48 protein-coding genes and 2 pseudogenes (2 of these 50 cut by a window edge) are annotated in these 57,671 nt (G+C 59.0%); 33 read left to right on the forward strand and 17 right to left on the reverse strand.

The features are described 5' to 3' along the window. On the reverse strand, positions 1-780 hold the 5' portion of the coding sequence (gene lysA / locus ACYVIA_RS11660; RefSeq protein WP_460840921.1) for a diaminopimelate decarboxylase. 504 nt of this gene lie to the left of the window's left edge; 780 of the gene's 1,284 nt are visible here — the first part of the coding sequence; the start codon lies at positions 778-780; the stop codon falls past the left edge of the window. Positions 781-793: 13 nt separating this feature from the next. Next, complete coding sequence (gene lptM, locus ACYVIA_RS11665; protein WP_460840923.1) at positions 794-991, reverse strand: LPS translocon maturation chaperone LptM; 198 nt, start codon at positions 989-991, stop codon at positions 794-796. 28 nt (positions 992-1,019) lie between these two features. Between lptM and cyaY the strand changes: the two genes are divergently transcribed. Next, on the forward strand, positions 1,020-1,358 hold the full coding sequence (gene cyaY / locus ACYVIA_RS11670; protein ID WP_460840925.1) for an iron donor protein CyaY: 339 nt from the start codon (positions 1,020-1,022) through the stop codon (positions 1,356-1,358). A 54-nt stretch (positions 1,359-1,412) separates the two neighbouring features. Here cyaY and ACYVIA_RS11675 read toward each other — a convergent pair whose 3' ends face one another. Beyond that, the gene (locus ACYVIA_RS11675) at positions 1,413-3,761 is read right to left on the reverse strand and encodes a penicillin-binding protein 1A (RefSeq protein WP_460840927.1); all 2,349 of its coding nucleotides are present in this window, start codon (positions 3,759-3,761) and stop codon (positions 1,413-1,415) included. A 308-nt stretch (positions 3,762-4,069) separates the two neighbouring features. Between ACYVIA_RS11675 and ACYVIA_RS11680 the strand changes: the two genes are divergently transcribed. The 7 genes and pseudogenes from ACYVIA_RS11680 to ACYVIA_RS11710 all read left to right on the forward strand — a co-directional run bounded on the left by ACYVIA_RS11680 (position 4,070) and on the right by ACYVIA_RS11710 (position 11,995). Then, the gene (locus ACYVIA_RS11680) at positions 4,070-5,152 is read left to right on the forward strand and encodes a pilus assembly protein PilM (RefSeq protein WP_460840929.1); all 1,083 of its coding nucleotides are present in this window, start codon (positions 4,070-4,072) and stop codon (positions 5,150-5,152) included. Continuing rightward, positions 5,149-5,760, forward strand: a complete 612-nt coding sequence (locus tag ACYVIA_RS11685; RefSeq protein ID WP_460840931.1) for a PilN domain-containing protein — start codon at positions 5,149-5,151, stop codon at positions 5,758-5,760. The genes ACYVIA_RS11680 and ACYVIA_RS11685 overlap by 4 nt, the downstream gene beginning before the upstream one ends. Positions 5,761-5,775: 15 nt before the next feature. Next, entirely contained in the window at positions 5,776-6,438 is a 663-nt protein-coding gene (locus ACYVIA_RS11690; RefSeq protein ID WP_460840933.1) for a type IV pilus inner membrane component PilO, read from the forward strand. Next, positions 6,435-6,977 (forward strand): pilus assembly protein PilP, encoded by a 543-nt coding sequence (locus ACYVIA_RS11695; RefSeq protein WP_460840934.1) that lies wholly within the window; start codon positions 6,435-6,437, stop codon positions 6,975-6,977. The genes ACYVIA_RS11690 and ACYVIA_RS11695 overlap by 4 nt, the downstream gene beginning before the upstream one ends. Then, positions 6,977-9,127 (forward strand): type IV pilus secretin PilQ, encoded by a 2,151-nt coding sequence (pilQ, locus tag ACYVIA_RS11700; RefSeq protein WP_460841085.1) that lies wholly within the window; start codon positions 6,977-6,979, stop codon positions 9,125-9,127. Before ACYVIA_RS11695 ends, pilQ begins: the two co-directional genes overlap by 1 nt. Before the next feature lie 53 nt (positions 9,128-9,180). Next, a pseudogene (aroKB, locus tag ACYVIA_RS11705) lies at positions 9,181-10,847 on the forward strand (bifunctional shikimate kinase/3-dehydroquinate synthase AroKB). Next, complete coding sequence (locus tag ACYVIA_RS11710) at positions 10,844-11,995, forward strand: deoxyguanosinetriphosphate triphosphohydrolase (RefSeq protein ID WP_460840936.1); 1,152 nt, start codon at positions 10,844-10,846, stop codon at positions 11,993-11,995. Before aroKB ends, ACYVIA_RS11710 begins: the two are co-directional and overlap by 4 nt. Positions 11,996-12,061: 66 nt before the next feature. On the opposite strand, the gene ACYVIA_RS11715 is transcribed toward ACYVIA_RS11710, so the two are convergent. The 8 genes from ACYVIA_RS11715 to ACYVIA_RS11750 all read right to left on the reverse strand — a co-directional run bounded on the left by ACYVIA_RS11715 (position 12,062) and on the right by ACYVIA_RS11750 (position 19,175). Continuing rightward, a complete protein-coding gene (locus ACYVIA_RS11715) occupies positions 12,062-13,153 on the reverse strand; it encodes an enoyl-CoA hydratase/isomerase family protein (protein ID WP_460840937.1) in 1,092 nt (363 codons plus the stop codon). Between the two features lie 590 nt (positions 13,154-13,743). Beyond that, on the reverse strand, positions 13,744-14,091 hold the full coding sequence (gene hpf, locus ACYVIA_RS11720) for a ribosome hibernation-promoting factor, HPF/YfiA family (protein ID WP_460840939.1): 348 nt from the start codon (positions 14,089-14,091) through the stop codon (positions 13,744-13,746). A gap of 111 nt (positions 14,092-14,202) precedes the next feature. Next, positions 14,203-15,684 carry an RNA polymerase factor sigma-54 gene (locus ACYVIA_RS11725; RefSeq protein ID WP_460840940.1) on the reverse strand — a complete coding sequence of 494 codons (1,482 nt, stop codon included), beginning with the start codon at positions 15,682-15,684 and terminating at the stop codon, positions 14,203-14,205. Positions 15,685-15,701: 17 nt separating this feature from the next. Next, positions 15,702-16,442, reverse strand: a complete 741-nt coding sequence (gene lptB / locus ACYVIA_RS11730) for an LPS export ABC transporter ATP-binding protein (RefSeq protein ID WP_460840942.1) — start codon at positions 16,440-16,442, stop codon at positions 15,702-15,704. A gap of 1 nt (position 16,443) precedes the next feature. Then, a complete protein-coding gene (gene lptA / locus ACYVIA_RS11735) occupies positions 16,444-16,992 on the reverse strand; it encodes a lipopolysaccharide transport periplasmic protein LptA (protein WP_460840943.1) in 549 nt (182 codons plus the stop codon). Between the two features lie 37 nt (positions 16,993-17,029). Beyond that, positions 17,030-17,623 carry an LPS export ABC transporter periplasmic protein LptC gene (lptC, locus tag ACYVIA_RS11740; protein ID WP_460840945.1) on the reverse strand — a complete coding sequence of 198 codons (594 nt, stop codon included), beginning with the start codon at positions 17,621-17,623 and terminating at the stop codon, positions 17,030-17,032. Next, a complete protein-coding gene (locus tag ACYVIA_RS11745) occupies positions 17,620-18,147 on the reverse strand; it encodes a KdsC family phosphatase (RefSeq protein WP_460840947.1) in 528 nt (175 codons plus the stop codon). Before ACYVIA_RS11745 ends, lptC begins: the two co-directional genes overlap by 4 nt. Then, positions 18,147-19,175 (reverse strand): KpsF/GutQ family sugar-phosphate isomerase, encoded by a 1,029-nt coding sequence (locus ACYVIA_RS11750; protein ID WP_460840948.1) that lies wholly within the window; start codon positions 19,173-19,175, stop codon positions 18,147-18,149. Before ACYVIA_RS11750 ends, ACYVIA_RS11745 begins: the two co-directional genes overlap by 1 nt. 263 nt (positions 19,176-19,438) lie before the next feature. On the opposite strand from ACYVIA_RS11750, the gene ACYVIA_RS11755 reads away from it, so the two are divergent. Then, positions 19,439-21,418 carry a cation:proton antiporter domain-containing protein gene (locus tag ACYVIA_RS11755; RefSeq protein ID WP_460840950.1) on the forward strand — a complete coding sequence of 660 codons (1,980 nt, stop codon included), beginning with the start codon at positions 19,439-19,441 and terminating at the stop codon, positions 21,416-21,418. Positions 21,419-21,497: 79 nt separating this feature from the next. Then, positions 21,498-22,406: an AEC family transporter gene (locus tag ACYVIA_RS11760; protein ID WP_460840952.1), complete on the forward strand. Its 909-nt coding sequence runs from the start codon at positions 21,498-21,500 to the stop codon at positions 22,404-22,406. Between the two features lie 34 nt (positions 22,407-22,440). Here the strand turns inward: ACYVIA_RS11760 and ACYVIA_RS11765 are convergent, their stop codons facing one another. Beyond that, a complete protein-coding gene (locus ACYVIA_RS11765; protein ID WP_460840954.1) occupies positions 22,441-22,719 on the reverse strand; it encodes an acylphosphatase in 279 nt (92 codons plus the stop codon). A gap of 23 nt (positions 22,720-22,742) precedes the next feature. Next, the gene (uvrA, locus tag ACYVIA_RS11770) at positions 22,743-25,595 is read right to left on the reverse strand and encodes an excinuclease ABC subunit UvrA (protein ID WP_460840956.1); all 2,853 of its coding nucleotides are present in this window, start codon (positions 25,593-25,595) and stop codon (positions 22,743-22,745) included. Between the two features lie 152 nt (positions 25,596-25,747). Here uvrA and ACYVIA_RS11775 point away from each other — a divergent pair, with 152 nt between their 5' ends. The 16 genes and pseudogenes from ACYVIA_RS11775 (at position 25,748) to ACYVIA_RS11850 (ending at position 41,127) form a co-directional block, all read left to right on the forward strand. Further along, on the forward strand, positions 25,748-26,947 hold the full coding sequence (locus ACYVIA_RS11775; protein ID WP_460841087.1) for an MFS transporter: 1,200 nt from the start codon (positions 25,748-25,750) through the stop codon (positions 26,945-26,947). Positions 26,948-27,023: 76 nt separating this feature from the next. Further along, positions 27,024-27,518, forward strand: coding sequence for a single-stranded DNA-binding protein (gene ssb, locus ACYVIA_RS11780; RefSeq protein ID WP_460840958.1), 495 nt, complete (start codon positions 27,024-27,026; stop codon positions 27,516-27,518). 223 nt (positions 27,519-27,741) lie between these two features. Further along, positions 27,742-28,026 (forward strand): phosphopantetheine-binding protein, encoded by a 285-nt coding sequence (locus tag ACYVIA_RS11785; protein WP_460840960.1) that lies wholly within the window; start codon positions 27,742-27,744, stop codon positions 28,024-28,026. Continuing rightward, complete coding sequence (locus tag ACYVIA_RS11790) at positions 28,026-28,661, forward strand: COG4648 family protein (protein ID WP_460840962.1); 636 nt, start codon at positions 28,026-28,028, stop codon at positions 28,659-28,661. The genes ACYVIA_RS11785 and ACYVIA_RS11790 overlap by 1 nt, the downstream gene beginning before the upstream one ends. 28 nt (positions 28,662-28,689) lie before the next feature. After that, positions 28,690-30,350 (forward strand): annotated as a pseudogene (locus ACYVIA_RS11795) (AMP-binding protein). Positions 30,351-30,356: 6 nt separating this feature from the next. Continuing rightward, the gene (locus tag ACYVIA_RS11800) at positions 30,357-31,307 is read left to right on the forward strand and encodes an LpxL/LpxP family acyltransferase (protein WP_460840964.1); all 951 of its coding nucleotides are present in this window, start codon (positions 30,357-30,359) and stop codon (positions 31,305-31,307) included. After that, positions 31,304-31,903, forward strand: a complete 600-nt coding sequence (locus ACYVIA_RS11805; RefSeq protein WP_460840965.1) for a LolA-related protein — start codon at positions 31,304-31,306, stop codon at positions 31,901-31,903. The genes ACYVIA_RS11800 and ACYVIA_RS11805 overlap by 4 nt, the downstream gene beginning before the upstream one ends. Beyond that, the gene (locus ACYVIA_RS11810; protein ID WP_460840967.1) at positions 31,900-34,302 is read left to right on the forward strand and encodes an MMPL family transporter; all 2,403 of its coding nucleotides are present in this window, start codon (positions 31,900-31,902) and stop codon (positions 34,300-34,302) included. The genes ACYVIA_RS11805 and ACYVIA_RS11810 overlap by 4 nt, the downstream gene beginning before the upstream one ends. Before the next feature lie 3 nt (positions 34,303-34,305). Continuing rightward, on the forward strand, positions 34,306-35,013 hold the full coding sequence (locus tag ACYVIA_RS11815; RefSeq protein ID WP_460840968.1) for an alpha/beta fold hydrolase: 708 nt from the start codon (positions 34,306-34,308) through the stop codon (positions 35,011-35,013). After that, a complete protein-coding gene (locus ACYVIA_RS11820) occupies positions 35,010-35,831 on the forward strand; it encodes a polysaccharide deacetylase family protein (RefSeq protein WP_460840970.1) in 822 nt (273 codons plus the stop codon). The genes ACYVIA_RS11815 and ACYVIA_RS11820 overlap by 4 nt, the downstream gene beginning before the upstream one ends. Beyond that, positions 35,828-36,547, forward strand: a complete 720-nt coding sequence (locus ACYVIA_RS11825) for a class I SAM-dependent methyltransferase (protein ID WP_460840971.1) — start codon at positions 35,828-35,830, stop codon at positions 36,545-36,547. The genes ACYVIA_RS11820 and ACYVIA_RS11825 overlap by 4 nt, the downstream gene beginning before the upstream one ends. A gap of 51 nt (positions 36,548-36,598) precedes the next feature. Next, positions 36,599-37,792, forward strand: coding sequence for a beta-ketoacyl-[acyl-carrier-protein] synthase family protein (locus ACYVIA_RS11830; RefSeq protein ID WP_460840973.1), 1,194 nt, complete (start codon positions 36,599-36,601; stop codon positions 37,790-37,792). Positions 37,793-37,802: 10 nt separating this feature from the next. Beyond that, positions 37,803-38,603: a beta-ketoacyl synthase chain length factor gene (locus ACYVIA_RS11835; RefSeq protein WP_460840975.1), complete on the forward strand. Its 801-nt coding sequence runs from the start codon at positions 37,803-37,805 to the stop codon at positions 38,601-38,603. Next, positions 38,594-39,058 carry a 3-hydroxylacyl-ACP dehydratase gene (locus tag ACYVIA_RS11840; RefSeq protein ID WP_460840977.1) on the forward strand — a complete coding sequence of 155 codons (465 nt, stop codon included), beginning with the start codon at positions 38,594-38,596 and terminating at the stop codon, positions 39,056-39,058. The genes ACYVIA_RS11835 and ACYVIA_RS11840 overlap by 10 nt, the downstream gene beginning before the upstream one ends. Further along, positions 39,055-39,783, forward strand: a complete 729-nt coding sequence (gene fabG, locus ACYVIA_RS11845) for a 3-oxoacyl-ACP reductase FabG (protein ID WP_460840979.1) — start codon at positions 39,055-39,057, stop codon at positions 39,781-39,783. The genes ACYVIA_RS11840 and fabG overlap by 4 nt, the downstream gene beginning before the upstream one ends. A 45-nt stretch (positions 39,784-39,828) precedes the next feature. Beyond that, entirely contained in the window at positions 39,829-41,127 is a 1,299-nt protein-coding gene (locus ACYVIA_RS11850; protein WP_460840981.1) for a cation:proton antiporter, read from the forward strand. A gap of 1 nt (position 41,128) precedes the next feature. Here ACYVIA_RS11850 and ACYVIA_RS11855 read toward each other — a convergent pair whose 3' ends face one another. The 4 genes from ACYVIA_RS11855 to ACYVIA_RS11870 form a co-directional block, all read right to left on the reverse strand. Further along, positions 41,129-41,887: a glycosyltransferase family 2 protein gene (locus tag ACYVIA_RS11855; protein WP_460840983.1), complete on the reverse strand. Its 759-nt coding sequence runs from the start codon at positions 41,885-41,887 to the stop codon at positions 41,129-41,131. A 41-nt stretch (positions 41,888-41,928) separates the two neighbouring features. Beyond that, entirely contained in the window at positions 41,929-42,765 is an 837-nt protein-coding gene (locus ACYVIA_RS11860) for a lysophospholipid acyltransferase family protein (protein ID WP_460840984.1), read from the reverse strand. A gap of 165 nt (positions 42,766-42,930) precedes the next feature. Continuing rightward, positions 42,931-44,010 (reverse strand): chorismate transformation enzyme, FkbO/Hyg5 family, encoded by a 1,080-nt coding sequence (locus ACYVIA_RS11865; protein ID WP_460840986.1) that lies wholly within the window; start codon positions 44,008-44,010, stop codon positions 42,931-42,933. Further along, positions 44,007-45,356: an NAD(P)/FAD-dependent oxidoreductase gene (locus ACYVIA_RS11870; RefSeq protein ID WP_460840988.1), complete on the reverse strand. Its 1,350-nt coding sequence runs from the start codon at positions 45,354-45,356 to the stop codon at positions 44,007-44,009. Before ACYVIA_RS11870 ends, ACYVIA_RS11865 begins: the two co-directional genes overlap by 4 nt. Positions 45,357-45,738: 382 nt before the next feature. Here ACYVIA_RS11870 and ACYVIA_RS11875 point away from each other — a divergent pair, with 382 nt between their 5' ends. The 7 genes from ACYVIA_RS11875 to ACYVIA_RS11905 form a co-directional block, all read left to right on the forward strand. Next, positions 45,739-47,457: a putative bifunctional diguanylate cyclase/phosphodiesterase gene (locus ACYVIA_RS11875; RefSeq protein WP_460840990.1), complete on the forward strand. Its 1,719-nt coding sequence runs from the start codon at positions 45,739-45,741 to the stop codon at positions 47,455-47,457. Continuing rightward, the gene (locus tag ACYVIA_RS11880; RefSeq protein WP_460840992.1) at positions 47,454-48,959 is read left to right on the forward strand and encodes an HDOD domain-containing protein; all 1,506 of its coding nucleotides are present in this window, start codon (positions 47,454-47,456) and stop codon (positions 48,957-48,959) included. Before ACYVIA_RS11875 ends, ACYVIA_RS11880 begins: the two co-directional genes overlap by 4 nt. A gap of 410 nt (positions 48,960-49,369) precedes the next feature. Next, complete coding sequence (locus tag ACYVIA_RS11885; protein WP_460840995.1) at positions 49,370-49,927, forward strand: DUF2726 domain-containing protein; 558 nt, start codon at positions 49,370-49,372, stop codon at positions 49,925-49,927. Between the two features lie 90 nt (positions 49,928-50,017). After that, on the forward strand, positions 50,018-50,737 hold the full coding sequence (locus ACYVIA_RS11890) for an REP-associated tyrosine transposase (protein ID WP_460840996.1): 720 nt from the start codon (positions 50,018-50,020) through the stop codon (positions 50,735-50,737). A gap of 191 nt (positions 50,738-50,928) precedes the next feature. Next, on the forward strand, positions 50,929-55,608 hold the full coding sequence (locus tag ACYVIA_RS11895; protein WP_460840998.1) for a glutamate synthase-related protein: 4,680 nt from the start codon (positions 50,929-50,931) through the stop codon (positions 55,606-55,608). Positions 55,609-55,675: 67 nt separating this feature from the next. Then, the gene (locus tag ACYVIA_RS11900; RefSeq protein ID WP_460840999.1) at positions 55,676-57,139 is read left to right on the forward strand and encodes a glutamate synthase subunit beta; all 1,464 of its coding nucleotides are present in this window, start codon (positions 55,676-55,678) and stop codon (positions 57,137-57,139) included. A gap of 145 nt (positions 57,140-57,284) precedes the next feature. Further along, on the forward strand, positions 57,285-57,671 hold the beginning of the coding sequence (locus ACYVIA_RS11905; RefSeq protein WP_460841001.1) for an ABC transporter ATP-binding protein. It continues 417 nt past the right edge of the window; the window shows 387 of its 804 coding nt (coding positions 1-387); it begins with the start codon at positions 57,285-57,287; its stop codon lies off the right edge, out of view.

Here is a 57,671-nt window from a genome sequence, read left to right on the forward strand (position 1 = left end):
ATAGTCGCCGACGGCAACTGGCTTGTCGCCGTTATAGGAAATCCCGATGCCGCCGCCGATATCGAGGTGATGCATGTGAATGCCTTCCTGCGCCAGGCGGTCGACCAGTTCGGTAAGGCGGTCAAGCGCTTCCAGCAGCGGTGCATCGTCCAGAAGTTGCGAGCCGATATGGCAATCGATGCCGACCACGCGGATATGCGGCAACGTCGCAGCCATACGGTAGGCGTCCAAGGCCTCCTCATATGCGATACCGAACTTGTTTTCCTTCAGTCCCGTGGAAATATACGGGTGGGTCTTTGCATCGACATTGGGATTCACACGCAGCGAAATCGGCGCGGGTTTTCCCATCTCGCCCGCAACCTGGTTCAGGCGTACCAGTTCTGCCGTTGATTCCACGTTGAAGCAAAGGATGTCGTGTTTCAGTGCGAGGCGCATTTCCTCCTGCGTCTTGCCGACGCCCGAGAAGATCACCTTGCTCGGGTCGCCGCCTGCGGCCAGCACACGCAGCAATTCACCGCCGGACACGATATCGAAGCCGGAACCCATTCGGCTGAGCAGGTTCAGTACGGCCAGGTTGGAGTTCGACTTCACCGAGTAGCACACCAGCGCCCCGCTCGCATCACGGCGGTTTTCCTTGCAGGCGTTTGCATAGGATGAGTAGTTCTCCACGAGTGCTGCCTTGGAGTACACGTAGGTCGGACTGCCAAACTCTTTGGCGATATCGTTAAGGGGAACGCTTTCGGCGTGCAGGACGCCGTTTTGATAGGAAAAGTGGGACATGGGGGACAGCAGGTTATTTGGAAGCAGGATTCTGGCTATCGGTTTGTGCCGGGGCGGTCGGAGGTGCCGCCTGGGGTGCGGGTGTCGCTGCCGGAACCGGCTTTGCCGGCAGGTACAGCGGACCTTTTTGTCCGCATCCTGCCAGTGCAGCAAGGATTAGCATTGCGCCAATGCGCGATGGGTGCAAAACGGACTTCACGATTAGAATCACGGGTTAAAGAAACTCAACGGAGTGTAGCATGACTGAATCGGAATTCCTGGACCTGGCAGAAGAGACGATGGACGCCATCGAGGCGGCGCTGGAGCACGCAACGGATGCCGGCGAGATTGACGTGGAGTGCAGCCGCAGCGGCAATGTGCTGGATGTCGAGTTTGTCGAGAATGGTTCGAAAATCATTGTCAACAGCCAGGCGCCGATGAAGGAAATCTGGGTGGCGGCCAGATCCGGCGGCTTTCATTACCGATATGCGGAGGGGCAATGGGTGAATACTCGGGACAATTCAGAGTTGTTCTCCTCCTTGTCGAAAATGGTGAGCGATCAAGGCAGTGCAGTTGTAACACTGAGTCCGATGAAGTAAAAGAAACGGGGCCTGCACAAGCCGGCCCCGTTGTCGATTTAAGCGCCGATCAGATCAGAACAGTTCGTTCTTCACTTCATCCTTCGCCATTTCCTCTTCAGTCAAGGGCTGGTCCACCAGGCCTAGGCTGCGTACACCGGTCCCCGGCGGGTTTTCCGCGTAAAAATAGTCTGCTCCGACCTGGATAACGCCTTCCGGTGCAGAACGTTCCACAATCGGGACATCCTTGAGTGCCTTCTGCATGTAACCGATCCAGATGGGAAGGGCTAGTCCGCCACCGGTTTCCTTATTGCCCAGATTTTTCGGCTGGTCGAAACCCATCCAGGCAACACCAACGATCTTTGGATGGTACCCGGCAAACCAGGCGTCGAAGGAGTCATTCGTGGTCCCGGTCTTGCCAGCGATGTCGGGGCGCTGCAAGGAGAGCGCCTTGGTCGCGGTGCCGAACTTGACGACATCCTGCATCATGCTGTCCATCAGGAAGGCATTGCGCTCGTCGATGACGCGGTTGGCATCATCGCCAGCGCGGTCCGGGTTGGCCTGCGATAGTACTCGACCTTCCGCATCCGTGACTTTCGAAATGATGTACGGGCTTACTTTATAGCCGCCATTCGCAAAGACCGCATACGCTCCGGCCAGCTGCAGCGGGGTCACTGCACCGGCACCCAAGGCAAGGGTGAGGTAAGGCGGGTTTTTGTCCGCCTCGAATCCGAACCGTGTCGCGTATTCCTGTCCGTAGCGTGCGCCGATCTTGTTGAGGATGCGAATCGAGACCATGTTCTTGGACTTCGTCAGGCCTTTGCGCATCGACATCGGACCATCGTACTTGCCGTCGTAGTTCTTCGGCTCCCATGCCTGCCCGCCAGTCTGGCCGGCATCAAAGCTGATCGGGCTGTCGGCGATCATGGTTGCCGGTGACAGGCCTTTCTCCAGCGATGCCGAATAAATGAAGGGCTTGAACGAGGATCCTGGTTGACGCCATGCTTGCGTGACATGGTTGAACTTGTTGCGATTGAAATCGAAGCCGCCCACCAATGCGCGAATCGCTCCATCTTCTGTATTGGCTGCAATGAATGCCGACTCGACTTCCGGCATCTGGGTGATGATCCAGGCTCGGTTCTCTTGGGTCACGCGGATGATGGCACCGCGCTTGACGCGCCGGTTCGGCGGCGCCTTGGCACTCAGCAGAGGCGCAGCGAAGGTCAGCCCCGGTCCGGCGATGGTGATCTCCTCGCCCGATGCGAGAATGGCTCTGACGTTCTTAGGCGAAGCTTCAAGCACGACTGCAGCAACGATATCATCGCTGTCCGGATGTTCGGCGAGCTCGACTTCGATCGCATTGTCCGCTTCCTCTTTCGATTCCGGAATCTCCATGTAGCCTTCCGGCCCGCGGTAGCCATGACGCTTCTCGTAATCCATCACGCCTTTGCGCAGTGCGAGATAAGCCGCATCCTGGTCGGCCTTGGTAATCGTCGTATAAACATTCAAGCCGCGGGTATAGGCTTCTTCCTTGAATTGTTCATAGACAAGCTGTCGCGTCATCTCGGCTACATACTCCGCATGCACACCGAACTCGCTGGTGCCGGTCTTGATCTTGAGCGTCTGTTCCCTTGCCTTCTCATATTCATCGGCACTGATGTACCCGAGATGGAACATTCGCTGCAGGATGTATTGCTGCCGTGCCCGTGCGCGCTTCGGATTGGCGACCGGGTTGTACGCTGACGGAGCTTTCGGCAGGCCCGCGAGCATGGCGGCTTCAGCAATCGTCAGCTCAGACAGCTTCTTGCCGAAGTAGATCTGTGCGGCCGACGAGAATCCATAGGCGCGCTGTCCCAGATAGATCTGGTTCATGTACACCTCGAGAATCTGGTCTTTCGACAGGTTCTGTTCGATTTTCCAGGCCAGCAGGATTTCGTAGATTTTCCGCTTGAACGTTTGTTCGCTCGAGAGGAAGAAGTTGCGGGCGACTTGTTGCGTGATTGTGGATGCGCCCTGCTTGGAACTGTTGGTCAGGTTGTGCAGTGCTGCACGCGCAATGCCGACGTAGTCAACACCACTATGGGCATAAAAGCGGTCGTCCTCAATCGCGAGCACCGCTTTCTTCATGATGTCTGGGACTTCGTTGATGCGCACCAGATTGCGTCGCTCTTCGCCGAATTCCCCAATCAGCACGTTATCTGCGGAGAAAATCCGCAACGGAATCTTGGGCCGGTAATCGGTTAGCGAATCGAGGGCAGGCAGGTTCGGGTAAGCCATCACCAGTGCGAAGGCGACGATCAACACAACAGTGACTGCGAGGCCGGCGGCGATACCGAAAAGGCCGAGTGCCAAGCGCAGGGGCAGAGGAAACCGACGCTTTGGGGCTTTCTTGGAAGCGCCACCTGCGGATTTTTGACGGGTCATTCAGGGCTACGGATGAAGATGGAGGAACGTGGGGATTATAACGGGGTGCAACGCCTTTTCAGATTGCAAAAAACCCAATTGTTCTTAGTCGACAACGTGGACTTTTGGCAACGCAGTTACAAATTACTCGTCGGAAATTGCTTTACACCCGTCGAAGCTTATTGCTAGGATTTAATGTAACGTTGGATATATATCACCTAAATACAGGTTTTTAAACGGATTTTTTGAGCATTTGGCTATTCGCTCATTCGACATCCAAATAAGTGGTGCGTTCACGCAATAAACCACATTTTCGGGGAGAGCAACCCTTGGCCTTTGATTTTGGATCGTTACTCGGCAAGAAGAGTCCACCGTTGATCGGCCTGGATATCAGTACCTCGGGCGTTAAACTCGTCGAATTGTCTGAATCAGGTAAGAACGAATTTCGGTTGGAACGCTTCGCAAGCGAGCCCTTGCCGCGCGGCGCCGTCGTCGACGGCAACATCGAGAATATCGAGCAAGTTTCCGAAGCCGTACGCCGCGTCTGGAAAAAGAGCGGAACGCGCGCCAAGCACGCAGCAATAGCGATGCCGCCTGCGGCGGTCATCACGAAAAAAATCGTGCTGCCTGCTGGCTTGTCGGAAGGCGAGCTTGAAGTTCAGGTTGAAAGCGAAGCGAATCAGTACATTCCTTTCGCGCTGGACGAGGTGAGTTTGGACTTTGATGTCATTGGCCCGGCGCCGAATGCGCCGGAAGATGTCGAGGTCCTCATTGCGGCGACACGGAAGGAGAAGGTCGAAGACCGGGTCGCAGTGGTAGAGGCGGCTGGCTTGAAACCGATGGTGATGGATATTGAGTCCTACGCCGCCCGTGCTGCAATTGACCGCATTACTGCTCAGCTGCCGAAGGGCGGACAGGGGCAGATTGTCGCGTTACTTCAGATCGGCGCGCAGGTCACCCATGTATCGATGCTGCTCGACGGGCAGGCGATCTATGAACGCGAGCAGCCCTTCGGTGGAAATCAGCTGACGCAGGATATCGTTCGAACCTACGGTCTGCCGTTTGAAGAGGCCGAGGTAAAGAAAATAGCGGGCGATCTCCCGGATGGCTATGACCGTGAGCTGTTGGAGCCCTTTTTGGAGAACGTCGCCTTGGAGGTGACTCGGGCTATTCAGTTCTTCTTTACTTCTACGCCGTACACGAGGATCGACCAGATTTTCCTTGCGGGCGGTTGCGCCAACCTTCCTGGCATTGTGGAGCTGGTCGCAGATCGCACCAAGGTCTCCACTTCAGTGGTAAGTCCATTCAAGGGTATGCAAGTTGCGCCTAACGTGCGCGAGAAACAGCTGCGAGCCGAAGCCCCTTCTTATTTGGTCGCATGTGGATTAGCGATGCGGAGGTTTGACGAATGATCCGGATTAACCTCCTTCCTCATCGTGAGGAGAAACGCAAACAACGCAAGGCTGCGTTCGTGCGATTGCTTGTGCTCTGCGCACTTGCAGGCGGTGCGGTCGTACTTGCGGGAAGTGGTTTCCTGGCCGCGCAGATCGCGAACCAGACGCAACGCAATGAGTTCATCAAGGCTGAGAATGCCAAGCTCGATGCGCAAATCAAGGAGATCGCGACATTGAAGCAGGAAATCGAAGCGCTCAAGGCACGGCAGCAGGCGGTCGAAGATTTGCAGAGTGATCGTAACCAACCTGTCTATTTGATGGATGAACTGGTAAAGCAGGTTCCGGAGGGCGTCTATCTCCGCTCGTTCAAACAGGACGGTCAGCGCGTTGCACTGAACGGGTATGCGCAGTCAAACGAGCGTGTATCGGAACTGCTTCGCAACTTTGGCAATAACTCGCCGTGGCTGGAACGTCCGGATCTGGTTGAGATTCGGTCGTCCACTGCCGGGCAAGGCAAGGATGCGAAAAAAGTATTCGAGTTCACAGTCAACGTCGGGATCAAGCGTCCGCGCGACAAGGAGCAGGCAGCTCAAGTTGCGCAAGGTGCAGCACCGAAGCGCCCCTGAAACGAAAGACGCACTATGGCAGATCTGAAGAAAATTGGAGAGTCCGTTTCCGCTCAGTTTCGCGGTCTGAACGGACGGGACCCCGGGCAATGGCCGGTAATTCCGCGGATGTTGTGCGGGCTCGGTACTTTGGCGGGTGTAGTCGTGCTGGGTTGGTTCCTTTATTTGAGTGGCCAAAAGGAGGAGCTTGAAGCCGGCGAACAGGAAGAGGTTCAGCTAAGGGAAGCCTATCAGAGCAAGATCCGGCAGGCTATTAATCTCGAAGGCCTTCGCAAGCAAAAAGAACAGGTCGGAGAGTATGTGTCTACCTTGGAAAAGCAATTGCCGAGCAAGGCTGAAATGGATGCATTGCTGTCCGATATCAACCAAGCCGGCCTAGGCCGAGGGTTGCAGTTCGAGCTGTTCAAGCCAGGGCAAGTCGTTGTGAAAGATTACTATGCCGAGCTGCCAATTACCATCAAGGTGACCGGCAATTACCATGATGTGGGAGCATTTACCAGCGACATCGCTAATCTGCCGCGTATCGTCACGTTGAATAACTTGAGTCTCAAGAGCGGTAAAGACAATATTCTCACTCTCGATGCAACTGCGAAAACGTTCCGGTATCTCGATAGCGAGGAAGTTGCCGCACAACGTAAGGCTGCGACGCAACGCAAGGCAAAGGGGGCGAAAAAATGACGATCTTTCGTATGAAGGCTCTTGCCCCAGCCATTGTTCTTCTCACATCCTTGTCTGGATGCGGGGATGGCGAGGAGCAAGAGGTTCGGCAGTGGATGGAGGATGTGCGTCGTCAAACACCGGTAAGCGTGCAGAAAGTCGCCGAGCCAAAAACATTTACTCCCTTTGTGTATGAGCACAAGGAAGACGTCGATCCTTTTAGCCCAGTCAAACTTGCTGTCGCATTGGCAAAGCTGGACACAAAGTCTGACAGTGCTTTGAAGCCGGACCTCGACCGGCGCAAGGAGCCACTGGAAGAGTTCCCTCTTGACGCACTCAAGATGGTAGGAACCTTGCAAAAAACCGGCTTGAGCTATGCACTTCTGCAGGTGGACAAATCAGTGTTTCAGGTAAAGGTCGGAAATTACATTGGGCAGAACTTCGGGATGGTTACGAAGATCTCCGACACCGAAGTGGAGTTAAGGGAAATCGTTCGCGATGCGGCCGGCGACTGGGTCGAGCGTAAAGCCAAGTTAGAGTTGCAGGAGAGTGCAAAATGATGGGCGTCACAAAAAACAATTCACAAGTGAGCGCAATCGCGCGCAAGTTCTGGCAGCAATGTGTCGTCGCAAGCGTTGCATTAGCCTGCAGTTTGGCTCAGGCGCAAGAGAATGCGATCGACTCAGTCAACGCGAATCAGCAGGGATCAAACGTCATCGTCAAGGTGACGTTGAAAAACCCCGTGAAGAAACCACCGATCGGTTTTTCCATCACGAGCCCGGCGCGTATTGCACTCGACTTTGCGGCGACCGCTAATGCTACCGGCAAGACGACGCAGGATATCAACCTGGGAGACGTCCGTAGCGTCAATCTGGTCCAGGCGGGTGAGCGCTCGCGCTTGGTGTTCAACCTGCTTCGCCCCCTGAACTATGCGACCACTGTTGAAGGCAATACTGTGATCGTCACCATAGACGGCTCAGGTGGTGTGGCTACAGCAGTAAATGCGGCTGGCGTTCCGGTTGCCGACCAGGCTCCGTTAGCTGGGAAGCCTCAGCTACGCGATATTGATTTCCGTCGTGGCGCAAACGGTGAAGGACGAATCGTTGTCGACCTGCCGAGTAATCAGATCGCCGTAGATGTCCGTCAGCAAGGGCAGGCAATCATGGTGGACTTCTTGAAAGCTGGTTTGCCGGAAGTACTTCGCCGCCGCCTTGATGTGACTGATTTCGGAACGCCGGTGCAAATGATCACGACGTCGTCTCAAGGCGAAAATGTGCGTATGCGCATCGAGGCGAACGGGTTGTGGGAGCACAGTGCATACCAGAGCGACACGCAGCTTGTCGTTGAAGTAAAACCGATCAAGGAAGATCCGAACAAGCTGGTGCAAGGTACACAGGGCTACCGCGGAGAACGCCTTTCCCTGAACTTCCAGAACGTCGAGGTGCGTGCCGTTCTTCAGGTTATTGCTGATTTCACCGGGCTGAACATCATCACAAGCGATACTGTCAGCGGCAACCTGACGCTTCGTCTGAAGGATGTGCCTTGGGACCAGGCGCTTGACATCGTGATGCAGGCGAAAGGCCTCGACATGCGGAAGAACGGTTCGGTGCTCTGGATTGCTCCAAAGGATGAACTCCTGACGAAGGAGAAGCTGGAACTGGAGCAGAAGGCGCAGATCGCGGAGCTTGAGCCGTTGCGAACCGAAACATTCCAGCTGAATTACCAGAAGGCGGAGGCATTCAAGCAGATTTTCGGCATCGAAGGTGGCGGCAGCGGACGCAGCATCCTGTCCAAGCGGGGCAGTGCAGTGGTTGATCCCAGAACCAACCAGATATTCATAACGGATATCCAGTCGAAACTTGACGAGGTACGTAAGCTGGTTCAAAAGACCGATATCGCAAGCCGTCAGGTGCTTATCGAGGCACGAATTGTCGAGGCAAATGATACGTTTAGCCGAAATCTGGGAGCGAAACTGGCTTTTGGCTTGCAGACAACGCCAAATGGAAGAATCTTTGAGGCGAGCGGTCAGCAAACCGGCACAGTAAGCGCAGCAGGTGGATCATCAAGTAATGCGCCTGGCCTTAATTCTCCGGCATTGGCAACAGTAAATGGCAACCCAGTAAATCTCCCTGCAAATGGTATTGGCGGCTACAACCCTGGGTCTCTTGCACTAACACTCTTTAATGCGGCTGCAACGCGATTCATCGGCTTGGAACTCTCAGCTCTGGAAGCGGACGGGAAAGGAAAGATTATCTCCAGCCCTCGTGTCGTTACTGCGGATCAGTTGAAAGCTCTTATTGAGCAAGGAACGGAATTGCCGTATCAGCAGGCAACCAGCAGTGGCGCGACGAGTGTTGCCTTCCGGAAGGCAAACCTGAAGCTCGAAGTGACTCCGCAAATTACGCCGGATGGCAACGTGATTCTTGATGTTGACGTGAACAAAGATAGCGTTGGCCGCGAAACGCTTTCCGGTTTTGCAATCGACACTAAACATGTGAAAACCCAGGTATTGATCGACAACGGCGGCACAGTGGTGATTGGCGGTATCTTCCAGCAAACTGAGCGCGATGCAGTCACCAAGGTACCGCTTTTTGGCGATATCCCGGTTCTGGGGCACCTCTTCAAAACGACAGGCGTCACGAATGAGAAGACCGAACTGCTCATTTTCCTGACTCCGAAGATCGTGGACGAGAAGCTTTCCGTTCGTTAAACTAGCTCGCTCAGTGAGCAGGATGTCAAGAATCGAGAAAGAGCTTCTAAAGCGTGCAGGGAAATATTTTTCTAATCGGCCTGATGGGCGCCGGCAAGACCACCGTCGGTCGGGCCTTAGCCAGAAAGCTGAACAAGCGATTTATCGATTCTGACCACGAGATCGAGGCGCGTACAGGCGTCTCGATCCCACTTATCTTCGAGATTGAAGGCGAGGCCAGCTTCCGCCAACGTGAATCGGAAGTGATTCGCGATCTGACTTCACAGTCGGACATCGTACTGGCTACGGGTGGGGGAGCAATCCTCAAGCCCGAGAATCGTGAGTACCTGAAAACCCGCGGCACCGTGATTTACCTGCGTGCCAGCATCAATAGCATCCTCCAGCGCACCAGCCACGACAAGAACCGGCCCTTGCTCCAGACTGCCGATCCCCGCCAGCGGCTTGAACAGTTGTCACGCGAACGCGAGCCTTATTACCTTGAGCTTGCCGACTTCGTCATCGAAACAGGACGACCTAACGTACAATCGCTGGTACAGACGATTGTTACGCAGCTGGAACGCCGGCCAAAGGCAATCGCGGACGACGATAAGCCAAACCCAACTTCGTAAAAAGACACATGACAAAGCAGCTAACCGCCCCGATCACATTGAAAGTCGACCTCGGGGACCGAAGCTATCCGATTACGATCGGCGAATGTCTCCTGGATGATCCGAGTCTCGTCAGCCGGCAAATAACTGGTCGGCGGGTCGCAATCGTTACCAACACCACTGTTGCCCCCCTCTACTTGGAAAGGCTGAGCAAGGCGCTTGTCGCAGCGGGCAAGCAGGTGACAAGTGTCGTCCTGCCGGATGGAGAGGAGGAAAAGAACTGGGGCAGCCTGATGCAGGTGTTCGACGTGCTCCTCTCTGAGAAATGCGACCGCAAGACGACCTTGGTTGCCTTGGGCGGAGGCGTCATCGGCGACTTGACCGGTTTTGGTGCTGCAACCTATATGCGCGGCGTGCCATTTGTGCAGGTGCCTACCACATTGCTGGCCCAGGTCGATTCGTCCGTGGGCGGCAAGACGGGAATCAACCACCCACTCGGGAAGAACATGATCGGCGCGTTTTACCAGCCGCAAGCGGTGATTGCTGATACGACCACCCTGAACACCTTGTCCGATCGAGAATTGTCCGCTGGCTTGGCCGAGGTGATCAAGCACGGTGCCATTATTGATGCGCACTTCTTCGATTGGATCGAGACCAACATTGCGAAGCTACTGGACCGAGAAACTACGGCAATCGCACATGCAATCCAGCGTTCATGCGAAATCAAGGCTGACGTCGTTCGGCAGGACGAGCGCGAGGGCGGGTTGCGTGCAATCCTCAATTTCGGTCACACCTTTGGCCATGCGATTGAGGCCGGTTTGGGATATGGCGAATGGCTGCATGGAGAAGCAGTCGGTTGCGGGATGGTCATGGCGGCAGACTTGTCGGAGCGACTTGGGTTTATTGACGAGGCAACGAGGAGCCGGGTAACCGAGCTCGTGCGGGCGGCCGGACTTCCGGTGGTCGCTCCTGACCTGGGTGTTGACCGCTGGCTGGAGTTGATGCAGGTCGACAAGAAGAATGAGGGCGGACAGATCAAGTTCATTCTTCTCAAACCGCTCGGAACTGCGGTGATCATGCCTGCACCGCAAGATGCACTACTCGCCACACTGAAGGCCTGCGTCGCGAAATGAACTTCGAAGCCCACCTCGCACCATATGCCGCCAGTTCTGCGGCATCGCGAGGGCGGCGCTTTCCTGAGGCGGCCCCTGCATCACGTACCGAGTTCCAGCGTGACCGGGACCGGATCATCCACTCGACCGCATTTCGCCGGCTCGAATACAAGACCCAGGTTTTCCTCAACCACGAGGGCGACCTCTTCCGGACTCGCCTGACCCACAGTATCGAAGTCGCACAGATCGCACGTTCCATCGCGCGTAACCTGCGCCTGAACGAAGACCTGGTTGAAGCGATCTCCCTTGCCCACGATCTCGGACACACACCGTTCGGACATGCTGGCCAGGAGGCGCTGAACGGGTGCATGAAGAATTATGGCGGCTTCGAACACAATCTTCAGAGCTTGCGAGTCGTAGACGAACTTGAGGAGCACTACGGTGCGTTTAACGGACTGAACCTCATGTTCGAAACACGCGAAGGCGTCCTCAAGCATTGTTCTGCGGCGAATGCAACCAGGCTGGGCGACATCGGTCAGCGTTTTATCGACAATAAGCAACCCACGCTGGAGGCGCAACTCACGAATCTGGCCGATGAGATCGCCTATAACAACCATGACATCGATGATGGTCTTCGGTCTGGGCTCCTTACAACTACCCAGTTGGGCGAAGTCGATTTCTGGGCGCGTCATCGTAGCGAGGTCGAGTCTGTCTACCCGGGAATCAACGGTCGGCGTGCTGTACATGAAACGATTCGTCGCATGATCAACGCATTGATTGTCGATCTCATCCAGACCTCACAAGCACGCATCCAGGAAGTTCAGCTAAAGCACGTCGACGATGTGCGCAATGCGCCACCGCTCATCGCTTTCTCGGACGAGATGCGCAAGGAAGCCGTGCTGCTCCAGCGATTCTTGCGCCAGAACCTTTATCAGCACTACCAGGTAAATCGCATGACGAGCAAGGCACGGCGGATCGTCAGGGAGCTGTTCGATGCCTTCATGCAGGAGCCGAGCTTGCTGCCGCTCGATTATCAGGTACACGCAAGCGACGGTGGCCCCGAACGCGAGCGCACCCAATCCCGGAAAGTCGCCGACTATATTGCCGGCATGACGGATCGGTATGCAATGCGCGAGCATCGCCGCTTGTTCATGATCGGCGAGATCTAATCAATCTTCTTGCCGAACCAAAGGTATGCCAGGCATCACGACTGCTGCCCAGCGTGCACTCTGTTTTTATTCGAGGTGACGCAACGGGTGCGCGTGAGCCGGCCAGGCGGGAGCGAAGAATTGGCTGACCATCTCTGGCGTGACATCGTTCAACGACTGCGGATTCCACTTCGGGGCATTGTCCTTGTCGATCACCACCGCACGAATACCTTCCAGAACCTCGCCGTGCTCGAAGCTACGCCGGACCATCGTGCGCTCCAGGCGCAGGCAATCGGCGACGCTCATGCTGGCACCAAGACGCAACTGCGCCAGGGTTACGCACATCATCAACGGCGATCGCTTGTTCATCACAGATAACGTCTTTTGCGCGAACTGGCTCGCATCTCCAGCCAGCGACGCGCAGATCGCACGAACATCATCATGGGCGAAATGCCTGTCGATTGCGTCGCGTTCGGTAGCCAGCATGCTCCTGGCCGGATCGGCCTGCGACCGGAACGGTTCTGCAAACGCCTGCACGGCCTGGCGAATGTCGCCTGCGGTGTGGGTTACCAACAGTTCCAGCAGTGCGGGCAGTTTCTCCACGGGTACGAACACATCCGCCAGGCCGGCGTAAAGCGCATCCGCTGCACTGATCGTTTCGCCCGTTACGCCAAGATATGCGCCAATCTGGCCGGGTGCCCGGGAAAGGAAATAACCCCCGCCGACATCAGGGAACAACCCGATGTTTACTTCGGGCATGGCCATCTTGGTACGTTCCGTCACGACGCGCATGCGATTGCCTGTCCCGGCTTGTGCCACGCCCATTCCGCCGCCCATCACGATGCCATCCATGAAGGCGATATAGGGCTTAGGATAATAGTGGATCAGGTGGTTGAGCGCATATTCCTCGGTGAAAAAGTCCTCGAGAAGTGCGCTGCGGCCTTTCGGTGTGCTCGATCCGGCTTCGTAGAAGAATCGGATATCGCCGCCGGCGCAGAATGCCCTTTCGCTGGTGCTGTTGATCACAACCGCGTGAATGGTCTCGTCGGCACGCCAGGCGAGCAAGGCTTTCGTCATCGACCGGATCATGTCGAGTGAAAGCGAATTCAGAGCCTTGGGGCGGTCCAGGGTAATAAAGCCTGTTTTGTTCTTGACGGAGAGTTGGACGAGGTCAGTCATGTCGGAGCATTTTCATCAATGAAGGTCGGGCTATTTTATCGAGAATGGAAAAGGCAAGCAGTCGCTGCACTGACATTTTGCATTTGGTGCTTGTGCGCTTGTCGTCAGGCTCGCGACAACAAAAAGAAAAAGGGGCATCGAATCAAGCCTCTCGCTTAACCTGTTGAAAGCGGTTGATTGACCGGGCAAATAGCCCCGTAAGTTCAACGACTTACGGGGCTTTCTGTTTGTCGAACTCAATCACGCCAGAGGATGCTGAACCTAGCCCGGCTCCAATGGTGCTCAAAAGGGTCGACGCTGAACTCACAGCAGGCGCACGGCGTCTGTTGCGGATAAAGTTCAGCGAGCCCCGCTGATTTCCAAGGCACAGATTATCGTTTTGGCCGGTCGGAAGGTTCCTGCAGTTCGCTTATACCCCTGCATTCGCCGCAGCACCTTGGCGACCCCGACCAATGAAAAAAGGCCGCATCCTTGCGAATGCGGCCCTTCAATCAGCCTTTGGCTATCCCAAAACCTTCAACAGGTTAAGCGAGGGGCTTGGCATCGAATGCCCCTTTGCTTATCCGCCGATTGCCACTCGCGCGACTTGCTCAGGTCGCCGCAGGTTGCTCTACCATGCGCTTGATGCCTTCGTGCTGATGATCCTGGACCTTGGTCTTGTACTTGAGAACCTGGCGGTCCAGCTTGTCGACCAGCAGATCGATCGCAGCATAGAGGTCTTCGGCAAAGCTCTCCACATGAATCACATTTCCTCTCAAACGCAGGTTGACCTCGGCACGCTGTCGTTTCTCCTTCTCTGACGGTTTTTCAACACCCAAGATGACTGCAACATCAATGACATGATCGAAATGACGTCTGATTCGCTCCAGCTTCGTATTCACATACTCGCGAATAGAAGGGGTCAGTTCGAGATGATGTCCACTGATTATCAGATTCATACAGCGCTCCTATGGATAGTGTCGCTGGCGGTTCGCAACGTGCCCGATTGCATCTCCGCGTAGCAGGCTACGCCGGAACACAGCAACAAAGACAACACTACAACACGATAATTACAGGGATTTTCGCAGGTTGACTGGAGGGATCTTGAGAGCTTCGCGGTACTTCGCCACCGTGCGCCGCGCGACGACCATGCCTTGTTCTCCCAACATGTCTGCGATTTTGCTGTCAGAGAATGGATTCTTTGGGTCTTCTGCTCCTATCAATTGTTTGATCAGTGCGCGAATCGCGGTTGATGAAGCTTCTCCCCCCGCTTCGGTCGCCACATGGCTGCCGAAAAAGTACTTCAACTCGAACATGCCGTGAGGGGTGAGCATGTATTTCTGAGTTGTCACGCGAGAAATAGTGCTCTCGTGTAAGCCCAGTGTATCAGCAATTTCACGCAAGACAAGAGGGCGCATCGCCACTGCGCCATGCGAGAAAAAGTTGCGCTGTCGATCCACAATCGCCTGGGCCACACGCAGGATCGTGTCGAAACGCTGGCGCATGTTTTTGATGAGCCATTTCGCTTCTTGAAGCTGCGAAGTAAGCGATCCCTCACCTTTGTTTTGCTTCAGGATATTCGCGTACAAGGCATTCACACGCAGCCGGGGCATGACGTCATGGTTGAGCATCACCTGCCAACCGTTCTTCGTGCGCTTGACGATCACATCGGGAACGACATAGTCCGACGTGTCGGATGCGAACAAGGCACCTGGATGTGGATTGCACTGCTTGATCACATGCTGTGCCTCGCGCAGGTCTTCCTCATCGCAGTCGAGAACTTTCTTCAGCTTGTTGAAATCGCGCTGGGCAAACAAGGCAAGATGGTTCTCGACGATGTCCAGCGCGCGGCGCCGCGTCACCAGTGGCACCTTGGGGAAGCGCCTAATTTGGATTGCCAAGCATTCGGAGGCATTGCGCGCGCCCACACCAGCAGGCTCGAAGCTCTGCAACAATTTCAGTGCGACCGACAACTCCTCCGGCTCGACCTCCAGCTCTTCCGGCAAGCGTGCATGGATTTCTTCCAGCGACTCTTCGAGATAGCCATTGTCATTCAACGCATCTATGATCAGTTCCACCAACCCACGGTCACGTGGCTCGCGTACGGTTACCCGCATCTGCTCCAGCAGGTGTTCACGCAGCGTCGTTTCATGTGCTTCGAGCTGCGGACGGGCTTCATCATCTTCCGGTGCTTTCGATGTACGAGCCACATCGTCAAAGCTCCATTCATTTTCACTGGCGGATGTCCCTTCGGAGGCATCGTTGCCCGCAAAAGCAGCTTCTGTTTCGTCGGCGCCGGACGAGCCGTTGGCATCCGTCACTGGCACATCGCCGCTGCTCGTTGTTCCGGGGCTGATCGCGCCATCAGCAAGCAGGCGCACAGAATGATCAAGAGGATCATCGACCCGCTCGAGGAGCGGATTGTCGGACAGGATTTGTTCCAGCTCCTGATGCAGCTCCAGCGTCGACAGTTGCAGCAGGCGTATCGACTGCTGCAACTGGGGCGTCAGTGCCAGATGTTGCGAGATGCGAAGTTGGAGTGTCTGTTTCATGCCTGTTTGGTTCTTCCTTACATCCGGAAGTGCTCACCCAAATATACGCGCCGTACGGACTCGTTCGCAATGATGTCGTCCGGTCTGCCGCTGGCCAGGACCGAGCCCTGATTGATGATATAGGCGCGGTCGCAAATGCCAAGTGTTTCACGCACGTTGTGGTCGGTAATGAGCACTCCGATCCCGCGCTCCTTCAGAAAGCGTACGATACGTTGGATCTCGATGACAGCAATTGGGTCCACCCCGGCGAAAGGTTCATCCAGCAGTACGAACCGAGGGTTGGTTGCCAGCGCGCGTGCAATTTCCACGCGCCGCCGTTCTCCGCCTGATAGCGACAAGGCCTGGTTCTCGCGCAAACGCTCAATCTGCAGGTCGGCCAGCAAGTCGTTCAGGCGCTTGTCAATTTCGGCACGGTTTAGCGGCTTGCCGTTGACACGTTGCAGTTCCAGTACCGCCCGGATGTTTTCCTCGACGGTCAGCTTGCGGAATACCGATGCTTCCTGCGGCAAATAGGACAAGCCAAGCGTGGCACGCCGGTGAATCGGCAGGCGCGAGATCGCCGTCCCATCGAGATTGATTTCTCCTGCATCGGACGGTACCAAGCCGACAATCATGTAAAAGGACGTTGTCTTGCCGGCGCCATTGGGGCCCAGCAGGCCGACGACTTCGCCACTTTCCACCTGAAGCGATACATCATGCACCACCTGACGAGAGCCGTAACTCTTCTGCAAGCCGCTGACGGCCAGTGTGCTTGTCATGTCATTGATCCTTTGACTCGGTGCGCGGCTGGATCGTCGCCTTGATCCGACCGCCACCCGGCTTGCTTTCGCCGGTTGCCGTGTTGTTGACCGTGAAGAACTCGGCGCGGCTGTCATATGAAATGAATTCGCCTTCCACTTCATCGGTCGGCTTGCTGCCTTCGAGGCGACGAATCATCGCCTTGGAAAACAGTTTCACGATTTCCGTCTTGCCATCATATTCGATACGTTCTGCGTGTCCCTCAACCCATTGGTTAGGGCCGGCATCGCGTTTTTGGCGGAACGTCGCAAGTCCGCCGGCCGGTGCAAGGAGAGTGGCGAACTGATAGCCGGCCGGATCCTGCGTCACAATCATCTTGTGTGCTCGCATGGTTAATGTGCCTCGGGTAAGAACCACATTGCCGGTGAATGTATTGATCTGTTTTACGTCGTCGTAAGCCATCTGATCGGCCTCGACATTGGTTGGCTTGTCGGAGTCGGCTTTCTCAGCGTGTGCGTTGCCGGTGGCAACGGCCGTCAGCATCAACAGCAACAAGAAAAAACGTTTCATGAACAATCTCGAAAGTGATGCATCAAGTTATATCGGATTAACGCAACGGGGCTTGATACGTGCCATGAACATTGCTTGTCAAACGTAGTTCGCGCGTCGCGTTATTCACATACATGCCGGTGCCGGTCAGTTTTGATTGGCCTAGCGTGATTTCCGCAGGCTTATCCGTCTTGACAACATCGTCATCGGGCAATAAAAGCAGGTAATCCGATGCAACATGCATCGGCTCAACATCTGGAGCTGCCGGGCGATCGAGATGCACGTTGTCATACATATGCACCTCGCTGCTGTCGCTGTTGATCGTTGCACGATCCGAGCGCAGGGTTATCGGCGGATTCGCCTTGTTCAAATTGCTTACCACCGGCTGAACGATGTCGTAGGAGTCGTCTAGTGGATTGTGCGTCATCTTGTCGCCGGAAAAATGGTACTGAGCTTTTCCTTCCTGCGATATTTTGACGTAGCTGAATTTCTCGACGTAAAAATCCGGCTCGGTCCTCTCCACTGCCGGCAGCACATCTTCCGTCGCACGGCGCATGACCTCGTACAGCCAGAAACTGCCGAGCGCCAAGCCGATCATCAGTACCAATACAGCGGCAAGGCGAACCCGCCTTGCCGTGCGCGCATCGTTCATGCCAGATACGGCGCCAGAGCCGCCTCGTAATTACCTTGCGCCCGCATGATGAAATCGCACAATTCGCGGGCGGCGCCCCGTCCGCCGGCTGCCTGTGTCACGTAATGCACACGTGACCGGACTTCCGGATGGCCGTTGGGGACGCTCGCGGCAAAGCCGGTTCGCAGCAGGATCGGCAAGTCGATGACGTCGTCGCCGATGAATCCGCAGGCGCTGGCAGCGATGCCGGTTTGCGAAAGCAGCTGCTCGAATGCAACCAGCTTGTCATGCACGCCTTGCTGCACATGTCGAATGCCAAGGTCGGCGGCACGACGGGCGACAATCTCGGATTTGCGGGCGCTGATGATGGCGGTGGCCACGCCGGACTGCTGCAGAAGCTTGATGCCGTGCCCATCGAGGACATTGAAGGTCTTGATGGTTTCGCCGTCCGGGCCGTAATGCAGGCTGCCGTCGGTCAAAATGCCATCCACGTCGAAAATCATGAGCCGAATGCGCGCGGCCCGGGCGACAGCGTCCTCCTGCATCAGATCACCTTTGCGCGCGTGAGGTCGTGGATATGCAATGCGCCGACGAGCTTGCCCTCGGCGTCGGCGACCAGCAGTTGGTTGATGCGGAATTGTTCCATCAGCTCGACGGCCTCGACGGCCAGCTGGTCCGGGCCGATCGTACGCGGGTTCGCATGCATGACGTCGGCCATCTTCAGCTTGCCGAAGTCCTGCGCCGCTTCGATCAGACGACGCAAGTCGCCGTCGGTGAAGATGCCGAGAACGCGGTTTGCCTCGTCGACGATAGCCGTCATTGCCATGCCTTTGTTCGTGATTTCCAGCAAGGCCCTCGGCAACGGGGTATCCGCCGCAACTGACGGAATGGCATCGCCACTGCGCATGACATCTCGGACATGCGTCAGCAGGCGACGGCCGAGGGCGCCACCGGGGTGCGAGCGGGCGAAATCCTCTTCGCGGAAGCCGCGGGCGTCGAGCAGGGCAACGGCAAGCGCATCGCCTAGTGCCAGCGTCACCGTGGTGCTCGCCGTGGGGGCGAGGTTCAGCGGGCAGGCTTCTTTGTCGACGCGGGCATTGAGGTGGATATCCGCCAGCTTCGCCAGCCGAGAGTTTTCGTTGCCGGTGATGGCAATCAGCTTGGCTCCCATTCGCTTGATGATCGGGATGATCGCGATGAATTCCGCAGCCTCGCCGGAATTGGAGATCGCGATGACGATGTCATGTTCGGTGATCATGCCGAGGTCGCCGTGGAGCGCTTCGGCGGCATGGACGAACAATGCCGGCGTGCCGGTCGAGGCCAGCGTAGCGGCGATCTTGCGGGCGATATGGCCGGACTTGCCGATGCCGGAGACCACAACACGTCCGGTTCCATGCATCAGCAGCGCAACGGCTTGAATAAAACTGTCGTCCGCGCTGTTGGACAGGCGGTCTTTCAGGGCCAGGATAGCGTCGGCTTCGATCTGCAGCGTGGTGCGCGCCAGTTCCAGCGCGCGTTGTGCAGTTTTTGCATCAAAAGCTTTCGACAGGGTTTTCGCATCGATTACACTCATGCGGGAAGTATAAACGAATTACGAAAGCAAAAAATCTGCCAGTCACAACAAAAATATCCTTGCGCTGCCGCCTTGTTCATCGGTCGATTTTCCCCAAGTCATTCATTTAAAAAGGAAAAGTCGAGGCGGCTTCGCTTGCCGTGCCTTGCCTGCCGGACGGGCGGACATGCAACAGGTTTTCGTGTCAGTGCGGATTTGAGAGCTTTTTATCAGAGAAACAGCGTCGGCAACAGCAGTACTCGATTTGACCTTCTGGACAACCCATGTTTTCGGCTCTTGAACTGACGCTCATTCTGCTCGGTGCTGCCGTGCTGGGCGTCGTCGCGTTTCGCATGATGCATCTGCCCCCGATGCTGGGCTACCTCATTGTCGGTATCGTCATCGGCCCGCATGCGCTCGGTCTGGCGGCAGAGAACCAGACGACACACACCTTGGCCGAGTTTGGCGTTGTCTTCCTGATGTTCTCCATCGGTCTGGAGTTCTCGCTCCCCAAACTGGTTTCAATGCGCCGCATTGTCTTCGGCCTTGGCATGGCGCAGGTTTTGCTGACCATTGGTGCGGCCATGCTGTTCGGCTGGCTGATGGCCTTTTTCCTGCCGCAGCTGATGGCAATCAGTTGGCGCGCCGCTTTTGCACTCGGTGGTGCGCTGGCCATGTCGTCCACGGCGATCGTCTCGAAGCTGTTGACGGAAAGGCTGGAGCTGGAAACCCCCCATGGCAGGCAGATCATCGGCATCCTGCTATTCCAGGATCTCGCCGTGGTGCCGCTACTGATCCTCGTCCCGGCGCTTGCCGGCGACTCCGATGACCTGTTGGCGACGCTGGCGCTCGCGGGCATGAAAGCCGGCATCGTGCTCGTTCTGCTTCTCGTGATCGGCCAGCGTCTGATGCGAAGCTGGTTCCGGATCGTGGTGAAACGGCGGTCCCAGGAGTTGTTCATGCTGAACCTGCTGTTGATCACGCTGGGGGCCGCATGGATTACCGAACGTGCCGGCCTGTCTCTGGCGCTTGGCGCGTTCGTCGCCGGCATGCTGATTTCGGAAACTGAGTACAAGCATCAGGTGGAGGAGGACATCAAGTCGTTTCGCGACGTGCTGATGGGCTTGTTCTTCATTACGGTCGGCATGCTGCTCAATGTGCGGCTGGTGATCGACAACTGGTGGCTTGTCCTGTTGTTGCTGACGGTGCCCGTGGTGCTGAAGTTTGGATTGATCGCTTTTCTGGCCCGCCTGTTCGGTGCGACAACCGGTGTGGCGCTGCGGACCGGCCTCGGCCTAGCCCAGGCGGGCGAATTCGGCTTCGTGCTGCTGAACCAGGCTGGCGGGCTCCGGTTAATGGATCCGCTGCTGATTCAGGTCATCCTCGCCTCAATGGTGCTGTCGATGCTGATAGCACCGTTCATCATCGCAAAGTCTGATGCCATCGTCATGAAGCTGTCGGCCAATGAATGGATGATGCAATCGCTGGCGCTGACACAGATTGCGACGCGCACGATGACGACGCAAAGACACGTACTCATTGCCGGCTTCGGCCGTAGCGGCCAGAGCCTCGCCAAGCTGCTGGAAGAGGAGGGGATTGCCTATCATGCGCTCGACCTCGACCCGGACAGGGTGCGGGAGGCGCAAGCCGCCGGCGCCAACGTGTCCTACGGCGATGCGGCGCGCCGGGAGAGCCTCGTCGCAGCAGGCATTCACCGTGCTGCGGCACTTGTGGTCACGTTCGCCAATACGCCGTCTGCGCTAAAGGTATTGCATTTCTCCCATGAACTGGCGCCGGCACTGCCGGTCATCGTTCGCAGTCACGACGATGCGGATCTCGACAAGCTGCAGGAAGCCGGCGCGGCCGAAGTGGTGCCGGAGGCGATCGAGGGCAGCTTGATGCTCGCTTCGCATGCACTCGTGATGCTCGGGGTGCCTCTTCGGCGCGTGGTGCACCGGGTGCAGGCCGCGCGCGACGAGCGCTATGCCTCCTTGCGCGGTTACTTCCATGGCACTAACGAAGACGATGCAGAGTATCTGCATGTGCGATTGCATTCTGTCACGTTGACGGAAGGGGCCCGTGCTGTCGGCAAGCCCCTGGCCGCCTTGATGCTGCATGAGGCGGGCGCCGAAGTCACGACTTTACGGCGAGGCAAGAGTCGGATCGAAGTCACACCCAATACGGTGCTGCAAGCCGGCGATATCGTTGTACTGCGCGGAGCGACGGAGGGCGTAGCGCGCGCGGAAGAGCGGCTGTTGAAGTAGGTTCGTATCTTTCCACAAAGAAAGCGGATTCCGAGATATCTCGCTACAATTTCCGCCCCCTCCTCGAAAGTGCGCACCAATGCAAGCGTTTGAACGCATCCTCGGCATCATCCTGCCGGTCTTCATCATCATCGGCCTCGGATACGGTTATGCACGCCTGCGTGGCGAACGCGTCAGATCGGACATGACGTCGGTGAACCGGGTAAGCATGGATGTGCTGTGCCCGCTGCTGGTCTTTACTGCGCTGGCGGCAAAGGACTTCGATCTGGTGCATAACGGCATGCTGATCCTCGCCGGCATTCTGATCGCACTCGGTTCCGGCCTGATAGCCTGGCCGCTGGCGCGCATGTTTGGCTATGACGCGCGCACCTTCATCCCGCCGATGATGTACAACAATTGCGGCAACATGGGGTTGCCGCTTGCGGTGCTCGCTTTCGGCACCGCTGGACTGCCGGCCGCGGTTGCCTTGTTCATGGCGTGCAACCTGATCTACTTCTCCGTTGGTATCAAAATCATCGAAAGCGGGCGCAATGTCAGCACGCCGCTATGGAAGTTCATGCTCAGCCCGATGATGATGGCGATGATGATCGGCATGGTGTTCGCGATCTTCCGCATTGCCTTGCCCGATCCGCTGATGCTTGCGCTGAAGATGCTGGGTGATGCCTGCATCCCGCTGATGCTGTTTGCACTTGGTGTGCGCATGCTGGATGTGAACTTCAAGAGCTGGCATATCGGGCTCGTCGGTGCCATCGTGTGCCCCGTCGGCGGCCTGATCGTTGCGTGGCTGCTTGATGGCGTGCTGCCGCTGACGCCAATGCAACGCGGCCAGATGTATCTGTTCGCTTCACTGCCGCCGGCAGTCTTCTGCTTCATGGTGGCCGAGCAGTACAAGCAGGAACCGGACAAGGTCGCCTCGATCGTCTTGCTCGGCAATCTTGCTGCTCTGGCTTTTGTGCCGCTTGGGCTGTGGATGGGACTGCCTGACTGATATTGCGCAATTCAGCGGCGATCCGTTCAGGCTGCTATTTTGTCGGAAGTACGTCGAAGCGCCCCTTGGGGACGGATGCATCGTCGATGTCGGCGACCGCGACTTCGCGCACTCGTGCGGCGCTTGGTCCGCGCCGCGACCAGGCGACAATCTTGTCGATTGCATCATGATCGCCACTCACCGCTGCCTCCACCGATCCGTCGGCACGGTTGCGCACCCAACCGTCGAGTTGCAAAGCGCGCGCCTGCGCTTCAAAGGAGGCGCGATAGCCGACGCCCTGCACCAGTCCAACGATAAGCAGATGCTTGGCCATGTCGCCTCCTTGTTTTGCGTTCCTTACTTCTTCTTCAGCATGGGCGCGAGATACTTGCCGGTGAAGCTGGCCGGTGTCTTCGCCACATCTTCCGGCGTACCGGTCGCGATGATCTGACCACCGCCCGCGCCACCTTCCGGTCCAAGATCGACGATCCAGTCGGCTGTCTTGATCACATCAAGGTTGTGCTCGATGATCACGACCGTGTTGCCCTGGTCGCGCAGGCGGTGGATGACTTTCAGCAGCAGGTCGATGTCATGGAAGTGCAGGCCGGTGGTCGGCTCGTCCAGGATGTACAGCGTGCGGCCGGTGTCGCGCTTGGACAGTTCCAATGACAGCTTCACGCGCTGTGCCTCGCCGCCCGACAACGTGGTCGCGCTCTGGCCGAGACGGATATAACCGAGGCCGACATCAAGCAGCGTCTGCAACTTGCGCGCAACAACCGGCACTGGCTTGAAGAATTCAAACGATTCCTCGACCGTCATCTCCAGCACGTCGTGGATGTTCTTGCCCTTGTACTGCACTTCCAGCGTTTCGCGGTTGTAGCGCTTGCCGTGGCAGACGTCGCAAGGCACGTAGACGTCGGGCAGGAAATGCATCTCGACCTTGAGCACGCCGTCGCCCTGGCATGCCTCGCAGCGGCCGCCCTTGACGTTGAAGGAGAAGCGTCCCGCGCTGTAGCCGCGTTCCTTCGCGGTCGGCACTTCGGAGAAGAGTTCACGGATCGGCGTAAACACGCCGGTGTAGGTTGCCGGGTTGGAGCGCGGCGTGCGGCCGATCGGCGCTTGGTCGACGTTGATTACCTTGTCGAAGTGCTCCATGCCGGTGATTGACTCAAACGGTGCCGGTTCCGCCTGCGAACCATACAGATGGCGTGCAGTGGCGTGGTACAGCGTGTCGTTGACCAGCGTCGACTTGCCCGAGCCGGACACGCCGGTCACGCAGGTCAACAGGCCGACCGGAAGTTCCAGCGTCACGTTCTTCAGGTTGTTGCCGGTTGCGCCGGAAATGACCAGCTGACGCTCCGGATCGGCAGGCGTGCGCTTCTTCGGCACGTGGATGGCCAGCGTGCCGTTCAGGTACTTTGCGGTGAGCGATTTCTTGTTCTTCAGGATGTCGGACAGCGGGCCTTTGGCAATCACTTCGCCGCCATGCACGCCGGCGCCGATACCCATGTCGACGATGTAATCCGCGCAACGGATTGCATCTTCGTCGTGCTCCACGACGAGCACGCTGTTACCAATATCGCGCAGGTGCTTGAGCGTATTGATCAGCCGGTCATTGTCGCGTTGATGCAAGCCGATCGATGGCTCGTCCAGCACGTACATCACGCCGGTCAGGCCGGAGCCGATCTGCGACGCGAGGCGGATGCGCTGCGCTTCGCCGCCGGACAGCGTATCGGCGCTGCGTTCCAGTGACAGGTAGTCGAGGCCGACGTTGTTCAGGAACTTCAGACGCGCCGTGATTTCCTTGATGATGCGGTCGGCGATTTCCTTCTTCGCGCCGGTCAGCTTCAGCTTCTCAAAGAATTCCAGTGTGTCGCGCAGCGGTGTCTTTGCGATCTCGTAGATCGATCGCTCCTGCCTGCCGGTGCCCACTTTAACGTAGCGTGCTTCGACGCGTAGACGCGCGCCCTTGCAGGACGGGCACTCCTTCTGATTGATGAACTTCGCGAGTTCCTCCCTCACTGCAACCGAGTCTGTTTCGCGGTAACGGCGCTGCAGGTTGTTGACGACACCTTCGAACGTGTGTTCTCGCACCACGGCGCGGCCGCGCTCGTTGATGTAGGTGAAAGGAACTGTCTGCCTGCCGGAACCGTACAGCACCACCTGCTGTGCCTGGTCCGGCAAATCATCGAACGGCAGGTCAAGGTCGAAGCCGAAATGCTCAGCGATGCTCGACAACATCTGGAAATAGAACTGGTTGCGGCGGTCCCAGCCCTTGATTGCGCCGCTGGCCAGCGACAGGTTCGGGAAGGCGGCGATGCGCTTCGGATCGAAAAATTCGATGTGGCCGAGGCCGTCGCATTCCGGGCAGGCGCCCATCGGATTATTGAAGGAAAACAGGCGCGGCTCGAGCTCCTGCAGCGAGTAGCCGCAGGTCGGGCAGGCGAACTTGTTGGAGTACAGGTGCTCTTTGCCGGTGTCCATCTCGAGTGCAATCGCGCGACCTTCCGCCAGGCGCAGCGCGGTCTCAAAGCTCTCGGCCAGCCTTTGTTTCATGTCGGCGCGGATCTTCAGACGGTCGATGACGACATCGATCGTGTGCTTCTCGGTTTTCTTTAGCTTCGGCAGGTCGTCGATTTCATAGATCTTCGCCGCATGCGTGCCGCTCTGGATGCGGAAGCGGATGAAGCCTTGTGCCTGCATCGCCTCGAACAGGTCGACATGCTCGCCCTTGCGGTTGGCCACCACCGGCGCGAGGATCATCAGCTTGGTGTCTTCCGGCATGGCGAGCACCGCATCCACCATCTGCGACACGGATTGTGCCGCCAGTGGGTTTTCCGGATGGTCGGGGCAGTAGGGCGTGCCCACGCGTGCATACAACAGGCGCAGGTAATCGTGGATCTCGGTCACCGTACCCACGGTGGAGCGGGGGTTGTGCGAGGTCGCTTTCTGCTCGATTGAAATTGCCGGCGAAAGGCCTTCGATCAGGTCCACGTCCGGCTTTTCCATCAGCTGCAGGAACTGGCGGGCATAGGCAGACAGCGATTCCACGTAGCGCCGCTGGCCTTCTGCGTACAGCGTGTCGAAGGCAAGCGAGGATTTGCCCGAGCCGGATAGGCCGGTGATCACGATCAGCTGGTTGCGGGGTAATTCAAGATTGATGTTCTTGAGATTGTGCGTACGGGCGCCGCGAATTCTTATTTCATCCATGAACTGCTTTCATCTTGCGCCCAACGTGACTGTACGATGGGCTTAATACGGGTCAACCTGATACTATAACGGGTTTTGAAGCCGCTCGTATCCGGCCCGGTTACCCCATTTTCCTGATGTCCTCCAATCCGTCCGACGACCTCAATCCCCGCATGACCCGCACGGAAATCCGTGCAAGCCTGTCATTGGCTTCGATCTTTGCGCTTCGCATGCTGGGCATGTTCCTCATCCTGCCGGTGTTTGCCGTGCACGCACGTTCGATGCCGGGCGGCGAAAATGCGACTCTGGTCGGTTTGGCAATGGGCATTTACGGCTTGACGCAGTCGTTCGGACAGATTCCCTTCGGTGCCGCATCCGACAAATATGGCCGCAAGCGGGTGATCGTGATCGGACTGGTGCTGTTTGCGCTCGGGTCGTTTATTGCCGCAGCGACAACCAGTCTGGTGTGGGTCATTGTTGGCCGCGCGATCCAGGGCGCGGGGGCAATTTCCGCTGCCGTCACGGCGTTCATCGCGGATTCGACACGCGATGAGCATCGCACCAAGGCGATGGCAATGGTCGGCGGCTCGATCGGGTTGACCTTTGCGATCTCCCTGATTGCTGCCCCTGTGATGTACAGCATGATTGGCATGAGCGGCATCTTTGCGCTGACCGGCATTCTGTCCGCGCTCGCGATCCTGGTAGTGGTTTATGTCGTTCCCGCGGCGCCTCCAAAACCGCTTGCAAAGCAGGTGCCGTTTGCGTCGGTGCTGGCGAACGCGGAGTTGATGCGGTTGAACTACGGCGTGTTCGCGTTGCATCTGACCCAGATGGCAATGTTTGTCATCGTGCCATCGGCGTTGGTGCAGTACGCCGGCTTGCCGGTTGCCGACCACTGGAAGATTTACCTGCCTGTCATTGTTGCGTCCATGGCATTGATGCTGCCTCCGGTATTTGTCGGCGAAAAAAAAGGCAAGATGAAACAGGTATTTCTCGGTGCAATTGCATTAATGCTATTGGTGCAAATCGGGTTATGGGGCTTCTTCTCGCAGCCGACCATGCACTGGTCGGTGCTGGTGCTGCTGCTGTTTGCATTTTTCGTTTCATTCAACATTCTTGAGGCATCCCAGCCTTCGCTGGTATCGCGCATTGCCCCTCCGGCAGCAAAAGGGGCGGCGCTCGGCGTCTACAACACCTTGCAGGCACTCGGGCTGTTCTGCGGTGGCCTGCTGGGTGGCTGGCTGCAGCAGCAACTCGGCGCATCGAGCGTGTTCCTGGTTGCTGCAGGACTGACGATGGTCTGGCTTATAATTGCGGCAAGCATGAAAAACCTGCCGCGCCGTGGTGCCGCGGCTACCGCATCCGGCACCTGATCCGCGCACGTCATACCCGCATTTCGTATTCCCATTCGCACCACGATTACTATTGAGTCAGCTCTAGGAGAAATTTATGGCATCCGTCAACAAAGTCATCATCGTCGGCAACCTGGGGCGCGATCCTGAAACGCGCTACATGCCGAACGGTGATGCGGTCACCAATATCGCGGTCGCGACCACCGAAAGCTGGAAAGACAAGAACACCGGCGAAAAGAAGGAATTGACCGAATGGCATCGTATTACCTTCTACCGGAAGCTGGCGGAAATCGCCGGCCAATACTTGAAGAAGGGTTCGCAGATTTATGTCGAGGGCCGTCTGCAGACCCGCAAATGGACGGACAAGGACGGCGTTGAGCGCTACACGACAGAGATCATCGCCGATACCATGCAAATGCTCGGCAGCCGCCAGGGAATGGGCGGCGGCATGGGTGGCGGTGCACCGATGGATGACGAATACGGCAGTGCCCCGGCTCCACGTCAGAATGCGAACGCGGGTGGCGCAGCACGCGGCGGTGCGTCCCGCCCGGCGCCGAACTTCAGCGATATGGATGACGACATCCCGTTCTGAAGCGCACCTTGTCAGAAGTGCCAACGATGAACCGGCCTGATATAGGCCGGTTTTTCTTTATGTTGGCTTGAACGTCGACATGCCTTGGCGTATCCCGGAAAAATCTTGAGCGCACCAAAGCGGGGCTGGTAACATACGGCTTTTCTGTCGGCAACTTATTGTTTTTGCGATTAATTTTCAACAAAGTTGCCTCTTTTTGTTGTTTTGTTAGCAAGTTGAGATCATGAACACTGCAAATGCCGCGAACTATGATGCCGCCCTCCAGCACGAGGTCGCAGAGCTGATTATTGAGGCATTGAACCTGGAAATCACTCCGGAAGAAATCAACCCCGACGATCCGCTGTACGGCGACGGACTGGGACTGGACTCGATCGATGTACTGGAAGTTGCGCTTGTCGTTTCCAAGCGCTACAAGCTGCAACTGCGCGCCGATAGCGAAGACAATCACCGTATTTTCAGCTCGCTGCGTACGCTGACCGACTATATTGGCGCCCAGAGAGCGGCCTGATGCCCCGCCTGCTTCAGTTCGGGCGGCGCGCGGCGATTGCGGCGCTGGCGATTGGCTATGTGCTGCTGGCGCACTATACCAATGTCGCCCAGACTGAAACGCTCGGTACGATGGTGGCGCTGGCACCCATCGTGCTCGGCGGTTTTTCGATGGTATGGAACTCGACTTGGCGCAAAGCCATGCTCGCCGCGTTCGTTGTCGCATGTGTGCTCATCATCGTTGCGTGGAACCGGCTTGAGCATCACTACAGCCTGATTTACTGGATCGAGCACGCCGGCACCGAGCTGGTCCTGGGTATCACTTTCGCGCGTACGCTCGCTGCCGGCCGCGAGCCGATGTGCACGTACTTCGCACGGCTTGTGCAAGGGCAGCTGTCGCCGGTAATGGAGCGCTATACCCGGCAGGTGACACAGGCATGGGTAGTTTTCTTCAGTTTCATGGCGGCGGCATCGACGCTGCTTTACTATGCCGCTCCGCTGGAGATCTGGTCCGCCTTCGCCAACTTCTTTACCGGCCCGCTGATCGGCCTGATGTTCCTCGGCGAGTATATCGTCCGCCGGACGCTGCACCCGAACATGCAACATGCGCATATCCTCGACGCCGTGAAAGTATTCTGGAAAGCTCCAGCCCGCTGAACACGCAGCCGCAGACTCGAAACACACCATGTCGAAGTTCCCCCTGATTACCCACGAACGCGCAGAAAGCGTCCTCGCGTGGCGCGACGGAAAGCCGGTCAGTGCCGCGCGCTTCCTGGCCGATGTGGCGACACTTTGCAGCGTTCTTCCCGCGGGCAGGCACATGCTCAATGCCTGCAGCGACCGCTACCGATTCACGGTCGGCCTCGCGGCCGCACTTGTCAGCGGCAAGGCCAGCCTGCTGCCTTCGACGCAAACACCGGAGATGATCCGGCAGATGCAGCTGTTCGCACCCGATGTGTTTTGCCTGACCGATGCGGCCAACTGCGCGATTGCGCTGCCGCAGGTGCTTTTCCCGGAGCTGCGCGCGGCGGTCGACGCGAAGGCACCTTACGAGGTGCCGCAGCTGGACGGGGCACAACTGGCCGCCTATGTTTTCACATCCGGCTCTACCGGTACGCCAGTGCCGCACCGGAAAACCTGGGGCGCGCTGGTGCGTAACGTCCGCGCGGAAGCAAAGCTCTGCAAGCTGGATGACGGGCGTGCGCATGTCGTCATCGGCACTGTGCCGCCGCAGCATATGTACGGCTTCGAATCGACGGTGCTGCAAGTCCTGCAAAGCGGAAATGCGTTGTACGCCGGTCCATATTTCTATCCCGCCGATATCTGCAACGCGATCAGTGAAGTGCCCCGGCCACGAACGCTGGTCTCGACCCCTGTCCATCTGCGATCAGTGATCAGTGCCGGGCTCGAGATTCCCTCGGTCGATCTGCTGATGTCGGCAACGGCACCGCTGTCGCAGGCGCTGGCGCAAGAGCTGGAAGAGTGCTTCCGGGCTCCGCTTCTTGAAATCTACGGCAGCACTGAGACGGGGCAGATTGCGGTCCGCAATACGGCGACCACCCAGGAATGGGAGCTGTTTGACGGCGTTGTCTTTACCGAAAAAGATGGTGTCACCTGGGCTTCCGGCGGACATGTCGAGCAGCCGACACCGATGAATGATGTCATCGAATGCCGCGATGCAAACCGTTTCTTGCTGCATGGACGCAAGGCCGATCTGGTCAACATCGCCGGCAAGCGCAACTCGCTGGCCTACCTGAATCTGCAGCTGAATGCGATTCCCGGCGTTGTCGACGGCGCATTCTTCATGCCCGACGAGGTTGTGGACGGCGTGACCCGCCTGACCGCCTTCGTCGTTGCGCCGGGGCTGACGCCCACCGCACTGATGGCCGCACTGCGCGCACGCATCGACACGGTATTCCTGCCGCGCCCATTGGTATTCGTCGATGCACTGCCGCGCAATGCGACGGGCAAACTGCCGCGTGAGGCCTTGCAGCAACTGGCTCGTTCCCGTGTCGAACAGGCAGGCAAGGAGAGTGCATGAGCGCGCAAGAGGTCGCATTGCCGATTGCGCCGGACCATCCGGCCTTTGCCGGTCATTTCCCGGGCACGCCAATCGTGCCGGGCGTGGTTCTGCTCGACGAAACGCTCCATGCCATCGGTTCGGCCCTCGGCATGGATCTGTCGTCCTGCGACATCAGCAGCGTCAAATTCCTCAGTCCAGTGAGCCCGGGCGAAGCGGTGCACGCCAGTTTTGACATGACGAGCACCGGTGCAATCAAGTTCGATATCGTCAGCGGCGAACGCAAGATCGCGACCGGCTCGATTCGTCCACACAAGGACAGGTAAGCAACGATGGTCGTCTCGAACGAAAGCGGCGCCGAGTGGGCGCGCAGCCCGGAACGCAGCAACATGCTGATGCTGCGGATCATGACCTGGATCTCGCTCAGGCTGGGTCGCTCCGCGGGTCGCGTCGTGCTGCACCTCATTGCCGGCTACTTCCTCCTGTTTGCGCCCGCCAGCCGCGCAGGGTCGCGCGCCTATCTCGGCCGTATCCTTCAACGTCGCGTACGATGGACGGACATCTACAAGCACTTCTTCTGGTTCGCCTCCACCATTCATGACCGCGTGTATTTGCTGAACCAGCGCTTCGACTTGTTTGATATCCGGGTCCATGGCGAGCAATTGATGGAGGAAATGCTGGTCGACGGCGAGGGGTTGTTCCTGATCGGTGCGCACATGGGCAGCTTTGAAGCGACTCGTGCGCTTGGGCGTCACCATGCCGGGCTGAAGGTCGCGATGGTGATGTACGAAGAAAATGCGCGCAAGATCAACAGCATGCTTGCCGCAATCAATCCTTCCGCACAGCAGGACGTCATCGGACTGGGGCGAGTCGACTCCATGCTGAAGATCAAGGAGCAGCTCGACCAGGGGACGCTGGTGGGCATGCTGGCTGACCGCTCGCTGGGGGACGACAGCGTGCGCACGATACGCTTTCTCGGCGACGACGCGCATCTGCCTGTCGGGCCGTTCCGCATGGCTGCGATCATGCGCCGCCCGGTGGTGTTCATGGTCGGCCTTTACCTTGGCGGTAACCAATACGAGATCCATTTTGAAAAGCTCGCCGATTTTTCGCAAAGCGCTGCCGGACAGCGCCAGGCGGAGATCGAACGTGCAATGGCGCGTTACGCCCAGCTGCTGGAGCAGTACTGCTATCGCGCGCCCTACAACTGGTTTAACTTTTTTGATTTCTGGCGCTCGGCGGTGCCCGGGAAAGAAGAACAGGCAGTGAGGAGCAGGCAATGAGTAATTTTTTATCCCGAGGTCGTTTGCGTGGCATCTTCGCCATCGCATTACTGTCGGTGCTGCAGCCGGCGGCAGTATTTGCAGCAGGGTGGGATATCGACCAGCTGATGCAATCCTTGGCAAAAAACAAGGCCGGGCACGCAACCTTCGCGGAAAAGAAATACATCGCCCTGCTGGATCGCCCGGTGGAGTCGTCCGGTGAGCTGCGCTACACGGCACCGGACCGCCTCGAAAAGCGCACGATCAAACCCAAGCCCGAAAACATGCTGGTGGACGGCGACACGCTGGTGATGGAGCGCGGGCGCCAGAAACACACGCTGCAGCTCCAGGAATACCCCGAACTTGCCGGCTTCATCGGCAGCATCCGCGGCACGCTGTCCGGCGACCGCAAGGCGCTGGAGGCGTCGTTCCGGCTGAAGCTGGACGGGGCGGCGGACCGCTGGACGCTCACCCTGTATCCAACCGATGCCAAGCTGCTGACTTCGGTGCATCTCATCGAGATTGCCGGCGCGCGCGATGATGTGCGCAGCATCAACATCATCCAGACGGACGGCGACCGCTCGATGATGACCATCGAACGCGTTGCAACGCAATGAAGCGGCTGCCGGTCCAGCGCCGCACCATTGCCATCCTGGCTTGGCTGCTCGGGCTGTTGCTTTGCGCCGTCGTGATTGCCCGCACGACGTTTACCGCGGATCTTTCCGCATTCCTGCCGGCGTCGCCGACCAAGGAGCAGCAGGTACTGCTCGACCAACTGCGTGACGGCGTCGTCTCGCGACTCATCCTGGTCGGCATCGAGGGTGGCGATGCGCCGACGCGTGCGGCGCTGTCCAAGGGCATGGCGCAGCAATTGCGCAATGATGCCGCTTTTGTCACCGTCAACAACGGCGAACCTGTGCATACCGAAAAGGACCAGGCTTTCTTGTTCGGTAACCGGTATCTGCTGAGTCCCGCAGTGACGCCGGAGCGCTTTACCGGCCAGGGGTTGCATGACGCATTGAGCGAAACGATCGACCTGCTCGCGTCTCCCGCCGGCATGCTGATCAAACCCTTGTTGCCGCGCGACCCGACCGGCGAAATGATCAAGCTGTTCGAACAGATGAATGGCGGTAACCGTCCACGGATGAGTCATGGCACCTGGGCGTCGCGCGATGGAGAAAGGGCGCTGTTGATTGCGCAGACCTGTGCCGCCGGCGCCGATACCGATGGCCAGCAGCTGGCGATGGAAAAAATCCGCGATGCATTCAATACCGCAGTCAGGCAGCAAGGCATGACCGCGGCCGCCGCGAAACTGGTGATGACCGGGCCCGGCGTGTTCTCAGTCTTGTCACGTCAGACGATTGAATCCGAAGTGACTCGGCTATCGGTGATCGGGACTCTCATCATCGTTGCGCTGCTGTTGACCGTCTATCGTTCCTTCACTGCCCTGGCGCTTGGCCTGTTGCCGGTGATCTCTGGTGCTGTCGTCGGCGTTGTGGCAGTCAGCCTTGGTTTTGGCCTCGTGCACGGGATCACGCTCGGCTTCGGGACGACGCTGATCGGCGAAGCGGTGGACTATTCGATTTACCTGTTCGTGCAGTCGCGGCAGGCAGCCGCCGGGGCATCCGCCACATCGACCGATTGGGTGGCCGATTTCTGGCCGACGATACGCCTGGGGGTAATGATCTCCATCGTGGGCTTCGCGTCGCTGCTCCTCTCCAGTTTTCCAGGGCTGGCGCAGCTCGGGGTGTATTCAATTGCCGGCCTGGCTGCAGCGGCATTGGTGACGCGCTTCGTGCTGCCGCACCTGTTGCCGGCCGATTTTCGTATCCGCGATGTATCTGCCATTGGCAACAGGTTGTCGCATCTGGTTGCGCATGCGTCGCTGTTGCGCTGGCCGTTATTACTTGTGACGATCGCCGCCGCGGTGATTGTGGCGCAGCATCGTACGACGCTCTGGAACGCGGAGCTGTCCTCGCTCAGCCCGGTCGCCAAGGCAGATCAAGCGACTGATGCCCGTCTGCGGGCGGACATGGGCGCGCCGGACGTGCGTTATATGGTGGTTGTTTCCGGCAAGGATCGCGAAGAGGTGCTGGCCTCGGCGGAGAAGGTATCGGAGCGGCTCGCAGTGCTGGTGGAGAACGGGGTGTTGGCGGGGTTTGAAAGCCCGGCACGCTACCTGCCCAGCATCGCCAGCCAGCGTGCGCGCCAGGCAAGTCTCCCTGCGGACGATATCGAACAGCGCCTGGAGCAGGCGACGGACGGCTTGCCGGTACGCGCCGCGGTGTTTGCACCCTTCCTGCAAGATGTTGCTGCCGCCAAGGCGCGGCCGCCGCTGCAACGTGCCGACCTCGATGGCACATCACTGGCACTCGCCGTGGATTCGCTGCTGTTCCAGCGCGGCGACCAATGGAGCGCAATCCTTCCGTTGATGGCGCCGGAATCGACCGCACACACCATCGGCATTCCAACGGAGCCGATTCGCGCAGCGCTGGCTGCGGCAGGACAGTCGAATGCCCTGTTCGTCGATCTCAAGACAGAATCGGATCACCTGTATTCCGGCTATCTGCGCGAAGCAATGCTGCTGTCGCTGGCCGGTGTTGCCGGCATCCTCCTCTTGCTGGCCATCTCGCTGCGCTCGCCGTTGCGGATGGTGCGTGTCATGTTGCCGCTTGCGGCTGCGGTCATCACCGTTGTCGGTATCCTCGTGCTGTGTGACCAGCGCCTGACGATCCTGCATCTTGTCGGGCTGCTCCTGACGGTCGCCGTGGGCTCGAACTACGCGCTGTTCTTTGGAGCGGGGCAGAATGCAACGATCTCCCCGCAGACCCTGACATCCCTTCTGTTCGCGAACCTGACGACGGTAGCCGGTTTCGGCCTGCTTGGCTTTTCGCAGGTACCGGTGCTGCAAGCGATCGGCACGACAGTCGGCCCCGGCGCTGTACTGGCATTGGTGTATGCCGCGGTCTTTTCGTCCCGCCGACCGGCTGCAGCTACTGACGTGAAGGCGGCCTGAGCGATGCGTGCGCTGTATTGCCATGCCGATCCGGGGTGCCGCCCCGATACGCTGATCATTGTCTTGCCCGGCGCCTTGCAGCAGCCGAATGACCTGGTGGAGGCGGGCTTTGTCGAGGCCGTCATCGAGCGCGGCATGCCGCTGGATGTGGTGCTCGTCGATCTGCGGCTCAACTTTGTCGGCGACGCGATTGATCGCACGTCCTTGCAGCGCTTGCATGACGACGTGATAGCGCCGGCGCAGCACCTGGGCTATCGGGAAATCTGGCTGGCCGGCATCTCGATCGGAGGCTTCATGAGCCTTGCCTACGCAAGCCATCATCCCGGCTGCATTGCCGGCCTTTGCCTGCTTGCGCCGTATCCGGGCAGCCGACTGTTGACCAACGAGATCCGTGCCGCCGGCGGCGTGCATGCCTGGAGCGTCGGCACTGTGGAAGACGACCTCGAGCGTCACGTATGGCGCTGGCTGCAGTCCCGCCCGTTGAAGTCGGTGGAAGTCTACTTTGGGTATGGATTGCAGGATCGTTTTGCACAAGGCCAGCAGATGATGGCGGCTGCCATATCGAATGGCGAATCAGACGCTGTGGCAAACGCATTTGTCGACGCCATCGAGGGGGCGCATGACTTGCCCGTCTGGCGCCGACTATGGGGCAATTTCCTTGACCGGATTGCTCCACGTCTGTGTCAGGACGACAGGAAGGATGTGGCATGACGTCTGCATCAATACGCTGGCGCATGCCGCTCCTCGTGCGCGTGACGCTCGTGCTGCACGCGGTGATGCTCGTGGCGCTTGTCCTGATGACCGAGAGCTGGAAATGGGTGCTGGCGACTTTTGTCGTGAACCATCTCGTGCTGACGTTTGCCGGCCTCTGGCCGCGCAGCACCTGGCTGGGACCCAACTGGACCATGCTGCCGCCGGCATCGATTGCACGGCGCGAAATCGCGCTGACCATTGATGATGGACCGAATCCGGACGTCACGCCGAAGGTGCTTGACCTGCTCGACCGGTACGGCGTGAAGGCGACCTTCTTCTGCATCGGTACGCAAGCTGCGCGCTATCCCGAGCTGTGTCGACAGATTGTCGAACGCGGACACGCGGTGGAAAACCACAGCCAGCATCACCGTCACCATTTCTCACTGCTCGGTCCGAAAGGCTTTGCGCGGGAAATCGAAGCAGGGCAGGACACTCTGACGGCGATCACCGGTCGCCGCCCGCAATTCTTCCGCGCACCGGCTGGCTTGCGCAATCCTTTCCTTGACCCGGTGCTGGCGCGTCTAGGCCTGCGCCTTGCCGCATGGACCCGGCGCGGTTTCGACACGCGTACCGGCGACCCCGCCATCGTCCTCAGCCGCTTGCTGCCCGATGTGCGGCCGGGAGCGATTCTACTGCTGCATGACGGCAACTGCGCGCGAACGAGCACCGGGGAGCCGGTCATTCTCGCGGTACTGCCGCCCCTGATCGAAGCCGCCCAGACAGCTGGACTCCGATTTGTCACCTTATCTTCCGCTCTTCACGCTACACGTCCATGACTACAACGTTTGTAAAGAAACTCATCGATGTCGCCACCGCGCCCTATCAATCCGCCGGCCGCTTCGCCTGGCATTTCGCACGCGGCAAGCTGGGCGGCGACCCGGTCTTTGTGGGCCTGCTCGAACATGGGCTGATTCCCGACAAGGCGCGCGTGCTCGACATCGGTTGCGGCCAGGGGCTGCTCGCGTCGTGGCTGTTGTCGGCGAAAGCATTGGCGCAAAAAGGTGTCTGGCCCGCGAACTGGCCGGCGGCGCCGAGCCCGGTCTCGATCCACGGCATCGAGCTGATGCCACGCGACGTCGAGCGCGCCCAGCGGGCGCTCGGCAATGCGGCCAGGTTCACGGTGGGTGACATGTGCCGAGCCGACTTCGGCAAGGCTGATGCCGTGGTCATCCTCGATGTCCTGCATTACGTGAACTATGAAGCGCAAGATGACGTCTTGCGCCGTGTGCGTGATGCACTCGCCCCGTCCGGCACGCTGATCCTGCGCGTGGGCGATGCCAGCGGTGGGCTGCCGTTCAAGTTCAGCGTGCTGGTCGATCATGTGGTCACCTTTGTACGCGGTCACCGCAACAGCCGCATGTTCTGCCGTCCGTTGTCGGAATGGCAGGCTGCGTTGGCCAAGCTGGGTTTTTCCGTGAGTACCTTGCCAATGAATAAGGGCACGCCCTTTGCAAATATACTGTTGGTCGCCAAACTGCAACCAAGCGCCTGACATAGTTTGTTACAATCGCCGCGCCATTTTCAACCCTGCCCGTCCTGAATTTTGAAACCGCTTCTCCTCTCGCATTTCACCGCGACCAGCTGTCTCGGGCGCGGGCTTTTCCAGACGCTGCAGGCCCTTCGCCAGCGCAAGAGCGGCCTGGCGCATTGTGACTTCGACACGGTCGACCTCGACACCTACATCGGCGCCGTGCCCGGCCTTGACGCGGTGCAGATGCGTGCCGACATGCAGGCTTATGACAGCCGCAACAACCGGCTCCTGCAACTTGCGCTCGAACAGGACGGTTTTGCCGACGCGGTGCACGCCGCTATGGCAAAACACGGTCGTGGTCGCGTGGGCATTTTCCTCGGCACCAGTACATCCGCCATCCTGCAGACGGAGCTGGCCTACCGCGAGCGGGACAGCGCAACGGGCGAATTGCCTGCCAGCTTCAACTACAAAACCACGCACAGCACCTTTTCCGCGGCCGATTTCGCCCGGCAGTATTTCGGGTTGACCGGTCCGGCAGTCGTCATTTCGTCGGCGTGTTCGTCGAGTGCCAAGGTCTTCGCATCGGCGCGGCGCATGATCGAAGCCGGTGTGATCGACGCGGCGCTTGTCGGCGGCGTGGATACGCTTTGCCTCACCACGCTCTACGGGTTCAATTCGCTGCAGCTGACATCGACGCAGCCTTGCCGCCCATTCGATGCCAACCGTACCGGCATCTCGATCGGCGAAGCCGCCGCGCTGGCATTGCTGGAACGCGTGCCATCCAGCCTGGACGCGGACGCGGTGCTGCTCACCGGTATCGGCGAGTCCAGCGATGCCTATCACATGTCTTCGCCGCATCCGGAAGGGCTTGGCGCGCAGATCGCCATGCGGCAGGCTTTGACTGCCGCCGGCCTCGCTCCCGAGCAGATCGATTACATCAACCTCCATGGCACGGCGACGCCGAGCAATGACGCCGCCGAGGGCAAGGCGGTGATCGCCGTGTTCGGTTCCGGCACGGCATGCAGTTCGACCAAGGGCGCGACAGGCCACACGCTCGGCGCCGCTGGCGGCATGGAGGCCGTCATCAGTGCATTGGCGCTGCAGCACGGCTTCATGCCCGGCGGCCTGAATACGACGCAAGTTGACCCGGCATTGCCGCTGAACTATCTGCTGGAAAACCGAGAGCAGCGTATCGAACGCGTGCTGAGCAACTCCTTCGGCTTCGGCGGCACCAACTGCAGCATCATTCTTTGCCGCGCAAACTGAGACTCCTGCAATGACCACTCTTACCGGATATATCGACGGCATCGGACTGATCGGCCCCGGGTTCGCCGACTGGCTCGCTGCGCGCGCCGTGCTTGCCGGTGAAGCGCCATACCAGTACGCAAAAACGCAATTACCTGCGCCTGCCGCACTGCCGGCAGCCGAGCGGCGCCGCTGCGGGCCGATCGTCAAACTGTCCCTGGCCATCGGCTACGAGGCAGCCGGCGCGGCAGGGCTGGACGTGTCCACCTTGCCCACCGTGTTTTCTGCCTCCGGTGGCGATGGCGGCAACTGTCACGAAATCTGCCAGATGCTCGCCTCCGAAGACCGGCAGATCTCGCCGACGCGCTTTCACAACTCCGTGCATAACGCTGCAGCTGGTTACTGGAGCATTGCCGCCCGCGCGATGGCGCCGTCTTCCGTGCTGTGCGCGTACGACGCAAGCTTTGGCGCCGGTCTGCTGGAGGCGCTGGCGCAAGTTACGGTCGACAACACGACAACGCTGCTGATTGCCGCAGACACGACATACCCGGAGCCGCTGCGTAAGACACGGCCGATTCCCGACGACTGCGGTGTCGCGCTGGCCCTGTCGCCAGCCGCGAGCGCCGGCACGTTGGCACGGATCCGCGTCTCGCAGATCCAGGCCGAGCCCGACCAGCTTCCCGATGCTGCACTGGAGCAACTGCGGGAATCGGTTCCGGCAGCACGCAGCCTGCCGATGCTGCGTGCGATCGCACGGCGCGAAAGCGCACGTCTGGTGCTCGACTATCTCGACGGTACGCAATTGGCGGTAGAAGTGACGCCATGCAACTAGACCGCCTCGATCGCGTCTGGATTGCGGCGCACATTCCCCACCAGGGAGACATGTGCCTGCTCGATTCCGTCGATACCTGGGATGCACAGCGCATCCAATGCGCCGCAAGCAGCCACCGGGATGCGAAGAATCCACTGCGTTCCCACGGGCGTCTTGGCGCCGCGTGCGGCATCGAATATGCAGCGCAGGCAATGGCCGTTCACGGCGCTTTGCTCGCACCACAGCAGGCCCGCCCGCGCATGGGATTTCTCGCCAGCGTGCGCGGTGTGACCTTGCATGTCGGGCGCCTCGACGATATCGGCGCCAATCTGTCGATCGAAGCCGAACGCTTCAGCAGCGACGGTAACAACGTCCTGTACGACTTCGCGGTTCGCACAGACGGCCGCGTACTGCTGGAGGGAAGGGCTGCCGTGATCATCAATGCGGAAACGATTCATTCAGGAGACCATGCATGAAACGCGCACTCGTCACTGGCGGAAGCGGTGCCATCGGCGCGGCGGTGAGCCGCAGCCTGGCCACGGACGGCCACCATGTTTATGTCCATGCCAACAAGCGGCGCGATGATGCGCAGGCTGTGGTGGACGCGATCCGTGCCGCTGGCGGCAGTGCGGAGGTACTGGTATTCGACGTGACCGATGCCGATGCAGTCAACGCCGTGCTGCAGCCGCTGGCGGGAGAAGAGGCGGACCAGCCGATCCAGATCCTCGTCAACAATGCAGGCATTCATGACGATGCGGTGTTCCCGGGCATGCACAGCGCTCAGTGGCATCGCGTCATCGACGTGTCGCTGCATGGCTTCTACAACGTGACGCATGCACTGATGATGCCGATGATCCGCAGCCGCTGGGGGCGCATCATCAACATGTCGTCGGTCGCCGCCATCACCGGCAACCGTGGCCAAGTGAATTATTCCGCCGCAAAGGGCGCGCTGAACTCCGCGACCAAGTCGCTCGCGCTGGAAGTCGCCAGCCGCGGCATTACCGTCAATGCCGTTGCGCCAGGCATCATTGAAAGTGAAATGAGCGAAGGCGCATTCGACGCCAAGGCGATCCAGAACATGGTGCCGATGAAGCGGGCCGGCAAGCCGGAAGAGGTCGCCGAACTGGTTCGTTTTCTCGCATCGTTGCAGGCTGCCTACATCACCGGGCAGGTCATCTCCATCAACGGCGGTCTCATCTGATCAATTCTGTTAGGCTGCGTCTTTTGCCTGACTTGATGAGGTTACATGAGTATTGCTGCTGACGTGCATAACGCGGTTTCGGTGCACAAGACCGAGGCATTGCTGTTCTTCGTTCTTCTCCAGCTCACGGTGATCGTGCTGGCCGCGCGTATCGGCACCGAAATCGCAGTGCGCGTCGGTCAGGCAGCAGCCGTTGGCGAAATCATTGTCGGCATCCTGCTCGGCCCTTCGCTGTTCGGCCTGCTCGCTCCGGACCTTTTCCATTACGTGTTCCGTTCGGCTGCGCCCGAGCCGATGCAGATCCTGTCGCAGATCGGCCTGGTGTTGCTGATGTTCCAGATTGGCCTGGAGTTCGACTTCGCCCACCTCACGGAGCGGCGCAACAGCAAGGCGGTGTTCTGGATTGCGCTGGCCAGTCTCGCCACGCCGTTCGTGCTTGGCCTTGCGCTCGGGTTCTATAGTGCACCGTTCCTGTCGCCCGGCGCGAACTCCACCGCATCGGCACTCTTCATCGCCACGGCTTTCTCGATCACCGCACTGCCTATCCTCGGTCGCATCATGATCGAGTTCAACATGACGCGCACGCAGATCGGCGTCATTGCCATCAGCGCGGCGGCCATCAACGACGTGGTCGGCTGGCTTTTGCTGGCGCTGGTGACGACGCTGACCGTTTCCAATTTCGACGGTATGAGCTTTGCGATCAAGGTCGCGCTGGTGATCGGGTTCCTGCTGCTGTGCTGGCTGGTCGTGCGGCCGCTGCTGCGCCGGGTCGTGCAGCGCTTCGACGTCAAGCGGCTCGGTTTGTCGAACAACCTGCTTGGCATCGTGCTGGCCGCCATTTTCCTCGCATCGATGGCGACGTATCAGCTCGGTATTTTTGCCATCTTTGGCGGCTTCATGATGGGTGTCATCCTGCATGATGAAGAGGCGTTCGTCGAAGCCTGGAAGGAAAAGATCGGTCCGCTCGTGACCGTGTTCTTCCTCCCGATCTTCTTCACCTATACCGGACTGCGGACGGACATTGGCGGACTCGACAGCATGGCTGCGTGGGGATGGTGTGCGCTGATCGTGGTGCTGGCCACCGCCGGCAAGTTCGGCGGCGCCTACGTGTCTGCACGCGCGGTCGGGATGAACCGCCATGAGGCCAACATCATGGGCATCATGATGAACACGCGGGCGCTGATGGAGCTGATCGTGATTAACGTCGGCTACGACCTGGGCGTGATTTCGCAGCAGGTATTCACGATGCTCGTCATCATGGCGATCTTCAGCACGGTGGTCACCAGCCCATGCCTGCGCTTGTGGCTGCCGCGCATCGGCTTGCCGGTCGGGACAAGAAACTGAGTCAGCCGAGCACTTTGCGCAGGATAAGCAGCGGCAATCGCAGGGCGAAGCCGAAAAAGAGGCGGGTATGCATCCAGGTGAGCAGGGTGTTGTCCCGCAGGTAGCGGAAGTGTGACACACCGCCTTCGTCCGCGCTGAAGTAGCGTACCGGTGCGTCGACATTCACCGGCATCACGCCCCGCCAGCAAAGGCGCACTACGGCCTCCGGGTCGAAATCGAAGCGGCGCATCCAGCGCTGGCCGCGCATCACGGCGCGCAGCGGTTCAATCGGATACACGCGGAATCCGAACAGCGAATCGCCGATGCCCGCCCACAACGTCTCGAGATTCGCCCACCAGTTCGACACCTGCCGGCCCTTGACGCGCAGTGCCGGCGCGCTGGCGTCGAAGACCGGCTTTCCCAGCACCATGCGGCCAGGATGACATGCCGATTCCGCCATGAATGTGGGAATCAAATCAGCCGGATGCTGGCCGTCCGAATCCATCGTCAATGCGTGGGTGAAACCCTTGGCTGCGGCCTCGTCCAGTCCATGCAGGACGGCGGCTCCCTTGCCCACGTTTTGCGGAAGCACGATGACACGCAGCGCGTCATCCTCTGCTGCCATCGCCTCCAAGCCTGCGGCCGTGCCATCGGTGCTGCCGTCCACCACGACCCACACCGGATTCCAGTACCGACGTGCTGCGCGCACCGTCTCGTACACCTTCGGTCCAGGGTTGTAGCTGGGGATCAGTACCAGGTGCGTGGAAGAGGGGGCAGTCATGGGTGTGGCGGTAAAAGGCGGCGGTGAAAAGCGGAGTGAATTCAGTCGGCAACAACGGCTTCCGGCACGGCGGCAGGAGTTGACGCATCAGAAGCCGGTGCATTGGGAGCAGCTATTGCCGGCGCCGATGCGGACGCGACTTCGGCCTGCCCTCCGAGTTCCTGTCGGAAATACTGCTCGAGCTCGGCCATGAAAACGCCGCTGTCTTCCGGTGCTTCGAAACGGCGGCCGAGGCGTACGCGATAGCTCATTGGCATCGGCGGCATCTTGTAGACCGGCCAGCCCTTGGTCAGGAAGGGGGAGTCGGTTTCGATGAATACCGTCTGCACCGGCACCTTTGCGCGGCAGGCGATGACGCCGATGCTGCCGGTCAGCGGATTGAGCGGCTTGCGCACCGTGCGCGTGCCTTCCGGGAAGAGCAGGATACGGCTGCCGCGCTTGAGGTCCGCGACCGCAAGCGAAATCATCTGCCGCAGCGACGCATTCCGGATGTAGCGCGCCATGCGGGCGCCGGCGCCGAGGAACAGGTTGCTGATGATTTCCGCCTTCATGATGCAGGCGACGTCGGGCAGGCGCGACACGACGAGCACCGCGTCCCACAGGGACGGATGATTGGGGGCGATGATCAGGGACTCCTCTGCGCGAAGCGCATCCAGCGCCTTCAGGTCGAAGCGGAAGCGTCCGGAAATCGACAGCGTGCCAAGGAACAGGCGAAACGCCGCCATGATGACGAAGCGGCCGAGGCGCCGCCCGGCGTCGGCCGGCATGAGCGGATGCAGCACCACCGCGAACATCGTCCACAGCAGGCACAGGAAACCGAAGAAGGACAATCCAACGTAGAAAACCGCATAGTCGTATCCCCGGAGGAGAAGACGCAAGCAAGCTTTCATAGTGGTGTTCCGGGAGGTGAGTCGGTCTGAAATCAGGGCAACGGCGTTTCCTGCAGATCCGCTCGTTAGTCGGCGCCTATGATAAAGGATGGGATGCCAATAAGCACTATTTAAAATACAAGATTTGCCGAGAAATTCCGGGTTTTTTACGCGTTATGCCGGCACGGCGAAATCGATCGGGTGGCCTGCCGTTGCCTCGATTTCCATCAAAAGGTCCGGCCGGCAGATATCCGCCTTCAGGAACATCAGCCGTGCCGTGGCACCCAGCGCACGCCGCAGTTCGTCATGAATCGTGCCGACGTCCTTTTCATGCCGCACGTAGACCTTGTAGCACAGGTCGCCCAGCGTGAATCCGGCCGTCGGCGCAACCCGGTTGGCCTCCGCGACCATGGCGGAAATGTTGGCCAGCGTCTCGCGCACCTGCGCGACGACATCGCCCGCATGCAGCGTGCGGTGCCCCACAATGCTTGCCGTGCCCGACAGGAACAGCACATCGCTGCCACCCAGCCGAGCCATCGTCGCGCGTGAAAAGGTCGGGCTGCGCGGCCCGTACTCGCGCGGATAATCGTAGGCGCTCACTTGCCGGGGGTTTTCGATCGCCACCGGCGCCGCGCCGCGGCCGGCAAGGAAATATACGGTGAGCGGTCCGGACGCGAATCCCACCGCCGACGCGGCCGGCACGACGCCGCCGGTAACTTGACGGCCGCTGCCGAGAAAGCCGTCCTGCCGGCCCGTGTTGAACTGGCGGTAGCGCTCCAGACCATGGCTGTGGCCGGTGATGTCGGCCATGTAGTTCCAGAATCGCATCACGTGCGGAAATCCCAGGCCGTCGATCAGACTGAAGATCGAGCGGTAGGCGGTCTCCGTGGCCTGCTGTAGCGGAGTCTTTCCCGCACCATGGACGCTGGCGCTGTCGAAGTCGGATTCGTGCAGCTGGATGGCGCCGAACAGGATGTCGTCGTTGTGCCCGTAGCGCACGCCATGCAGCTCGCCATAGCTGAGCTTGCCTTCAGCGCACCAGATTTCGCCGGTCGGAATGCCTGTTCCGGCGCTGCCGAGTGCGGGCATAGGTACCGGAATATGCGGGGCACCGCTCGTCCCGTTCGCAGTGCCCGATACCGGGGCGAAGGCAACCGCGCCAAGCATCGTTTTTTTCCAGTGTCCGTCGCCGGCCCGGAACTGGTCCAGGGGCAGGTAGGCGCATTGCAGATGTGTGGTTCCAGCCTGAATCAATTTGTCATCCCGTCTGCAAGATCAACACTGCGGATATTCTTTTTGCGCATGCGCCAAGCCGTCAGCGTGCGCCTGAAGTTGTATAGCGACATGGCGTAGTACAAGCCTTTGAATGCCAGCAGATGCGGCCAGATGCGCGTCTTGCCGAAGACGTCGCCCGCCAGCACGGAAAGCAGCGCTTCCTGCATGCGGAAGATGTTGCGCGGCCCCATGAACAGTTCGCGCATCGTCGGGTTCGTCACGCGATAGATGAACCAGGAAAACTGCTTCGGCCCGATGCGCATCACTTTGTCGAAGCGACGCAGTGCCGCCGATGCCTTCTCCGGCGAACGCAGGCAGGTATCGACGGTGTCCGCGCCGGCAAAGGCACTGTTCATCGCCAGCATCACGCCGGAGGAAAAGACCGGATCGATGAAGGCGTAGGCGTCGCCCAGCAACAGGTAGTTGGCACCGTGCGTGTGGTCGCAGCTGTAGGCAAAGTTGCCGGTCGCTTCCACATCGGACACGATCTGTGCGCCTTCCAGACGCTCCTTCAGCGCGGGGCACATGGCAATCGTGTCCATCAGGAAGTCGGCAAGCGGCTTCTTGCGCGTTTTCAGGTAGTACGGCCAGGTGACGGCGCCGACGCTCGTTTTGCCGTGCTGCAGAGGGATGAACCAGAACCAGCCATGCTCGAACCAGAAAATGGTGATGTTGCCTTCGGCCTTGCCTTCATTGCGTTTGGCGCCGGTGAAATGGGCGTACAGCGCCGTGCTGTTATGCCTTTCATTACGATGTTTCGCCTTGAAGCGATTGGCGAGGAAGGTGTCTCGGCCCGAGGCGTCGAGCACAAAACGCGCGCGCCAAGACCGCTTCGAACCATCATCGAGTTGGGCGTGGATCACCGCGCCCTGGTCGTTCGGAAGGAAGGCAACGTCGTTGACCTTGCAAGCTTCTAGCACCGTTGCGCCTTTGCGCTGCGCGTTGCGGATCAGAATTTCATCGAACTCCGCGCGCTGTACCTGATAGGCGTGCGGCATCGATTTGTCCATCGCCTCGCCAAAATGGAAGACCTGCTTGTGCGCATGCCAGGGCGACACGAATTCCGCCGACCACTTTTCCATGCCGATCGCGCGCACTTCATCGGCAACGCCGAGCTGGTCCAGAAGCGGCAAATTCGCCGGCAACAGGGATTCGCCGATATGAAAGCGTGGATGCCTTGCCTTTTCTGCAAGCGTTACCCGGTAACCCTTTTGCGCCAGCAGGGCCGCTGCGGTAGAGCCGGCGGGACCGCCGCCGATCACAAAAACATCGCATTCAGTAGCGTCGGCTGGAATGGCGGCATGCGCCTCTGCGAGAGCATCCATTGGCATGTCTTGATGTTGAGTCGGGGCAAGACTTTAACACCAAATATTGCTCCGTAGATACCCGTCGTTATGGACGCTGCGGATTATGGCTCGGGGCGTGATTCAGCGTCAGAATGCTCGGTCATACTCCCTGTTCATCCATGTAACAACTTTCGACATGTTCTATAAATTAACGATTGTCAATACCTTCAATGCGTTGTGAAGTCAATTTCTTTTTTGGATCAAGGGTTTACGTTTTTTCTGGATAATCTGCAACAACATTTCCCTGTGGATTTAATTTCCATAGCGCAATTTGCTAAGATGGCGAACCCTTTGCCGCTTTTAGTACGGCCGGTCCGGCGCATGGAAGCGCCGGGCTGACATTCAAATTACGATTCTTACAATGTTTTCACTACGTCGTGACCGCTCGGAGCTGTTGGCGAAAGCGCAGTTGAACAGCCTCATGGAAGTGGCCGGCGACGTGGTTTTCCGCTTGAATGCGCAAGGCGTGATCCTGTACGCGAGCAAGCGTGCGGTTGATCTGATCAACGGTGGTATGAATCCGGCGGGCATGGCGCTTGGCGAGCTGATGGTCGCTGCGGACCGTCCTGCGCTCGAATCCGCCATCGCGCAAACCGCAGCCACCAACCAGCAAGGCAAATTGAATGTCCGCCTCAAGACGGCGATGGATGCGCTCTGGCTGGAGCTGCGTTTTACGGCCTGTCCTGCAGCGCAGGGAGGCATCGAAGTGCTGGCAGTCGGCCGAGACATTTCAGAGCAGCAGGTGAGTGAAGAGCGAGTACGCCATCTGGCCACGCACGATGCGCTGACCGAGTTGCCGAACCGCGCGCTGCTGTCCGACCGCGTGCGCCTTGCCATTGCGCGTTCGCGTCGTACCGGCGGCGGCTTTTCCGTCATCGCGCTTGACCTTGATGGTTTCAAGAAAGTCAACGACGCCCTCGGACATGCCGTCGGCGATGCATTGCTGCGCGTGGCGGCCGCGCGCCTGTCAGATGCGCTGGGCGGCGAAGATACGCTGGCACGCATGGGCGGAGACGAGTTCCTCGCTGTGCTGCCGGGAGTGGTGACCGAAGCGGATATACAGGCCGTTGCGCGTCGCATGATTTCCAGTGTCCATCTGCCGTTCGATATCCAGGGGCACATCCTCTACGTGGGGATCTCGCTCGGGGCGGCAGTTTTTCCGGAGCACGGCGATGACGAGGTGAAATTGCTCGCGCATGCGGATACCGCATTGCGCCGTGCCAAGGAAACAGGCAAGGCGCGCTGCGTTGTCTACTGCAACCAGAAATTTGACCAGCCGGACCATGATGTCGCGATGGAGGCGGCGATGTTCCAGGCGGTGCGCGACGGCGAGTTCCTGCTGCACTACCAGCCGATCGTCGACGCACGCAGCCGCCGGATCATGGGTTTCGAGACCTTGATGCGCTGGCACCGACCCGGCATCGGCATGGTGTCGCCGTTGCAGTTCATCCCGATGGCCGAAAGTAACGGCCTGATCAACCTGCTTGGAGCATGGGCGCTGAAGGCAGCCTGCATGCAGGTGAAACGATTTTCGGAGGCGGCGGGCAGGCCGCTCTATGTGTCGGTCAACGTCAGTCCGCGGCAGTTCCGGAACGACCAGTTCCTCGACGTCATGGACGAGGCGCTGAAGCTGTCCGGACTGGACGGGCAGCAGTTGCTGCTCGAGATCACCGAAGGCATCCTGATGTCTGATCCCGCCCATGCGGAAGCACTGCTGAATGCGATGGCAGAGCGTAATGTCCGCATTGCGATTGACGACTTCGGCACGGGATACTCGTCGCTTGCCTATCTGAAGCGCTTCCCGATTGCAACGTTGAAGATCGACCGTGCATTCATCAAGGATCTGCCGTCGTCCGTCAAGGATGTCGCAATCTGCAACGTGGTGCTCAGCCTTGCGAGCCACCTGAACCTGAGCACCGTTGCCGAAGGTGTTGAGAATGAACAGCAACTGCAGTTCCTCGCCTCGCACGGTTGCGATTTCATTCAGGGATATCTGACAGGCCGGCCATTGTTGCCCGAGCATGCGATCAAGCTGCTGCAGACCGGGGGCGGCGTGCTCACGAGCGAGGTCAGTGCATGAGTGAACTCGACCGGGGCGCGTCGGCGAAAGCCGTGCAAACCATGGAACTGCTGTGGGCGCGCGTGCGACAACGAGGCGACCTGCCGGGTTTCTCCAGTGTGGTGAACGCGATTGTCGGTGCCATGCGCGGTGACGACGAACGCGAATTCAACATGACGAGAACCGTGCTGCAGGACCCGGCGCTGACCCAGAAGGTTCTGCGGCTCGCCAATAGCGCGATGTACTCGGTATTCGGCCAGGACATCAACACCGTTTCAAAGGCGGTCATCGTCCTTGGCACCGAGGCGATCGGCCACCTTGCGCTCGGACTCAAGCTGATTGACGGGTTGTCGGCCGTTTCTGCCGAATCGGCGCAGACGCGCGACGAAATGGAAAAGGCCGTGCTCGCCGGACATATCGCGCGGCAAGTGGTGTCGTCGGCGGGCATGCGCAATGCAGAGGAGGCCGTGGTCTGTTCGATCCTGCACTCGCTCGGACGCATGATGGCCGTCTTCTATCTTTCCGACCGCTGGCCGCAAGTGCAGCAGCGTTCCGCCGAACTCGGTAATGAAAACGAGGCCGCGCGTGAAATCTTCGGCCTGAGCCTGGACGATATTGGCCGTCAGGTTGCACAGCAGTGGTCCCTGCCTGCCACGGTGGTCAATACCTTGGGCGAAGTGCCGCCGCGGCCCGTCAGTGAACCGCTCGACCATGGCGATTGGCTCGCCGTCGTCTCCACGCTGTCATCGCGTTGTGCAGATGTACTTTCCGTTGCGGATGATGGCGCGGGTGCACAAGTTGCCGCCCTGGCTGCCGGTTATGCCGACATGCTGGGCTTGCCGGCTTCGGAACTGGTCACCGCCATCGATGCCGGCCATCGCACCGCCGCCGAAGAAGAGGTGGGAGGCATACGCGGCGCCAAGGCCGGCGCATCTGCACGGCGTGCTTCCGCCTCTGTCGCCGGCAAACCGGCCGATGCGGCGACCATCCTGCGCAGTGGGGTTGCTGACATGCGCGGTGCATCGCGCAGCGCGAGCACCGGGCAGTTGATGTCGATGGCGTTGGAAACGGTTTACCAAGGACTTGGCTTCAGGCGGACGGTAGCTTTCGTGCGCGATCGGGAGCGCGGCCAGTATGTGGCCCACCTCGGCCTTGGCGATGGTGTCCACGAACTGCTGCCGCGTCTGGCATTCAGTGATGCCTACCAGCCGGACGTCTTCCACGCCGCGATGGTCAACGACAAGATGGTCTTCGTCGAGAACGCGCTCAACCCGGCCTTCGCCAACAAGGTCCCTCGCTGGTGGAAAGATACATTTCCATCCGTTCGCAGCTTCATGGTCCTGCCGCTGACCGTCAACCGGCAAGCACTCGGCTTCCTGTACGGTGACTGGGATGCTGCCCAGCCCGGCGCTACGATCGACCAGGTAGAAATCGCTCCTCTTGACGCGCTGCGCATGCTCCTTACGCGTACCATCGCTGAGCGCCGGCAGGTCGAGCCATCCTGGGTGCGAAAAATCTTTTAGGGCAGCTTCGGCATGACCGGCCGATCGAGTCCGGGTTCATTGCTCACGGCACACGCACGGCGGCGCGTCGTAGCGAACTCGGCACCTCGGCCCGGCGTCGCCCCGCGCGATGGCAGGAGCCGCACCATCGAGCCGAGGACGGGGCAGCTCTCATGAACTGTCCAACCAGACTGAAGTTGCTCCATCACTTCCTAGCCCCCCGTTTTACCTCAGCAGATTGCTTCAGGGTTTGGCCTTGCGAGCCAGGTTGTTGACCTTGCAATAAGGTCGTCGCCTTCCAAAAATTTCTCTTTGAGCTTTCTCAACTGTATCCGCACGGAACAGCGCTAACTTGCCGATCGGAATGGCAAAAAATGTTATCAAATGTTAAATTAATTGGTCTTTCGACAATGTGAGAATGCGGGGGAGCTATGAGTGAGGCAATCGTTTTTACATCAATCGTGTTTGGTGGCCTGCTCTTCTGGTTTGCATCGACGCGGGAAACGTCCACGAAATACCGCAAGAAAAACGTGCTGACCGGAAGTGAGCGCGAGTTTTTTTACCGCTTGCGGCATGCCTTGCCGGAGTGCGTGGTCTGTCCGCAAATGGCAGTATCGGCACTGATCGAGCCGATGGGTATTGGTGTGGCGCGCAAAAGCGGGCTTGACCGTATCAGGGGCGAGCGTGTCGGTTATGCGATATTCGACGAGAAAATGCATTTGATCGCCATCGTGGAAATCGATCATCGATCCCGAACAAGCCGCCGCGACATGGTGCGGGATGCCTACTTTGCCAAAGCTGGCATCAGGACGGTCCGATTCTCGGCAAAACGCCTTCCATCCGAGGGCAAGATCAAGAGCAGCATCTATGCGCGCGACAGCGTCCGGCGCCAGCAAGCGGAATGTATCAATACCGCAGACCGTAAAGCTGACATTGAGTTTGTCCGGCCAGAAGTCGTCTGGCGCAATACCGCAAACGCGCAGATCTGAACCTGAGGCGAGCGCGGTCGCTGCCCGGGCGGGATAAAATGCGTTTGCATCGCGGCGCGACGGCGTGCCGACGATGGACTCGAATTAGCCATGGCCAGACTCCCGCGACTCGTCGTTCCCAATCAGACCCATCACATCATCCAGCACGGCAACAACCGACAGGCGATTTTCCTTGAGGACGAGGACTACTCGGCTTTCCTGCGCTGGTTGCGTGAGGCAGCCCGGCAATTCAAGGTTGCGATTCACGCTTATGTGCTGATGCCCAATCACTTGCATCTCCTGGTATCTCCGCAGGACCGCACCGGTCTCTCGAAGATGATGCAGTGGGTCGGGCGCCATTATGTGCCGTATTTTAATAGCAAGTACCAGCGGACCGGCACCCTCTGGCAGGGTCGATACAGGGCCACGATCATCGAGGCTGAGCGTTATTTCCTGCCTTGCAGCTGCTATATCGAGCAGAACCCGGTACGTGCTGGTCTCGTTGCAGCGCCCGCGGATTACCCTTGGTCCAGCTACGCCCACCATGCCGGCACAAAACCCGACCCGCTTATTACCGATCATCCACTGTTCTGGGGGCTGGGTAATACGCCATTCGACCGCGAGCTCGCATATCAGCGATTGATGGAGCGGGCACCAGGCATTGAGGAAACCAACGCCCTGACAGAAGCCACGCTGAAAGGTTGGCCACTTGGTTCGGATCAATTCAAAGCGGCACTCGAAAAACAGGCAAGCCGCCGCGTGATACCCGCCAAGCGCGGACGGCCACCGAAAGAAAAGCCAGTATTCACTTCTCCGCGCGAGCCGACGTAGCAACAGAGTGTCTCTATCGTTTAAGAAAAACGGCAAATCAACTGCCTTCGATTTAACTCTGTCCCTATTTGTAATGCTGGCAGAATGAAGATTGCATTAATTTTGCTCCGACCCCAATTAATTAAGTTGAACAATCTATTGCACTGCACTATTCTTCATCCTCAACATCACACAAGTTGCGGAGAAAGCTTATGCACGCGCAAGGTCTATACGATCCTGTCAACGAACATGACGCCTGCGGCGTCGGTTTCGTCGCCCACATTAAAGGCAAGAAAAGCCACTCTATCGTCGAGCAAGGCCTGCTGATTCTCAAAAACCTCGATCACCGGGGTGCGGTCGGCGCGGACAAGCTGATGGGCGACGGCGCGGGCATACTGATCCAGATCCCGGACCAGTACTACCGTGAAGAAATGGCGAAGCAGGGAGTAGCCCTGCCGCCGCCAGGGGAATACGGTGTTGGTATGGTCTTCCTGCCGAAGGAAAGCGCTTCCCGCATCGCCTGTGAACAGGAAATCGAACGTGCCGTGCTGGCTGAAGGGCAGGTCGTCCTCGGCTGGCGTGACGTTCCGATTGATCTCGACATGCCGATGTCGCCGACCGTGCGTGCCAAAGAGCCGGTCATCCGCCAGATCTTCATCGGCCGCGGTCCGGACATCATGGTGACGGACGCGCTGGAGCGCAAGCTGTATGTGATCCGCAAGTCGTCCGGCCATGCCATCCAGGCGCTGAACCTTATCCACGGCAAGGAATTTTTCGTGCCGTCAATGTCGGCGCGCACCGTCGTTTATAAAGGTTTACTTCTCGCCGACCAGGTCGGTGTGTATTACAAGGATCTGCAGGACCCGCGCTGCGTCTCGGCGCTTGCACTCGTGCACCAGCGCTTCTCGACCAATACCTTCCCGGAATGGCCGCTGGCGCACCCGTATCGACTGATCGCCCACAACGGTGAAATCAACACGGTGAAAGGCAACTTCAACTGGATGCGTGCCCGCGAAGGCGTGATGAAGTCGGCTGTCCTCGGTGACGACCTGAAGAAGCTCTTCCCGCTGATTTACGAAGGCCAGTCCGACACCGCCTGCTTCGACAACGCGCTCGAACTGCTGGTGATGGCGGGCTATCCGGTGGCACAAGCGATGATGATGATGATCCCGGAAGCCTGGGAAAACCACTCGCTGATGGATGACAATCGTCGCGCATTCTATGAATACCACGCTGCGATGATGGAGCCGTGGGACGGCCCTGCTGCAATGGCCTTTACCGACGGTCGCCATATCGGCGGCACGCTCGACCGCAACGGCCTGCGCCCCGCACGCTACATCGTGACTGACGATGACCTCGTCGTCATGGCCTCCGAATCTGGCGTACTGCCGATTCCGGAATCGAAGATCATCAAGAAGTGGCGCCTGCAGCCGGGCAAGATGTTCCTGATCGACCTCGACGCTGGCCGCATCATCGACGACAAGGAACTGAAGGACACCTACGCCAACGCCAAGCCGTACAAGCAGTGGATCGAGTCCGTCCGCATCAAGCTGGACGAGTTGGATGCCGAACCGGCAGAGCCGAAGTCCGAGATCCCGCTGCTCGACCGCCAGCAGGTATTCGGCTATAGCCAGGAAGACATCAAGTTCCTGATGGCCCCGATGGCGTCAAACGGCGAAGAAGCAGTCGGCTCCATGGGCAACGACTCGCCGCTGGCCGTCATGTCCAACAAGAACAAGACGCTGTACAACTACTTCAAGCAGCTGTTCGCGCAAGTCACCAACCCGCCGATCGACCCGATCCGCGAAGCGATGGTGATGTCGCTCGTGTCCTTCATTGGTCCCAAGCCAAACCTGCTCGACACCAACAACATCAACCCGCCGATGCGCCTCGAAGTGTCGCAGCCGGTCCTCGACTATGCGGACATTGCCAAGCTGCGCAACATCAGCAAGCACACCGGCGGCAAGTTCAAGTCATTTGAACTCAACATTTGCTATCCGGTTGCATGGGGCAAGGAAGGCATTGAAGCGCGTCTTGCATCGCTGTGCGCAAAGGCGGTGGATGCGGTCAAGTCCGGTCACAACATCCTGATCATCTCCGACCGCAAAGTCGACGCAGACCAGGTCGCGATCCCGGCGCTGCTCGCCACGTCGGCCATCCACCTGCATCTGGTCAGCAAGGGGCTGCGTACCTCCACCGGCCTGGTGGTGGAAACCGGCTCTGCACGCGAAACACACCACTTCGCACTGCTTGCCGGATACGGTGCGGAAGCTGTCCACCCGTACCTCGCGATGGATACGTTAACCGAAATGGCAAAGAGCCTGCCGGGCGAATTGTCGGCAGAGAAGGCGATCTACAACTTCCAGAAGGCGATCGGCAAGGGCCTGATGAAGGTCATGTCCAAGATGGGCATCTCGACCTACATGTCCTACTGCGGCGCGCAGATTTTCGAAGCCATCGGCCTGAACAAGGCGCTGGTCGACAAGTACTTCAAAGGCACGGCATCGAACGTTGAAGGTATCGGCGTGTTCGAAGTTGCAGAAGAAGCGCTGCGCCTGCACAGGCTGGCATTCAGCAATGATCCGGTATTGGCCAATGCGCTGGACGCCGGCGGCGAATACGCCTTCCGCGTGCGCGGTGAAGAGCACATGTGGACGCCGGACGCGATTGCGAAGCTGCAGCATTCGACCCGTTCGAACAACTTCAACACATATAAAGAGTACGCCCAGATCATCAATGATCAGTCCAAGCGTCACATGACGCTGCGCGGCCTGTTCGAATTCAAGATCGATCCAAGCAAGGCGATTTCGATCGACGAAGTCGAACCGGCAAAGGAAATCGTCAAGCGCTTCGCCACCGGCGCGATGTCGCTCGGCTCGATCTCGACGGAAGCGCACGCGACACTGGCGATTGCGATGAACCGCATCGGCGGCAAGTCCAATACCGGTGAAGGCGGCGAAGACGAGAACCGTTATCGCCAGGAACTGAAGGGCATCCCGATCAAAAAGGGCGAGACCCTCGCTTCCGTGATTGGTAAGGACCGCATCGAAGTCGACCTGCCGCTGCTGGAAGGTGATTCCCTGCGTTCCAAGATCAAGCAGGTGGCTTCCGGCCGCTTCGGTGTGACCGCCGAGTACCTGACTTCTGCCGACCAGATCCAGATCAAGATGGCGCAGGGCGCCAAGCCGGGCGAAGGCGGCCAACTGCCGGGCCACAAGGTGTCCGAGTACATCGCGAAGCTGCGCTTCTCGGTGCCGGGCGTCGGCCTGATTTCGCCGCCGCCGCACCACGATATCTATTCGATTGAAGACCTGGCACAGCTGATCCATGACCTGAAGAACGCCAATCCAAAGGCATCGATCTCGGTCAAGCTGGTATCTGAAGTCGGCGTCGGCACGGTGGCTGCTGGTGTCGCCAAGGCCAAGGCTGACCACGTCGTGATCGCCGGCCATGATGGCGGCACGGGCGCGTCGCCGCTGTCCTCGATCAAGCACGCTGGTTCACCGTGGGAGCTCGGCTTGGCTGAGACGCAGCAGACGCTGGTGCTGAACCGCCTGCGCAGCCGCATCCGCGTGCAGACCGACGGTCAGATCAAGACTGGTCGCGACGTTGTCATCGGTGCGCTGCTCGGTGCTGACGAATTCGGTTTCGCGACGGCTCCGCTAGTCGTCGAAGGCTGCATCATGATGCGCAAGTGCCATCTGAATACCTGCCCGGTCGGCGTTGCAACCCAGGATCCGGTGCTGCGTGCGAAGTTCTCCGGCAAGCCGGAATACGTTGTGAACTACTTCTTCTTCGTTGCGGAAGAAGTTCGCCAGATCATGGCGCAGCTCGGCATCCGCAAGTTCGACGAATTGATCGGCCGTTCCGACCTGCTCGACAAGTCGAAGGCAATCACGCACTGGAAGGCAAAGGGTCTGGACTTCACCAAGATCTTCCATCAACCTGACGTGCCGGCATCCGAGCCCCGCTTCCAGGTTGAAGAGCAGGACCACGGCCTCGAAAAGGCACTGGACCACAAGCTGATCGCACAAGCAAAGGCTGCGCTGGAAAAGGGCGAGAAGGTTTCCTTCATCTCGCCGGTGAAGAACGTCAACCGCACCGTCGGCACCATGCTCTCGGGCGAAGTCGCGAAGCGCTATGGTCACGACGGCCTGCCGGACGACACCATCCACATCCAGCTGCAGGGTACCGCCGGCCAGTCCGCCGGTGCGTTCCTCGCACACGGCATCACGCTGGATCTGGTCGGCGAGGGCAACGATTACGTCGGCAAGGGCCTGTCGGGCGGCCGCATCATCGTGCGCCCGAACACCGAATTCCGCGGTTGGGCGGTCGACAACATCATTGCCGGCAATACTGTGCTGTACGGCGCGATCTCCGGTGAAGCATTCATCAACGGCGTAGCCGGCGAGCGATTCGCAGTACGTAATTCGGGTGCCATCACTGTCGTTGAAGGCACAGGCGACCACGGCTGCGAATACATGACCGGCGGTACCGTCGTCGTCCTTGGCGCAACCGGCCGCAACTTCGCGGCTGGCATGTCCGGTGGCCTGGCTTACGTTTATGACCCGGACGGCGAGTTTGCGAAGAAATGCAACATGGCGATGGTTGTCCTTGACCCGGTGCTCTCCTCGGCCGACCAGGAAGCCAAGGTGGATCGTGCAATCTGGCACAGCCCGGTTCGCGGTGGTGAAGGACAGACTGACGAAGCGATCCTGAAGGGCCTGATCGAACGGCACTTCAAGTACACCGGCAGCACGCGCGCGCGCAACCTGCTGGACGACTGGGCTAACTCCCGTGCCAAGTTCGTGAAGGTGTTCCCGACCGAGTACAAGCGGGCACTGGCCGAGCTGCACGCAGCGGCCCAGGGAAAAGAAAAGATCGCAGCCTAACTGTCAATAAACAATGCAGCGGCAAGGGCAGCGCAATTGCACTTGCCGCTAACAATGTGAGTAAAAAATGGGAAAAGTAACCGGTTTTCTGGAATACCAACGCTTGCAAGAGGCGAGCGAAGCACCCGAAAAGCGCAAGAAGCATTACAAGGAATTCGTGATGCACCTCTCCGACGCCGACGCCAAGATTCAGGGCGCGCGTTGCATGGACTGCGGCATCCCGTTCTGCAATAACGGCTGCCCCGTAAACAACATCATCCCGGACTGGAATGACCTGGTTTATCACGGCAACTACCGTGAAGCACTGGATAACTTGCACTCCACGAACAACTTCCCGGAATTCACCGGCCGCATCTGCCCGGCACCTTGTGAAGCCGCATGCACGCTCGGCATCAACAACGATCCGGTTGGCATCAAGTCAATCGAGCACTTCATTATCGACAAGGGTTGGGAGAATGGCTGGGTACTGCCCCAAGTGCCTGCCGCTAAGACCGGCAAGAAAGTTGCTGTCGTCGGTTCTGGTCCGGCCGGGCTGGCGGCTGCACAGCAGCTTGCACGCGCCGGCCATGATGTGACCGTCTTCGAGAAGAACGATCGTGTTGGCGGCCTGCTGCGTTATGGCATTCCTGACTTCAAGATGGAGAAATCGCATATCGATCGCCGTGTCGAGCAGATGAAGGCTGAAGGTGTGACCTTCCGTACCGGCGTTTTCGTCGGCAAGGATTTTCCTTCGAACGTCTACAACTGGGCGAAGGAAACCATCTCCCCGGATCAGCTGAAGAAGGACTTCGATGCGGTCGTTATTGCCGGCGGTGCCGAAACACCGCGCGACCTGCCAGTTCCGGGCCGCGAACTGAAAGGCGTCCACTTCGCGATGGAATTCCTGCCGTTGCAGAACAAGGTCAATGCCGGCGACAAGCTGAAGGACCAGATCATGGCCACCGGCAAGCATGTGGTGGTGATCGGTGGCGGCGATACCGGCTCCGACTGCGTCGGCACCTCCAACCGCCACGGCGCAGCATCGGTCACGCAGTTTGAACTGCTGCCGCAGCCGCCGGAACAGGAGAACAAGCCGCTCGTCTGGCCGTACTGGCCGACCAAGCTGCGCACGTCTTCGTCCCACGACGAAGGCTGCCAGCGTGACTGGGCTGTCGCCACCAAGCGCCTCGAAGGCAAGAACGGCAAGGTTGAAAAGCTGATTGCAGCCCGCGTCGAATGGAAGGACGGCAAGATGGTGGAAGTGCCGAATTCCGAGTTCGAACTGAAGGCCGATCTGGTCCTGCTGGCAATGGGCTTCGTGTCGCCGGTGCAGCAAGTGCTGGATGCGTTCGGTGTCGAGAAAGATGCGCGTGGCAATGCCCGCGCCACTACTGATGGCGACGGCTGCTACAAGACCTCGGTAGACAAGGTGTTTGCCGCAGGCGACATGCGTCGCGGCCAGTCACTGGTAGTATGGGCAATTCGCGAGGGCCGCCAGTGCGCGCGTGCCGTGGACGAATTCCTGATGGGAGCGAGCGTCCTGCCGCGATAAGTTGCAGTTGTTGTAACTTGAGGCCCGCTGCATGAAACGATGCGGCGGGCTTTTTTGTCTCATTTCGACCTGCGCTTGGGCCACGCCAAAAGCCGGGTAGCCATTTCTGAACTACAATCTCACCTTTACGCAAAAGTTAAGAGTTGTGCCCAACCTCGTCGAAATTCGTGACCTGCATTTCTCCTACGGGATCCGCCCGATCCTTTCTGGGCTCCAGATGGACTTCCCGCGTGGAAAGGTGGTTGCGGTCATGGGCGGATCCGGCTCCGGCAAAACGACAATTCTTCGCCTGATCGGCGGCCAGCTGCAGGCCCAAAACGGCACCATCAAGTTTGACGGACAGATGGTCAATGCGCGCGATACGCGGAAGATGTACGCGATGCGCCGCAAGATGGGCATGCTGTTCCAGCATGGAGCGCTGTTCACCGACCTGACCGTATTTGAAAATGTGGCGTTCCCGCTGCGTGAACATACGACGCTGCCCGAGGAATTGATTCGCGACCTGGTTCTGATGAAATTGCATGCCGTGGGC

The organism is Noviherbaspirillum agri (assembly GCF_054780595.1).

What these genes read in the sequence shown, in the direction of transcription:
- ACYVIA_RS11805 (WP_460840965.1), top strand. Translation starts at nt 31,304, where the DNA reads ATGAGTAATTTTTTATCCCGAGGTCGTTTGCGTGGCATCTTCGCCATC.
- ACYVIA_RS11755 (WP_460840950.1), top strand. Translation starts at nt 19,439, where the DNA reads ATGTTTTCGGCTCTTGAACTGACGCTCATTCTGCTCGGTGCTGCCGTG.
- lptB (WP_460840942.1), bottom strand. Translation starts at nt 16,442, where the DNA reads ATGACAAGCACACTGGCCGTCAGCGGCTTGCAGAAGAGTTACGGCTCT.
- ssb (WP_460840958.1), top strand. Translation starts at nt 27,024, where the DNA reads ATGGCATCCGTCAACAAAGTCATCATCGTCGGCAACCTGGGGCGCGAT.
- ACYVIA_RS11810 (WP_460840967.1), top strand. Translation starts at nt 31,900, where the DNA reads ATGAAGCGGCTGCCGGTCCAGCGCCGCACCATTGCCATCCTGGCTTGG.
- ACYVIA_RS11835 (WP_460840975.1), top strand. Translation starts at nt 37,803, where the DNA reads ATGACCACTCTTACCGGATATATCGACGGCATCGGACTGATCGGCCCC.
- ACYVIA_RS11855 (WP_460840983.1), bottom strand. Translation starts at nt 41,887, where the DNA reads ATGACTGCCCCCTCTTCCACGCACCTGGTACTGATCCCCAGCTACAAC.
- ACYVIA_RS11875 (WP_460840990.1), top strand. Translation starts at nt 45,739, where the DNA reads ATGTTTTCACTACGTCGTGACCGCTCGGAGCTGTTGGCGAAAGCGCAG.
- ACYVIA_RS11775 (WP_460841087.1), top strand. Translation starts at nt 25,748, where the DNA reads ATGACCCGCACGGAAATCCGTGCAAGCCTGTCATTGGCTTCGATCTTT.
- lptA (WP_460840943.1), bottom strand. Translation starts at nt 16,992, where the DNA reads ATGAAACGTTTTTTCTTGTTGCTGTTGATGCTGACGGCCGTTGCCACC.
- ACYVIA_RS11895 (WP_460840998.1), top strand. Translation starts at nt 50,929, where the DNA reads ATGCACGCGCAAGGTCTATACGATCCTGTCAACGAACATGACGCCTGC.
- ACYVIA_RS11880 (WP_460840992.1), top strand. Translation starts at nt 47,454, where the DNA reads ATGAGTGAACTCGACCGGGGCGCGTCGGCGAAAGCCGTGCAAACCATG.
- ACYVIA_RS11815 (WP_460840968.1), top strand. Translation starts at nt 34,306, where the DNA reads ATGCGTGCGCTGTATTGCCATGCCGATCCGGGGTGCCGCCCCGATACG.
- cyaY (WP_460840925.1), top strand. Translation starts at nt 1,020, where the DNA reads ATGACTGAATCGGAATTCCTGGACCTGGCAGAAGAGACGATGGACGCC.
- ACYVIA_RS11900 (WP_460840999.1), top strand. Translation starts at nt 55,676, where the DNA reads ATGGGAAAAGTAACCGGTTTTCTGGAATACCAACGCTTGCAAGAGGCG.
- pilQ (WP_460841085.1), top strand. Translation starts at nt 6,977, where the DNA reads ATGGGCGTCACAAAAAACAATTCACAAGTGAGCGCAATCGCGCGCAAG.
- ACYVIA_RS11825 (WP_460840971.1), top strand. Translation starts at nt 35,828, where the DNA reads ATGACTACAACGTTTGTAAAGAAACTCATCGATGTCGCCACCGCGCCC.
- ACYVIA_RS11790 (WP_460840962.1), top strand. Translation starts at nt 28,026, where the DNA reads ATGCCCCGCCTGCTTCAGTTCGGGCGGCGCGCGGCGATTGCGGCGCTG.
- ACYVIA_RS11695 (WP_460840934.1), top strand. Translation starts at nt 6,435, where the DNA reads ATGACGATCTTTCGTATGAAGGCTCTTGCCCCAGCCATTGTTCTTCTC.
- ACYVIA_RS11800 (WP_460840964.1), top strand. Translation starts at nt 30,357, where the DNA reads ATGGTCGTCTCGAACGAAAGCGGCGCCGAGTGGGCGCGCAGCCCGGAA.
- lptC (WP_460840945.1), bottom strand. Translation starts at nt 17,623, where the DNA reads ATGAACGATGCGCGCACGGCAAGGCGGGTTCGCCTTGCCGCTGTATTG.
- ACYVIA_RS11750 (WP_460840948.1), bottom strand. Translation starts at nt 19,175, where the DNA reads ATGAGTGTAATCGATGCGAAAACCCTGTCGAAAGCTTTTGATGCAAAA.
- uvrA (WP_460840956.1), bottom strand. Translation starts at nt 25,595, where the DNA reads ATGGATGAAATAAGAATTCGCGGCGCCCGTACGCACAATCTCAAGAAC.
- ACYVIA_RS11725 (WP_460840940.1), bottom strand. Translation starts at nt 15,684, where the DNA reads ATGAAACAGACACTCCAACTTCGCATCTCGCAACATCTGGCACTGACG.
- fabG (WP_460840979.1), top strand. Translation starts at nt 39,055, where the DNA reads ATGAAACGCGCACTCGTCACTGGCGGAAGCGGTGCCATCGGCGCGGCG.
- ACYVIA_RS11765 (WP_460840954.1), bottom strand. Translation starts at nt 22,719, where the DNA reads ATGGCCAAGCATCTGCTTATCGTTGGACTGGTGCAGGGCGTCGGCTAT.
- ACYVIA_RS11760 (WP_460840952.1), top strand. Translation starts at nt 21,498, where the DNA reads ATGCAAGCGTTTGAACGCATCCTCGGCATCATCCTGCCGGTCTTCATC.
- ACYVIA_RS11675 (WP_460840927.1), bottom strand. Translation starts at nt 3,761, where the DNA reads ATGACCCGTCAAAAATCCGCAGGTGGCGCTTCCAAGAAAGCCCCAAAG.
- ACYVIA_RS11710 (WP_460840936.1), top strand. Translation starts at nt 10,844, where the DNA reads ATGAACTTCGAAGCCCACCTCGCACCATATGCCGCCAGTTCTGCGGCA.
- ACYVIA_RS11840 (WP_460840977.1), top strand. Translation starts at nt 38,594, where the DNA reads ATGCAACTAGACCGCCTCGATCGCGTCTGGATTGCGGCGCACATTCCC.
- ACYVIA_RS11785 (WP_460840960.1), top strand. Translation starts at nt 27,742, where the DNA reads ATGAACACTGCAAATGCCGCGAACTATGATGCCGCCCTCCAGCACGAG.
- ACYVIA_RS11690 (WP_460840933.1), top strand. Translation starts at nt 5,776, where the DNA reads ATGGCAGATCTGAAGAAAATTGGAGAGTCCGTTTCCGCTCAGTTTCGC.
- ACYVIA_RS11890 (WP_460840996.1), top strand. Translation starts at nt 50,018, where the DNA reads ATGGCCAGACTCCCGCGACTCGTCGTTCCCAATCAGACCCATCACATC.
- ACYVIA_RS11715 (WP_460840937.1), bottom strand. Translation starts at nt 13,153, where the DNA reads ATGACTGACCTCGTCCAACTCTCCGTCAAGAACAAAACAGGCTTTATT.
- ACYVIA_RS11685 (WP_460840931.1), top strand. Translation starts at nt 5,149, where the DNA reads ATGATCCGGATTAACCTCCTTCCTCATCGTGAGGAGAAACGCAAACAA.
- ACYVIA_RS11870 (WP_460840988.1), bottom strand. Translation starts at nt 45,356, where the DNA reads ATGGATGCTCTCGCAGAGGCGCATGCCGCCATTCCAGCCGACGCTACT.
- ACYVIA_RS11820 (WP_460840970.1), top strand. Translation starts at nt 35,010, where the DNA reads ATGACGTCTGCATCAATACGCTGGCGCATGCCGCTCCTCGTGCGCGTG.
- hpf (WP_460840939.1), bottom strand. Translation starts at nt 14,091, where the DNA reads ATGAATCTGATAATCAGTGGACATCATCTCGAACTGACCCCTTCTATT.
- ACYVIA_RS11850 (WP_460840981.1), top strand. Translation starts at nt 39,829, where the DNA reads ATGAGTATTGCTGCTGACGTGCATAACGCGGTTTCGGTGCACAAGACC.
- ACYVIA_RS11745 (WP_460840947.1), bottom strand. Translation starts at nt 18,147, where the DNA reads ATGCAGGAGGACGCTGTCGCCCGGGCCGCGCGCATTCGGCTCATGATT.
- ACYVIA_RS11885 (WP_460840995.1), top strand. Translation starts at nt 49,370, where the DNA reads ATGAGTGAGGCAATCGTTTTTACATCAATCGTGTTTGGTGGCCTGCTC.